The organism is Sorangium sp. So ce693 (assembly GCF_051521375.1).
GTDB classification, from domain to species: domain Bacteria; phylum Myxococcota_A; class Polyangia; order Polyangiales; family Polyangiaceae; genus Sorangium; species Sorangium atrum.
This window is the reverse complement of the sequence record NZ_CP150347.1, coordinates 6,599,388-6,655,806: the sequence shown is the minus strand read 5'-3', so window position 1 is coordinate 6,655,806 and position 56,419 is coordinate 6,599,388. Positions and strand designations below refer to the sequence as shown.

46 protein-coding genes and 2 pseudogenes (2 of these 48 only partly in view) are annotated in these 56,419 nt (G+C 71.6%); 21 read left to right on the top strand and 27 right to left on the bottom strand.

What is annotated here, in order from left to right:
• The 3 genes from WMF14_RS24675 to WMF14_RS24665 form a co-directional block, all read left to right on the top strand.
• Positions 1–755: the final stretch of an RHS repeat-associated core domain-containing protein gene (locus WMF14_RS24675; RefSeq protein ID WP_437789998.1), read on the top strand. It extends 3,715 nt beyond the left edge of the window; the window shows 755 of its 4,470 coding nt (coding positions 3,716–4,470); its start codon lies beyond the left edge, outside the window; it ends in the stop codon at positions 753–755.
• Entirely contained in the window at positions 755–1,201 is a 447-nt protein-coding gene (locus tag WMF14_RS24670; RefSeq protein WP_437789996.1) for a hypothetical protein, read from the top strand. The genes WMF14_RS24675 and WMF14_RS24670 overlap by 1 nt, the downstream gene beginning before the upstream one ends.
• Positions 1,202–1,540: 339 nt before the next feature.
• Entirely contained in the window at positions 1,541–3,190 is a 1,650-nt protein-coding gene (locus WMF14_RS24665; RefSeq protein WP_437789994.1) for a tetratricopeptide repeat protein, read from the top strand.
• A 429-nt stretch (positions 3,191–3,619) separates the two neighbouring features.
• Here the strand turns inward: WMF14_RS24665 and WMF14_RS24660 are convergent, their stop codons facing one another.
• The 3 genes from WMF14_RS24660 to WMF14_RS24650 are packed head-to-tail and all read right to left on the bottom strand — an operon-like array spanning position 3,620 to position 7,571.
• Positions 3,620–4,051: a hypothetical protein gene (locus WMF14_RS24660; RefSeq protein ID WP_437789992.1), complete on the bottom strand. Its 432-nt coding sequence runs from the start codon at positions 4,049–4,051 to the stop codon at positions 3,620–3,622.
• Positions 4,052–4,071: 20 nt separating this feature from the next.
• Complete coding sequence (locus tag WMF14_RS24655) at positions 4,072–5,196, bottom strand: hypothetical protein (protein WP_437789990.1); 1,125 nt, start codon at positions 5,194–5,196, stop codon at positions 4,072–4,074.
• A gap of 50 nt (positions 5,197–5,246) precedes the next feature.
• Positions 5,247–7,571: an FAD-dependent oxidoreductase gene (locus WMF14_RS24650; protein ID WP_437789988.1), complete on the bottom strand. Its 2,325-nt coding sequence runs from the start codon at positions 7,569–7,571 to the stop codon at positions 5,247–5,249.
• A 113-nt stretch (positions 7,572–7,684) separates the two neighbouring features.
• Between WMF14_RS24650 and WMF14_RS24645 the strand changes: the two are divergent.
• A pseudogene (locus tag WMF14_RS24645) lies at positions 7,685–8,182 on the top strand (hypothetical protein); the annotation flags it as partial.
• Positions 8,183–8,305: 123 nt separating this feature from the next.
• On the opposite strand, the gene WMF14_RS24640 reads toward WMF14_RS24645, so the two are convergent.
• Together WMF14_RS24640 and WMF14_RS24635 are read right to left on the bottom strand one after the other, a co-directional pair.
• Positions 8,306–8,605 carry a hypothetical protein gene (locus WMF14_RS24640; protein ID WP_437594662.1) on the bottom strand — a complete coding sequence of 100 codons (300 nt, stop codon included), beginning with the start codon at positions 8,603–8,605 and terminating at the stop codon, positions 8,306–8,308.
• Positions 8,606–8,823: 218 nt separating this feature from the next.
• The gene (locus WMF14_RS24635; protein WP_272093271.1) at positions 8,824–9,531 is read right to left on the bottom strand and encodes a DUF899 domain-containing protein; all 708 of its coding nucleotides are present in this window, start codon (positions 9,529–9,531) and stop codon (positions 8,824–8,826) included.
• Positions 9,532–9,779: 248 nt separating this feature from the next.
• On the opposite strand from WMF14_RS24635, the gene WMF14_RS24630 reads away from it, so the two are divergent.
• The 5 genes from WMF14_RS24630 (at position 9,780) to lspA (ending at position 14,534) form a co-directional block, all read left to right on the top strand.
• Entirely contained in the window at positions 9,780–11,093 is a 1,314-nt protein-coding gene (locus tag WMF14_RS24630) for a helix-turn-helix domain-containing protein (protein ID WP_437789986.1), read from the top strand.
• 38 nt (positions 11,094–11,131) lie between these two features.
• Complete coding sequence (locus WMF14_RS24625) at positions 11,132–11,785, top strand: Vgb family protein (RefSeq protein ID WP_437789984.1); 654 nt, start codon at positions 11,132–11,134, stop codon at positions 11,783–11,785.
• Between the two features lie 236 nt (positions 11,786–12,021).
• Positions 12,022–12,288: a hypothetical protein gene (locus tag WMF14_RS24620; RefSeq protein ID WP_437789982.1), complete on the top strand. Its 267-nt coding sequence runs from the start codon at positions 12,022–12,024 to the stop codon at positions 12,286–12,288.
• A 154-nt stretch (positions 12,289–12,442) separates the two neighbouring features.
• Positions 12,443–13,831 carry an IS1380 family transposase gene (locus WMF14_RS24615; protein ID WP_437789980.1) on the top strand — a complete coding sequence of 463 codons (1,389 nt, stop codon included), beginning with the start codon at positions 12,443–12,445 and terminating at the stop codon, positions 13,829–13,831.
• Positions 13,832–14,042: 211 nt separating this feature from the next.
• Complete coding sequence (gene lspA / locus WMF14_RS24610; protein ID WP_437789979.1) at positions 14,043–14,534, top strand: signal peptidase II; 492 nt, start codon at positions 14,043–14,045, stop codon at positions 14,532–14,534.
• A 150-nt stretch (positions 14,535–14,684) separates the two neighbouring features.
• On the opposite strand, the gene WMF14_RS24605 is transcribed toward lspA, so the two are convergent.
• Genes WMF14_RS24605 through WMF14_RS24595 form a run of 3 tightly spaced genes read right to left on the bottom strand, consistent with a single transcriptional unit; the run spans position 14,685 to position 17,299 of the window.
• Positions 14,685–15,434, bottom strand: coding sequence for a hypothetical protein (locus tag WMF14_RS24605; protein ID WP_437789977.1), 750 nt, complete (start codon positions 15,432–15,434; stop codon positions 14,685–14,687).
• A gap of 46 nt (positions 15,435–15,480) precedes the next feature.
• Positions 15,481–15,945 carry a DUF3565 domain-containing protein gene (locus tag WMF14_RS24600; protein WP_437789975.1) on the bottom strand — a complete coding sequence of 155 codons (465 nt, stop codon included), beginning with the start codon at positions 15,943–15,945 and terminating at the stop codon, positions 15,481–15,483.
• 19 nt (positions 15,946–15,964) lie between these two features.
• Entirely contained in the window at positions 15,965–17,299 is a 1,335-nt protein-coding gene (locus WMF14_RS24595) for a ferritin-like domain-containing protein (RefSeq protein ID WP_437789973.1), read from the bottom strand.
• Between the two features lie 374 nt (positions 17,300–17,673).
• Between WMF14_RS24595 and WMF14_RS24590 the strand changes: the two genes are divergently transcribed.
• The 4 genes from WMF14_RS24590 (at position 17,674) to WMF14_RS24575 (ending at position 21,340) form a co-directional block, all read left to right on the top strand.
• Positions 17,674–18,771 carry a Nif3-like dinuclear metal center hexameric protein gene (locus WMF14_RS24590; RefSeq protein WP_437804129.1) on the top strand — a complete coding sequence of 366 codons (1,098 nt, stop codon included), beginning with the start codon at positions 17,674–17,676 and terminating at the stop codon, positions 18,769–18,771.
• A gap of 144 nt (positions 18,772–18,915) precedes the next feature.
• The gene (locus tag WMF14_RS24585; RefSeq protein WP_437804128.1) at positions 18,916–19,287 is read left to right on the top strand and encodes a hypothetical protein; all 372 of its coding nucleotides are present in this window, start codon (positions 18,916–18,918) and stop codon (positions 19,285–19,287) included.
• A 323-nt stretch (positions 19,288–19,610) separates the two neighbouring features.
• Positions 19,611–21,071: an MATE family efflux transporter gene (locus tag WMF14_RS24580; RefSeq protein ID WP_437804125.1), complete on the top strand. Its 1,461-nt coding sequence runs from the start codon at positions 19,611–19,613 to the stop codon at positions 21,069–21,071.
• A gap of 59 nt (positions 21,072–21,130) precedes the next feature.
• Entirely contained in the window at positions 21,131–21,340 is a 210-nt protein-coding gene (locus WMF14_RS24575; RefSeq protein WP_437804123.1) for a hypothetical protein, read from the top strand.
• Between the two features lie 9 nt (positions 21,341–21,349).
• Here WMF14_RS24575 and nudC read toward each other — a convergent pair whose 3' ends face one another.
• The 4 genes from nudC to WMF14_RS24555 all read right to left on the bottom strand — a co-directional run bounded on the left by nudC (position 21,350) and on the right by WMF14_RS24555 (position 25,867).
• Entirely contained in the window at positions 21,350–22,186 is an 837-nt protein-coding gene (gene nudC / locus WMF14_RS24570; protein ID WP_437804121.1) for an NAD(+) diphosphatase, read from the bottom strand.
• Between the two features lie 174 nt (positions 22,187–22,360).
• Complete coding sequence (locus WMF14_RS24565) at positions 22,361–22,672, bottom strand: type II toxin-antitoxin system RelE/ParE family toxin (protein ID WP_437804119.1); 312 nt, start codon at positions 22,670–22,672, stop codon at positions 22,361–22,363.
• 17 nt (positions 22,673–22,689) lie between these two features.
• On the bottom strand, positions 22,690–22,914 hold the full coding sequence (locus tag WMF14_RS24560) for a hypothetical protein (RefSeq protein WP_437804117.1): 225 nt from the start codon (positions 22,912–22,914) through the stop codon (positions 22,690–22,692).
• A gap of 211 nt (positions 22,915–23,125) precedes the next feature.
• Complete coding sequence (locus WMF14_RS24555; RefSeq protein WP_437804116.1) at positions 23,126–25,867, bottom strand: ATP-binding protein; 2,742 nt, start codon at positions 25,865–25,867, stop codon at positions 23,126–23,128.
• Positions 25,868–26,081: 214 nt separating this feature from the next.
• Between WMF14_RS24555 and WMF14_RS24550 the strand changes: the two genes are divergently transcribed.
• From WMF14_RS24550 to WMF14_RS24540, 3 genes are all read left to right on the top strand, one after another.
• On the top strand, positions 26,082–26,270 hold the full coding sequence (locus WMF14_RS24550) for a hypothetical protein (RefSeq protein WP_437804115.1): 189 nt from the start codon (positions 26,082–26,084) through the stop codon (positions 26,268–26,270).
• A gap of 129 nt (positions 26,271–26,399) precedes the next feature.
• Entirely contained in the window at positions 26,400–28,772 is a 2,373-nt protein-coding gene (locus WMF14_RS24545; RefSeq protein WP_437804113.1) for a protein kinase domain-containing protein, read from the top strand.
• 65 nt (positions 28,773–28,837) lie between these two features.
• Positions 28,838–29,161 carry a hypothetical protein gene (locus WMF14_RS24540; protein ID WP_437804111.1) on the top strand — a complete coding sequence of 108 codons (324 nt, stop codon included), beginning with the start codon at positions 28,838–28,840 and terminating at the stop codon, positions 29,159–29,161.
• Positions 29,162–29,177: 16 nt separating this feature from the next.
• Here WMF14_RS24540 and WMF14_RS24535 read toward each other — a convergent pair whose 3' ends face one another.
• Together WMF14_RS24535 and WMF14_RS24530 are read right to left on the bottom strand one after the other, a co-directional pair.
• Positions 29,178–29,504 (bottom strand): rhodanese-like domain-containing protein, encoded by a 327-nt coding sequence (locus WMF14_RS24535; protein WP_272093246.1) that lies wholly within the window; start codon positions 29,502–29,504, stop codon positions 29,178–29,180.
• Between the two features lie 81 nt (positions 29,505–29,585).
• The gene (locus WMF14_RS24530) at positions 29,586–32,444 is read right to left on the bottom strand and encodes a PAS domain S-box protein (protein ID WP_437804110.1); all 2,859 of its coding nucleotides are present in this window, start codon (positions 32,442–32,444) and stop codon (positions 29,586–29,588) included.
• A 374-nt stretch (positions 32,445–32,818) separates the two neighbouring features.
• On the opposite strand from WMF14_RS24530, the gene WMF14_RS24525 reads away from it, so the two are divergent.
• Entirely contained in the window at positions 32,819–35,398 is a 2,580-nt protein-coding gene (locus WMF14_RS24525) for a DEAD/DEAH box helicase (protein WP_272093243.1), read from the top strand.
• 17 nt (positions 35,399–35,415) lie between these two features.
• Here the strand turns inward: WMF14_RS24525 and WMF14_RS24520 are convergent, their stop codons facing one another.
• From WMF14_RS24520 to kdpF, 6 genes are read right to left on the bottom strand one after another with little or no spacing between them, the layout of a single operon-like run.
• Positions 35,416–36,123: a response regulator gene (locus WMF14_RS24520; protein ID WP_437804108.1), complete on the bottom strand. Its 708-nt coding sequence runs from the start codon at positions 36,121–36,123 to the stop codon at positions 35,416–35,418.
• A 15-nt stretch (positions 36,124–36,138) separates the two neighbouring features.
• Positions 36,139–38,862: a DUF4118 domain-containing protein gene (locus WMF14_RS24515; RefSeq protein WP_437804106.1), complete on the bottom strand. Its 2,724-nt coding sequence runs from the start codon at positions 38,860–38,862 to the stop codon at positions 36,139–36,141.
• Positions 38,863–38,876: 14 nt separating this feature from the next.
• Positions 38,877–39,449, bottom strand: coding sequence for a potassium-transporting ATPase subunit KdpC (kdpC, locus tag WMF14_RS24510; protein ID WP_437804104.1), 573 nt, complete (start codon positions 39,447–39,449; stop codon positions 38,877–38,879).
• Positions 39,450–39,469: 20 nt separating this feature from the next.
• Positions 39,470–41,665, bottom strand: coding sequence for a potassium-transporting ATPase subunit KdpB (kdpB, locus tag WMF14_RS24505; protein WP_437804102.1), 2,196 nt, complete (start codon positions 41,663–41,665; stop codon positions 39,470–39,472).
• Complete coding sequence (kdpA, locus tag WMF14_RS24500; RefSeq protein WP_437804100.1) at positions 41,662–43,404, bottom strand: potassium-transporting ATPase subunit KdpA; 1,743 nt, start codon at positions 43,402–43,404, stop codon at positions 41,662–41,664. Before kdpA ends, kdpB begins: the two co-directional genes overlap by 4 nt.
• Complete coding sequence (gene kdpF / locus WMF14_RS24495) at positions 43,401–43,493, bottom strand: K(+)-transporting ATPase subunit F (protein WP_437804098.1); 93 nt, start codon at positions 43,491–43,493, stop codon at positions 43,401–43,403. Before kdpF ends, kdpA begins: the two co-directional genes overlap by 4 nt.
• A 295-nt stretch (positions 43,494–43,788) precedes the next feature.
• On the opposite strand from kdpF, the gene WMF14_RS24490 reads away from it, so the two are divergent.
• Complete coding sequence (locus WMF14_RS24490; protein ID WP_437804096.1) at positions 43,789–46,116, top strand: alpha/beta fold hydrolase; 2,328 nt, start codon at positions 43,789–43,791, stop codon at positions 46,114–46,116.
• A gap of 94 nt (positions 46,117–46,210) precedes the next feature.
• Positions 46,211–46,759, top strand: coding sequence for a DUF892 family protein (locus WMF14_RS24485; protein WP_272093234.1), 549 nt, complete (start codon positions 46,211–46,213; stop codon positions 46,757–46,759).
• A 178-nt stretch (positions 46,760–46,937) separates the two neighbouring features.
• On the opposite strand, the pseudogene WMF14_RS24480 reads toward WMF14_RS24485, so the two are convergent.
• The 3 genes and pseudogenes from WMF14_RS24480 to WMF14_RS24470 all read right to left on the bottom strand — a co-directional run.
• A pseudogene (locus tag WMF14_RS24480) lies at positions 46,938–47,627 on the bottom strand (DNA alkylation repair protein); the annotation flags it as partial.
• A gap of 313 nt (positions 47,628–47,940) precedes the next feature.
• A complete protein-coding gene (locus tag WMF14_RS24475) occupies positions 47,941–48,309 on the bottom strand; it encodes a response regulator (RefSeq protein ID WP_437804095.1) in 369 nt (122 codons plus the stop codon).
• On the bottom strand, positions 48,306–48,575 hold the full coding sequence (locus tag WMF14_RS24470; protein ID WP_437804093.1) for an ATP-binding protein: 270 nt from the start codon (positions 48,573–48,575) through the stop codon (positions 48,306–48,308). Before WMF14_RS24470 ends, WMF14_RS24475 begins: the two co-directional genes overlap by 4 nt.
• A gap of 138 nt (positions 48,576–48,713) precedes the next feature.
• Here WMF14_RS24470 and WMF14_RS24465 point away from each other — a divergent pair, with 138 nt between their 5' ends.
• Positions 48,714–48,974 carry a hypothetical protein gene (locus WMF14_RS24465; RefSeq protein WP_437804091.1) on the top strand — a complete coding sequence of 87 codons (261 nt, stop codon included), beginning with the start codon at positions 48,714–48,716 and terminating at the stop codon, positions 48,972–48,974.
• A 244-nt stretch (positions 48,975–49,218) separates the two neighbouring features.
• Positions 49,219–49,641 (top strand): Uma2 family endonuclease, encoded by a 423-nt coding sequence (locus WMF14_RS24460; protein WP_437804089.1) that lies wholly within the window; start codon positions 49,219–49,221, stop codon positions 49,639–49,641.
• A 79-nt stretch (positions 49,642–49,720) separates the two neighbouring features.
• Here the strand turns inward: WMF14_RS24460 and WMF14_RS24455 are convergent, their stop codons facing one another.
• The 4 genes from WMF14_RS24455 to WMF14_RS24440 form a co-directional block, all read right to left on the bottom strand.
• A complete protein-coding gene (locus WMF14_RS24455) occupies positions 49,721–50,530 on the bottom strand; it encodes a lysophospholipid acyltransferase family protein (RefSeq protein WP_437804087.1) in 810 nt (269 codons plus the stop codon).
• Complete coding sequence (locus WMF14_RS24450) at positions 50,527–54,336, bottom strand: serine/threonine-protein kinase (protein WP_437804085.1); 3,810 nt, start codon at positions 54,334–54,336, stop codon at positions 50,527–50,529. Before WMF14_RS24450 ends, WMF14_RS24455 begins: the two co-directional genes overlap by 4 nt.
• A gap of 337 nt (positions 54,337–54,673) precedes the next feature.
• Positions 54,674–55,942, bottom strand: coding sequence for a hypothetical protein (locus WMF14_RS24445; protein ID WP_437804083.1), 1,269 nt, complete (start codon positions 55,940–55,942; stop codon positions 54,674–54,676).
• A gap of 448 nt (positions 55,943–56,390) precedes the next feature.
• Positions 56,391–56,419: the end of a DUF433 domain-containing protein gene (locus tag WMF14_RS24440; RefSeq protein ID WP_437804081.1), read on the bottom strand. The gene runs 253 nt beyond the window's last position; the window shows 29 of its 282 coding nt (coding positions 254–282); its start codon lies off the right edge, out of view — the gene reads right to left on this strand; it ends in the stop codon at positions 56,391–56,393.

Below are 56,419 nucleotides of genomic sequence, written 5' to 3'. Positions count from 1 at the left end.
CCGGAAACGAGTACTTCGAGCAGGGCGGCGGCTCTTCGGTCGGCGACGACTATTCGGGTGCCGGGGACACGCTGGCCGCGACGCTGGAGCGCGGGGTCAGGCTGTCGGATCTGACCGGAGAGAAGCCGATGCCGAATCTGGTGAGCGGGTCGGTGATCGGGGATCCGGACATCGTGCCGAGGTTCACCTGGTCGGCGGCCGTGGCGCGGGACTTCCACAACTCCCTCGAGCTCGGGGGGCTGGCATGGCACGCGGGCAATGACGGCGAGGCGTTCATGCTGGACCTCCGGGCGGCGATGGATGTCGTGGCGCTGTGCGCGACGGTTGCCGTCGAGAGCGGCATCGGGGTGGCGATGGTCCTCGGCGCCGTGCTGCCGAAGCTGGGGGGAGGGGCGTCGGGGGCAGATGCCGCAAAGGGTGTGACTCGCGACCTTCACGGAGAAGCGGTTGCTGCGCGGGATGCGCTCGCGGCAGAGCTGGCCCAAACACGGCATCCGCCTGCAACCGTGGTCGGCGCATACTCTCCATCGGCTGGGCGGGCGATAGCGGGAGCGAGTCGGGGTGGCGGACTTGGCTGCGCAGAGGGCGTCTGCTCAGAAGCTCTCGGGCATCCGCCTGACATCCGTTTCACGCCGGCCGTGAGGCCCCGCACGGGGCAACCAATTGATGTATGTTCAAGCTGCGAATCGACGTACGGCCGCGGTGCGTTTCCGGATCCGGCCACGCGTTTTCGAACCGACCGAGGAGGGCAGTGATGTCTATGACAGGAGCAAAATCCGCCGACGAGATTCTCGGACTGGAGTTCGACTGGCTAGCCAGTGACGCTGATGGGTACGTTGCCCTGTTCAGTACCGCGGGCGGTGGCTACGCCCCGGATGAGTTCCTACGAGACACCGATGCACACGATGCGGCGATCGACGCTGTCCTTGCATCACCCGCTTCGACCGTGGCGCGGTTCGCGCCAGAGCTACCCCCGGGATTGAAGAACACGTGGCGGATGGTGGCGGAGCGCGGGCTCTTCGTCTTTGACTCAGACCCCCATGGCGGGCCCTACCGCATGGTCGCAGCGCCAGCCGATCCCATTCGGATTGTCGATCTGCCGAGGGGCGTGATTGATATTGTTGGGCGTCTCAAGCTTCGCCAGGTGCGATTCGTAGGCCAGCCGGTCATCACGATGGAACTCCTTCAGGAGAGGGGGTAGCACAAAAGCTATCGTGTCGATCTCGTTCACTGCGAGCACGCCTGCGTACTCGTTCATTGCGAGCACGCAGGCGTGTCCCCGCCCCACCGCACGTGGAACGCACCGCGCTGCGAATCGGCGCAAAATCTGCGGTCAGTGTCGATGATGCCCCCTGGGGCGCGACGCTCCACGTCGCATTTCGTGAGAATCGGCCGGCGCTCACGGGAATGCGTGCCTACGCTCCGGTGAGCGCCGTCGGCGCTTACTTCACCGGCCCATGACGCCTTTACGCGAGCGGAGCGGCGGTGTATCTCCCACCACCGCTCGCGCACCCATGGCGACGGGCATCGAGGACAGCTCATGTCGACTTCGTTCCTAACGCGCTCCCTCCGCGCCGCCGCGCTCGTGACCTGGGCCGCCAGCGGGCTCGGGTGTGCTCTGCCCAAGCCGCCGCTCACCTGCGCGTCCCAGGGCGGTGCCCCGTGGGTGGAGCTCTCCTCGGAGCACTTCGTGATGTGGACTGATCTCGACCGCTCCGAGGCGCGCGACGCGCTCGCCGAGTTCGAGACCTCGTACAACGCGCTCGAAGACGTTTGCTTCCCGAGCGACACGCCCGACCCGTTTCGGATGCAGATCGTCCTGTTCGCGCGCGAGCGGGATTTCAGCCAGTTCGTTCGGCGGCCCTTCGGCGGCTATTTCATGCACGCGCTGCCGAACGACCTCGAGCCAGCTCCGACCATGGTCATGTACGGTTCGCTCGGGGAACAGACGCGCCTCACGTTCCAGCACGAGCTCGCGCACCACTTCATCGCGCAGAGCATCGGACCCACGCCAGCGTGGCTCAACGAAGGGCTCGCCCAGTTCTACTCGACGCTCCGCTTGCAGGACGGTTATGCGATGATCGGCTCACCGCTGCCCGATCGAAGCTTCCTGAAGGAGGCGTCCTGGCGCGCCGCGAGCAATGGCCCGTTCACGCGCTTGCTGATCCCCGTCAGCCGGGCGCGCTCCGCCACGGAGCTCATCGACCTTGGCCGAGACGATTTCTACGGCCGCTCCGGCGAGCCATCGGAGGCCGAGCGCCGCCAAGTGGCGATCAACTACCTGAGCTCGTGGGCGCTCGTTCACATGCTGAACAACGGTCCCGAGCCCTACGTGCGGCGCTTCGCCGGATTTCTCGAGGCAGCCTCGCGAGCCGTGCCCGTGCGGCAGGCCTTCCAGCAAGCCATCGCCGACATCCCGTCCGAGCAGCTCGATCAGCATTTCCGGAGCTACCTCGTGGGTCCGCGGCTGATCAAGAAGGTGGGCCCCTATGCGCCCCCGCCGCCTCCGCCGCCGCAGACCGAGCGCGCGATGAACGACGCCGAGGTCCACGTGCTCTGGGCGCGTCTCAAGTCGTGGGATGGTGACGAGAGGGCCTGGGCGGCGGCGCACCTCGAGGAGGCGCTCGCTCATGAACCGAACAACGCGGAGGCCCGCCTCTGGCGCGGGCGCCTCTGGATCGCCGAGGGCCGCCTCAGGGAGGCGGAGCAGGAGCTCACGGTGGCGCTCGCGGCGAGGCCGATGGATCCTCGGTATCTCCTGGCGATGGGGAGGTCGCTCTACACGCTGGCGAGCCATCGCGTCATCACGACCCTCGACGCCATGGGACGCGCCGCCCCGCTCGTCGACCGTCTGAGCCGGGCCGCATCCACCGCGACGCAGCTCGATTTCGTGGCCCGATACCGCATCGAGCATCGCGAGCTCGACGAGGCACAGACGTTCATAAGGCGCGCCCTGAAAACCGACCCGGGCTGCGCGTCCTGCTACGACACCTACGGCATGCTGCTCCTCATGCAGGGTCGAGTCACGGAGGCCATCAGCGCGGCGGGGCACGCGCTCGATCTCGTGCCGGAAGGGAGTGAAAGTCCGGTCATCGAGGCGCGTCTCCGCTGCTTCCTCGCGCACGAGCAGGCGGCGCGGGACGGCGCGCCGACGCGCGCGGAGAAGTGCTTCGACCCGCTCCGACGGTGACGCCGGGCGCGCTCGCGTCGCCTCAACGCAGGCAGGCGCCGAGCAGCGGCGCCCCGAGCAGATCGAGCTGCTCGACCGCGCGCTGCCGCCGGCGCGCGCGCCCGCCCGCGCCCACACCCGGGGCGGCGCTCCGGGAGCTCGCCCGCCAACCACGGCTCCGGAGGCAACACGACGTACGCGCCCGGCAAGCGCCCGCTCTCGGCCCACGCGTCATGAAAACGGAAGTCGAACGTGGGAATGTTGAGCTCCAGGTCGACGAGGATCCTCCGCCCGTCCTCCTGGAGGCACACGAACTCCCGCTCCTGGTCGCTCGATGAGCGCTCCGTCGTCCTGCACGAGAACGCAAGGCCCGACAGGCCGACGCGCCGAGGAAAACCGCGGCGCGTCGACTTTGCGTACGTGCCTCGGGGGACCGCCTGCCTTGATCGGTCACCCATAGACCAGCGCGGCCAGGACTCCTGCAGGGAACGTGATGAGCGCGCCCACGGTCATGAAGCCGAGATCGGCCCCCTCGTTGATAGGCCGGACGAGGCGCGTGGCCTCCCCGGTCAGATACCAGACGACGTAGAGGCCGGCGGCGATCGCCAGGTTGAGCGGCCCGCGCCCCGGGTAGGAGCGCGCCGCGTGCACGAGGACGATCGCGAGGACAATCGACTGCGCGGGGAACGTGAGCAGGCAGATCGTGACGTGCGCCAGCACCGATCGCGTGAGCTCCGAGCCGAGGAGGACGCGCACGAGCTCGCACACGATCACGAACGCCGCGAGCAGGCCGGTCGCGGGGAGGAGCTGGTCAGGCGGAAGGCTCAAGAGAGCCCAGAGCACCTCGAACGGCTCCGTCGTCAATCCGGGGATGAGATGCATGGCGTTCGCTCCTCTCTCCGTCAGCCGGAGACTTCTCCTGTCAGGGTGGCCGGCTCACCGGGGCACGGGCGCTCGCCGAGCGCCTCACCGAAGCGCACGAGCCCGGCGAGTTTGTCTTCGGAAAGGCGCTGTCTCTGGAGGAACCAGCCGCAGAGCCACCGCGGGTAACACTCCCTGGCGGTCCCGAGGAAGATGAACAGCGAGAACAAGCGCGCGGGTTCCCAGCCGGGGTTCGAGTAGGCGCGCGCGCCGACGACGTGGGCATCGCACCGGTTGAGCCAGCGGATCGTCATCGCCTGGGTTCGGCGCCACAGACCGCGGCAGACATGGACGGTCGCCACGTCCCTGCCCCGGAAGATCGCGCGGTTCGCCGGCTCTTCGAACACCGCCTCCATCGGCGCCGCCATGCCGATGAACCAGGTCTGGCACTCGACGACGATCAGATCATAGGCGTGGTCGGCGGGGATGCCGAGCGGCTTGATGGCGGCCGGGCGGCGGAAGACGGCGCGGAACGTGATGCGCCAGAACCGCCGCCACGACAGCGGGAATCGGAAGAGCGGCTCCTCGGCCTCGACGACCTTCTCGTCGACGGCGTACCCCTTGCGGAGGAGCCCCTCCTTGACGTGCTGCATCGCGACCTGGCCGTTGCCGGTGAGCGAGTAGTAGAGCAGCAGCGCGCTGCGCCCTCGCGCGCGCTCCGCGCCGGGCAGGATCGCGCCCGCGTTCAGCACGTTCAGATCGGGGGAGACGAGATAGATGAGAAAGAAGAAGAAGATCAACGCGAAGACGCCGTCCCAGATCCCGAAGAACCGATAGAGCCAGTGGAGCTCTCCGATGGTATAGAAGTAGAAGGTGAAGAGAGAATAGATGCTTTTCGCCACGATCCCCGTGACGAGCAGATCGGTGCTCACCTGGGTGGCACGGAAGATGAGGAAGGCCAGCACACCGATGGTGAACGAGAACCCCGAGACGAACGCGAAGCTCGGGACGTCGATCGGCGGCGGGACGCCCAGCAAGGCGAAGATCGGCCGGTGGAACAGCAGGAGGAGCACGTTTCCTCCAGCGTTGGCGATCGCCGTGATCAGGCTGAGCACGCGGAAAACCCGGAGCAGCCCAGGCGGCGCTCCAACCGTATAGCCCTGCATTTCGAGACGCTCCTTCCCCGACGGAAGCGACCGCGGCGATCCCCCCGATTTTACTGCTCGATGGCCCCTGAGGATCGCCCCCGCGCGATCCGGAGGAGAGAGAGGAAGAAAAACGCCACGAAGCCGAAAAGCGCACGCGCCTTGTCGCTCAGGGCCGCGGCCCCCGAGACGCGGAACGACAGAAGGAGAAGCACCACGTCAATCGGCCGGAGCCGCGCCACCCCCTCGCCAACCGCGCTCCCGTGCTCGTCATCCCCCTCCTGGATCCGGAAGGGGAGCACGACGCTCTCCCTCCACAGCCGCCATAAGGCGAAGGCGCTGCGCGGCCGGAACACCCGCGCGCCGCGCAGCGTGAACCGCCGGCCGTCGGCGCCGTCGAAGGGAAGCACGTAGCGTATCTCTCGCTCCGGGCCGGTCCCTGTGGCGACGAAAAGATTCCAGACGCCCTCCCTGATCGGAGTCTCTCCCGCGGTCAGCCCTCCCGCCGACAGCGTCCCCGTCACGAGCCCTGGGTGCGCCGAATCGGAGATGAACCTCGCCAGATAGGAGATCGTGATGCGCAGGTGAAGGCGCACCTGGCGAGGCGCCGCTCGCCGGTCGGCGGCCGCTCCTGGGGTGCTCTCCCAGGAGCCGGAGAGGCTCTCCCGGAACGTCAGACCAAGCCCCGGATGCCGCGGCGGCGCCGTCCCTGCGGCCGGTATCGCGATGGCCGTCAGGGGATCCGCATAGGGCGCGGCGTGCGCCCGCTCCGGCGGTGTCCAGCCCGGCTCGCCCGTGATCCGGCGGATGATCCGCTCGATGTTCCGCTCGGTCACCGCGGCGATGGTGTGCGACGGGTTCACGCCGGTCGCCGCTGGCAGGATCGCGCCGTCGAGGACGAAGAGGTTTGGATAGTTGAACACCTCGCCGAGGCCGCTCGTGACGCCGTGCTCCTCGCTGTCGCTCATCCGGCAGCCGCCGAGGCTGTGGACGGTGATGGGCAGGTGCGCGAACCGCCAGAAAGGCGAGACCGCGTAAGCGCCGCCGAGCTGCGCCACGATGTCCTGGGCGAGCCGCTCTTCCACGCTGTAGAGCAGGAGGTTCGACGGGACGTCCCACCGGACCGACAGCTTTCCGCCCCGCACGAGCTCCAGCCGCCCGTTGGCCAGGTCCCTCCCCATGCCCAGGAACATCGCGGTGTTCCGCATCTCCTCCGGCGTGACCGGGGGCGGCTCCCGCTCCGACGCCGCCCGCATGATCTCGTCGAGCGCGGCGCCGGTCGGCGGCTCTGCCGGGGTCGCCCAGGGCCTGTCCAACGCCGCCGCCGGCCAAGAGCGCCAGTCGATGTGCGGCCTCGAGAGCTTGATGATCGGCCAGAGCTGCCTCGGGAAGCCGCCGTCTTCGATCAAGAACCACGCCTGGTCGCGCCCGGGGCCGCCCGCGTAGACGACGCCGGCGGTGATGGGCGGCCCGCTCGCCGGCTCGAACGGAGCGGCGACATCGAAGCCGAGGGCGACCAGATCCCCGTTGCCCGAGTACCCCGCGCCGAGCTGCGCGCTGAGCCGAGGCAGCGCGCCCGCCTCCTTGCAACGCAGGAGCAGCTCGGTCGAGCCGAGCGAGCCCGCGCAGACGAAGACGTGCTCGGCCTCCTCGAACAGCTCCTGTCCGCCGCGCCCGTGATCGCGGTACGCGACGCGGTACCGTGGTCCCTCCGCGCCGGAGAGCGGCTCTATCAGCGTGACCTCGCACTCCGTGCGCATCGTCGCGCCAGCGCGCTCCGCAAGCGGGAGATAGTTCATGTCCAGGGTGTTCTTCGACCGATGGACGCAGCCGATGGTGCAGTCGCCGCACTCGACGCACCCGCCCTGCAACACCCCGAACTTGTTCGGGTGGAGCCCCGGCTTACTGGAGAAATTGATCGCCAGCGGCGGATAGAAGAGCTGCTCCTTGCGGCGCAGCTTGGTGAGCGCCTCGGACATCTGCCGCGTCTTCGGCGGCAGTCCGCCCGGCGAGCGGGTGATCGGCTGGATGTCCAGCATGTAGGCGACCAGGTCGTAATAAGCATCGAGCGCCGCGCGGCTGTAGCCCTCGGGCCACCCGCGCGCGAAGACCTCCGACGGCGCGCGCAGGTGCACGTTGGCGTAGATCAGGGAGCCGCCGCCGTAGCCCGCCGACTGCACGACGCGCATCTGATCGATAGGCCGGACGTCATACAGCCCTCTCGTCTTTTCCCAGAGCCACTGATCGAGTCGACCTCTCGGAAACTCGGGGACCTTCTGGTCGTACCGGCGGCCGCGCTCGAACACGGTCACCGCAAATCCGGCCTGCGCGAGGCGACAGGCGGAGACCGCTCCACCAAAACCCGTCCCGATCACGATCGCTCGATGCTGTCCCATGGCTCCCCCCCTGCTTCGATGCTGTCCCATGGCGCCCCTTGGCAGAGGCGTCTTCGGCCCGTCATGGATCTTCACGTTCGCCTCCGCTCGCGGCCTGCGCCCGTGAGACGGGGATGCACCTGGCTCACGGAGCGGAGGAACGCGGCGAAAAGCCCGACAGAGACCCGATTCCCGGCGACCGGGATCAGAAACAGCCTCGGCACCTGCCCGGGGGTAGGCCGGGAAATTTCAGAGGAGTATCGCCGCGAAGGGACCTTCGACCCAACACATCGAACTGCGAGCCGGAGAGGTCAAGGGACCCTCCTTGCGATCCCTTCATTGTCATCGATCTCCGCGGTATTTGCACCCTGCGTCATGACGCGGAAACCGAGAGCGGGCGCCTGCCGGGAGCGTATGTCACGTCGCCTCCGGATCCGTGGTTGAAGTGCGCCGTCAGCGCGCATGCGAACGCCTGCATCGTCGCCGCCTTCTATCGAGACGTGCTCAAGCGGAACGGCGTCGACAACCGCGGCCACAGGTTCACCTCGAGCGTCCAGTGCCTGTACGGGCCGGAAGGGATGCAGACTCGGGAATGGCGGAACGCGGTCTGGGACGGCGAGCAGATGATCTACGGCCAGCCCGATCACATGAACGATTACCGGCGCTTCCCGTGTCGCGAGCTGCGCGAGCTGGTAGAGCGCCGGTCGCGAGCTGGTAGAGCGCTCCGACAGGGAGGCGGACGCGCTCGCGTCGCCTCAGCGCGGGCAGCCGCCGAGCAGCGGCGCCCCGAGCAGATCGAGCTGCTCGACCGCGCGCTGCGCCCGGCGCGCGCGCGCGCCCGTGGCGCTCCGGGAGCTCGCCCGCTGCACGAGCTCCTCGCGGAGCGCCACGAGCTCACGCGTCGGCAGCGTGCTCGTGTCCGTCACGAGCCGCGCTCCGTCACGGTAGCCGGTCCACACCGTGTAGCCGTCCCGTGTGACCTCGATCCCGAAGCTGGGGCCATAATCCGTGATCTCGTAGCTGCGCCCCAGGGCCAGGAAGCTCCACTTCTTCATCGCGACCGTCTCGCCAGTGTCCGTCGAGGCGGTCGGATCGGCCAACAAACCGGGGGTCGGGCCCTCCCGGGCCCATGGCCCCGTGCGCGCGCGAGCTGCGCGCGACCTGCGCGGAACCCGTGCGTAACCCGCGTGACCCGCGCGTCACCAGCGCCCGCGCTCCGGAGCGACGCGCCCTCGCAGGGCTCCCTCCGCGCCGCTCCGCACCGCGAGGTGCCTCACGTCGTGGGATACCTATCGTGATGGCGGACCCACGACATCGTGTGAGGCAGCGCGGCCTCGTCGCGGCCCAGGGGCGTGAGATCCAGGTAGTTGTAGGTGCCGATCAGGACATCGAGCCCGCGCGCGTAGGTCGAATAGGTGTGGAAGACCTCGTCGCCTTCGCGGGCGAACACGCTCAGCCCAGGAGCCTCCGGGAAGGGGGAGCTCGCCTTCTTGAAGTTGTACTCCATATCGCCTCGAGCGCGCTCCTCCTCACGGAACGAGACGTGATAGTCATAGTTGAAGTCCGTCTCGCCCGAGGAGACCCACGGGAACGTCCAGCCCATCCGCGCCTTGAACGGCTCGATCTTGGCGAGCGGCGCGCGGGAGACGGCGCAGTACGCCGTGTCGCGGGCGGCGAGGTGGACGTGGCCACCCTGGATGTTGTCGGCCACGTACGAGCAGCTCTTGCAGCCCTCGTCCCAGCTCGGCGCGAACATGAAATGGTAGACGAGGAGCTGCCGGCGCTCGCCGAAGAGCTCGCGCAGCGTCAGCTTGCCTGAAGGCGCGTCGAACACATACGCCTTCTCGACCCTCACCCACGGCAGCTCGCGGCGCGCGGCGCTCAGCGCGTCGCGCCGCCGGTCGTGCTCTTTCTCTCTCTCCAGCAGCGCGAGGCGCGCCGCCAGCCACTCTTCCCTCGAAACGACCTTGGCGCGGCTCATCGGCGCTCTCCCTTCGACGCGGGGGCGCCGGCGGCGCTCCTGCTCTGGTTCCGGTTCCGGAGCCTCTTGACGGCGATCGCGGTCACCGCGCCGGCGGAGGCCGCCTGGGCGAGGACCCATCCGATGGACGCTAGGCACGCAGGGCACATGGGGATCTCCTCCTGTGGGCGGCGCGCGCGGCGTCTCGCCGCGCCAGCCGCTGACCCGTGGAAATGACCACGGCGCCTCTGGCCGCGACAGCAACATCGATGTCGCGATCCGTTGGCGCGCGCCGCCGGGCGTGCGACGCTGCCGCGATGGATGCGACGGCCGAGGTCCCAGCCGAGCTCGGCGAGCTGGCGGCCCGCTCGCTCGCGGCGGGCGACGCGCTCGACGCGCTCAATGTGGTCGGCCCCTTCGGCGGGCCACACGCGCTCGCGCTCCGCGGGATCGCGCTCGCGCAGATGGGTGCCTATCCGGAGGCGAAGGCAGCGCTCGGCCGCGCCGCGCGGGCGTTCGCGGCGGCGGGCGCCGAGCGCGCCCGGGCGCGCGCGAGCGCCGCCCTCGCGGAGATCGCGCTCGCGCAGCGGGAGCTCGGCGAGGCGCGCCAGGGACTCGTCGAGGCGGGTGACGCCCTCGAGCGCGCCGGCGATCTCACGAACGCGGCGTGGGCTCGCCTGGGCGCGGCGCGGGCCGCGCTCCTCGAAGGCCGCGTCGCCGAGGCGGAGCGCGCGCTCGCGGCCGCCGAGGCCACGGTCACGAGCGACGCGCCGGTGTTCACCAGGGCCGCGCTGGCGCTCGTGCGCGCCGAGGCGCACGCGCGGCTCGTGCGCGCGTCCTCGGCGCGGCGCGCCGCCGAGCAGGCCGCGGCGTGGGCGCGGGCGAGCGGACACCCGCTGCTCATCACCGAGGCCGAGCGCTTCCTCCGCGCGCACGACGAGCCCGTGGCGCGCCGCGTCCAGGGTGGCCGCGACGAGCCCGTGCGCCTCGCCGATGTCGAGGCCCTGGTCGCCGCGCCTGCGGGGCGGGTCGTCGTGGACGCGCTCCGCCGCCGCGTCCTCGACGGCGGCGAGGTGCGGGCCGACCTCGCGCGCCGACCGGTCCTGTTCGCCCTGATCGAGGCGCTCGCGCGCGCCCATCCGGCGGCGATCGCGAGCGACGACCTCGCGCGTTCGGCGTTCGGCGTTCGCGCGGTCAACGAGTCCCATCGGCGGCGGCTGCGCGTCGAGGTGGGGCGCCTGCGCGCCGCGATCCACGGCGCCGGGGTCGTGCGGGCGCTCGGGAACGCGTACCGCTGGGAGCTCGGCGCGGGCGTGGAGGTGGTCATCCTCGCGCCGCTCGATCCGGGCGACGCGGCCGCCATCCGCGCGCTCCTCTCGGACGGCGCCGCGTGGAGCGCCGCGGCCATCGGCGCCGCGCTCGGCAAGAGCGCGCGCACGGTGCAGCGCGCGCTGGCGGAGCTCTCGCTCGCGCGCGCGGTCGAGGTCACCGGCAGCGGCCCCTCGCGGCGCTACGCGAGGCCCCGAGCGGCGCTGTCGATCGCGTCACAGATGTTGCTCCTCGGGCTCGCGCTTCCTGGTTGAGTGCGCGTTGGGTGCGCGGGGCGAGGGAGGAGTGGACCATGAAAGCCCGGCAGGCCGAGATCATCGCGGAGCGCACGTTCGAGGGGGTGGAGTCGATTCACGGGGTCGCGTTCGACGGACAGGCGGTGTGGTTCGCGCACGGCGATCGCGGAGACCTCGTGTCCGCCGAGCCCGAGAGCGGCCGCGTGCTGCGTCGCCTGAAGGCGCCCGCGAGCGCCGGGGTGGCGTTCGACGGGCGCCACCTGTGGGTCGTCGGCGGCGGCAGGATCCGGAAGATCGATCCCGCGAGCGGGGCCGCGGTCGGCGAGGTGCCGGGCTTCGACGCGACGCCCGTGAGCGGGCTCGCGTGGGCCGACGGCGCGCTCTATGCGGGCATCTACCGCGAGCGGAAGATCCTCAAGATCGATCCCGAGCGCGGCGCCGTCCTCCGCACGCTCGTCTCCGATCGGCTCGTCACAGGCGTCACGTGGACCGACGGCGATCTCTGGCACGGCGTGATGTGCGAGGAGGAGGGCGCGCCGTCGGAGCTCCGCCGCGTCGATCCCCGGAGCGGCGAGGTCCTGGACCGGCTCGCGCTGCCGGAGAGCGTGCGCCTCTCCGGCGTCGAGGCGGACGCGAGCGGCCGCATGTGGTGCGGCGACCCGGCGACAGGCAAGCTCCGCGCGGTGAAGAGGCCGCGAAAGGCGGGCTGATTCACCCTGGGTTCGACCTGCCGGAGGCAGCGGGCCAGCGTTCAGAGACAAACTTACAGCGTGAGTGACACCGCGCCGGCGGGAAACGTCTGGGTCGCTGCGCGCGGCGATGATCAGAATCGAAACCTTCGGGAATGTGAAGGCGCGAAGGCGTGACTCGCGGACAGCGTTGGACTTCCAGCCTCCTCGACGGGAGCGGTGTCGATCGGCGCCGCGTACCCATGTGGAGATCCGATATGCATCTTCGATCGTCTGGCTGGATCTTCGTTCTGGGTTTCTTGGCGCCCGCCTGCACCGGGCAGCTCGGCGATCCGTCCTCGGGTCCGGCTGGCGGCGAGACCGGCGGGAAGAACCTGGGCGTGAACGTGGGCCAGTACATCAACAACACCACCGCGCAGAGCTCGAACAAGCTGCTCACGTCGGTGATGAACGCGCTCGGCTACGCCGCGACCGGCATCGGCATCGAGCCGAGCTGCGGACCGCTGCCGGGCTTCCTCGCCTGACGCGTGCTCGTGGCAGGGCTGCGCTGGCTCCCAACCGTCCTCTCTTGAGCGTGGATTTCGCGCCCAGAAATCCGATCCGGGGCGTGAGAAATCCGGCGCTGTAAAAGGAACGCCTTGAAAGAAAGGCTCGGCGTGGCGACCCGTCCGGGTTGCTATGACCAAACGAAGGCACACGCCGAGCACCTCCAAGGTGCGCCGGCGCGAACTCGGGTTCAAGAGGAAAGGCGACGGGCGGCACCAGGAGCGAATCCGGCGGCCAAACCCTGCCATGATTCACATCGCGCCCACGGAGAAGAATCTGACGGGCATCGCAGGGCTTGCCCCATTCGGCGCCTTCATCCGGGAGCTTGGCGTCGACGCGGCCTTGAGCCGCAGGTTCTTCCGGCTGAAGTCGGGTCGCTCGGTTATCTACCCGATGGCCGCGCAGATGCGCCTGCTGATGGACGGCGCGCTCGCCGGCGAGGAGCGCGTCTTCGGCATCGAGGCGCTCGCCGTCGATCCGCTCTTCGTACGCCTCGCCGGCGGGGTCGTCCCGAGCATCGACACCGTCTACCGGGACCTGTGCCGCTTCGACGACGATGCGCTCGAGGCGCTGCACAGCATGGTCGTCGATCACGGGCTTGCCCTGGTTGCTCGCCGAAAGCACCGATTCGTGCATATCGACGTCGACACCACCGTGGAGCCGCTCTTCGGAATGCAGGAGGGGGCGCGGCCGGGCCCGAACCCGCGCTACCACGGCCGGCCGAGCTATCATCCGATCCTGGCGCGGATCGCCGAGGTTGACGCCATCGTCGGGGCCAAGCTGCGACCGGGCGACACGAGCTTCGGCGAAGCCGATGTGCCCTTCGTCGAGAAGTGCATTGATCGCGCGCGCGCCGCAGCTCCGAGTGCAGCCATCTACGTACGGATCGATGGCGCTGGGGATTGCAGCGCCTTGATGCACGCCGTTGCTGCGAAGGGATGCTTTTTCCTGACCAAGGCGCGGATGAGCCCCGATCTGGTGGGCAGGATCGCGTACGCCACCGGATGGCGGACCATCGACCGAGATGCCGACGGTCGTCCTCGACGGCAGGTGACCGAGGTGCTCTTCCGGCGCCGCGATTGGCCCGATGGGGTCCGCGTCATCGCCGTACGCACACGCGACCGGGAGAATGGCAAGCAGATCAACCTTTGGGAGGGGCTCGACTACACGGTGCAGGTCTTTTTGACCAACGAGCCGGTCGAAGCGCCGGAAGACGTCGCGGCGCGGTATGACCTGCGCGCGGGCATCGAGCCGCTCATTGGCGAGCTCAAGCACGGGTGGGGATGCGGTCGCGTGCCGAGCCACTGCTTCAACGCCAATCATGCCGCGCTGCTGCTGAAGCTGCTGACGGCCAACCTGATGCGCCGCTATGTGCTGGAGCACGTTCCGCACCTGGCGAGCTGGCGAACGCCGTGGCTGCGCCGCGCGCTGATCCTCGTTCCGGGAAGGTTGGCCCGGTCGGGTCGGGGCACGACCCTGCACGTGCCGACGTGCTCGCAGCTCGCCCGCTGGCTCAATTGAAAATGAAACCAGCCGAAATGATCGTGGGGGGTAAGGGGGGCGTGCGCCTTCGTGACGCTCTGGGCGTCAGCCAATTGTAGTTTAAACCGCACGCGCTTGGCCGAGCGCCGCTCGCACGGCGCCTTCGGCTCGCTCGTGCCCCCCTGGGCGCGAAATCCACGTTGAGTGAGATGCCGGGAACAAACCGCCAGGGCCCCGTGTTCCATCGGCCATGGCGCGACGTGTGATGGGCTGGGTCCTGATTCTGTTCACGCTGGCCCTGGTGGGATGCGATCATGCGACCAAGGCGGCTGCGCAGGCCGCGCTGGAGCGGCGAGGTCCCCTGTCGATCGTGCCGGGCGTGCTCGATCTCCGCTACGCCGAGAACCGCGACATGGCCTTCAGCCTGCTCCGGGGCATCGAGTCGCCGGCGAAGGTGGCGATCCTCTTTGTGTGCTCGATCCTCGTCCTGGGCGTGATCATCGCGGGCTGGTGGAGCAGCCGCCGCGCCTCGGCCACCGAGCAGGCCGGGTACGCGCTCATCGTCGCCGGCGCGATCGGGAACGCGATCGATCGCGCCTTCCGCGGCTATGTCGTCGACTTCATCCACCTTCACAGCTGGCCGGTGTTCAACGTCGCTGACATGGCCATCGTGGCGGGCGGGATCTTGCTCGCGATCGTGATGTTCCGGCGTGCGCGCCAGGAGCCGAGCGAGGCGTCCTGATCATCGCCTCCTGAGATCGTCTCGCCCAAGCACGCCACCGTCGATCAGGGTTTCTCGTACCCGGACGACAGGGCGGTCACGCCGCACCTCTTCCGGTCCGATCTCTGATTCATCCCAAGGAGGACCGGCCGTGCGGTAGTGCCGCTTGGATCAGGTACAGAGCAGCTTCTTCAGCTCATCCTTGGTCTTGGTCTTCGCGCCTGCCAGGGCGGTGATGGCGAGCTCTCGTATCTTCTTGGCCCTGGAGCAATCGTCTGGCCGGTTGGGCGCCTGCTCCAGCAAGGGGCCGAGCTCCTCCGTGGGACCTTTCGCTTGCTTCTTGATGCAGAGCACAGGCTCGCCCTCCTGAAGATAGTACCGGCGCTGCGTGACGCTGCTCGTCGTCGCCGGCTTGTCCGGCGTACCCCTCGTCCCGTCAAAGGCCCAGGATCCATCGTCGTGCAGCGCGAAGACCAGCTGGCCCTGGTCGTAGTAGAACTGGTACGTCGACTCGCCGTGCCCCGCGTCGGCGGCTGCGATCTCCGCTTTCTGGACCGCGCCGTCCGCCTGGTACAACCGGAGCTCGCCGCGCCCCTCGCCGCCGGCGCACTCGAAGCGGAGCTCGCTTCGCTTCAGGTCGTTGCGGGCCTGGATGTCCTGATACAGGGCCCTGATCTTCTGGATCCGCGGATCGTCGAGGCTCACCTCGGGGCCCTCGGCGCTGTCCGCAGCTGCCTGGGGTGCTGCCGCGGTCGTCTGGCTTTCCACCGCGGAGGTGCCGGCCGGGGGCGTGGTCGCGCTTGGCGCCGGAGCTCGGCCCGTACCTGCAGGGGCCGCGGAGACTCTCGCCGGCGAGGTGGAAGACGGCGAGCTACACCCGATGCCGACGGCGACCAGCAGGGCGATGGAGGATCGGTTCATGAGGACCCAGAACGCTTGGTGCAACCGTCACATTCGGCGGGTCGGGTCACCCGTCCTTGCGTCGAAACTCCACGAAGAACCGCACCGGGCCGTCGGGGTCGACGTGGTGCAGCACCTCGGGCGCGACGATGCCCGGGGTCTCTGGATCGAGAGAGAGCTCTCGACCGCCGAGCCCATCGATCCGGTAGCGGAGCCGCCCCGAGATCACGTGGATCACCCCCCATACGCCGGGCTTCGTGGAATGGTTCTTTCGCAGGCCGGCAGGGATCGTGGCCTCGTCGAAATCGGCCGTCCGCTTGTACGCGACCAGCCCGTCGGGCATCTCGATCCGCTCGCAGCGCACGCAGTCGAGCTCGGTGCCGAGCATCGAGGCGCGGCCCTCGGGCGTGACGACCCAGGGGCGCGAGAGGAACGGTGGCTTGTGCCGGACGTGCTGGCCATGTCCACAGCTCAGCTCGGCCACCCAGTCGTTCGCATCGTCCTGATGATAGCCCGTGATCGATCGGCGCATCGTCGTGCCCGATGGCGTACTACGCGCCCAGCAGCGCGGCCATCGCAGGCGCGATGACCTCGGCGACAGCGCGTCGGTGGGAGGCGGCAAGCGCCGCGCCGTCAGGGCGCCCGTGCGCGGCGAGGGCGTCGGCCTCGGCGTCCGGCGCCGTGGCGGCCGGAGGAGTCGAGGCGAGGGCCGCCTCGAAGGCCTCGGAGACCGCCCGGCGCACCGGCTCTCCGCCCGTCTGGAGCGCCCAGGCCACGAAGCGCCATGCGAGCTCGGCGTGCCGCGCCTCGTCCTCGGCGATCGTGGCAAGGGCGCTCCGGACCGCGGCGTCCGTGGCGCGCGAGAGCTGCTCGCTGGCTTGCAGGGCGGCGAGCGTCTCGCCGACGCAGCCCTCGCGGACGGCGCGCGCCGCGAGCTCGGGCAGGTCCGATGCGACCTCGACCCGCCCGCCGAACGCGAACGGCGCCGGCGCGAGCGCCGCGCCGGCGTACGCGCTCGCCAGGCCGAAGCAGAGCGCCGCGTGGCGCACCTCGTCGCCCGCGGCCTCGTGGGCGGCCGCGAGCATGTCCGGGGGGGCCCCGACCGCCATCAGCTCCAGCGAGAACCGCGCGAAGGAGGCGACCGATGCGTGCTCGAGCAAGGCGTCGCGGAGCCATGCCTCGGCCAGCGCGGCGCGGGTCGCCTGCGTCAACGCCGCCACGTCCGGGCGCGTCGCGGCGCCCCACGCGCTCGCCGCGCGCCGCTCTGCCCGCGCCGTGCGCGCGCGCTCGCCCACGAGGAACGGACGGCCTGCGCCGCCGCAGGTCGCGGTGAACTCGTAGCAGCACTCGCCGCCCCGGAGGACGCCTTCACCGAGGGTGGTGTACCAGCACCCCGCGGGCGCGCCGGGCAGCGGTTGCGGGGCGGAGGAGCCGTAGGGGTCCAAGGTCGGGCACGTGCCCGCGGGTGAGCCGCCGATGCCCCCCTCGCCGGCAGTCCCCCCCTCGCCGGCAGTCCCCCCTTCGCCGGCGGCGCCTCCGGCACCGCCCTGTCCTCCCTGTCCCGAGGGCCCCAGGGCGACACAGACCGTCCCTTCCTCGGTCCATTCGACGCCGCCTGCCTGGATTGACGTGGCGGCATCGCTGCTTGGCCCGCCATTCCCGCCCATCCCTCCACGCGTCCCCGAGCTCTCGTCGTCGGACGCGGGGCCACCGCCTCCGCCCGGCGCGCGCTCCAGGGTGACGTCGCCGCCGCAGGCGACGCCTCCAACAGCCACGTTGAGCGTCGCCGTCGCGAGGATCGCGCGTGTCAGCTGGTGAGCGAGCGCGATCCGAAATTGAACCGGAGAAGAGGGGATACTGACCATGGTGCCAGAGAACAGCAGCATCCATACCAGCGCAGCATCCGCGGGCGTAGCCTTTCAGCGCGGGAATGGCCGGCACAGCATGGCACAGGCCTGGTCTGCATCGATTGCGCTGCTGCCGCGGCGAGCCCTCGCGGGCGGCGTTGCCGGGCGCGCGTCGACGTCGCACTGCGCTGCGCCGCGCCCGCTTGGCATCGAGCCGGCCGTCCAGATCGCGACGCGATGCAGCGCCTCCGGCTGCGCTCGGCTCAGCGGTCGCCGCTGCGCTCGGCTCAGCGGTCGCCGCTGCGCTCGGCTCAGCGGACGCCGCTGCGCTCGGCTCAGCGGTCGCCGCTGCGCTCCGCTCCGTGGACGCCGCTGCGCACCGCACCGCGGTCGCCGCTGGTATAGAGGCGCTCATGACCCTCCTCCGAGACGTCCTTTCAGCGCTCGAGTCGATCGCGCCGCTCCGGTTCGCGGAGTCCTGGGACAACGTCGGCCTGCTCGCGGGCGACCCGGCGCGGCCCTCGTCGGCGGCGCTCCTCGCCATCGATTACACGCCCGAGGTCGCCCTGGAGGCGCGCCATCTCGGCTGCGATCTCGTCGTCGCCTACCATCCGCCCCTCTTCGAGGCCGTGAAGCGCGTGGTCGCGCCGAGCCCCCTCTTCGCGGCCATCCGCGACGGCATCGCGCTGTACTCGCCCCACACGGCGCTCGACGTCGCCGAGGGGGGCACCAACGACGTCCTCGCCGACGCGCTCGGGATCTCGGCGGACCGCGCGCCTCTCAGGAGGGCGCCCTCCAAGGCGTGGCAGCACAAGCTGGTCGTCTTCGTCCCGGAGGATCGCGCCGACGCGGTGGCCGACGCCCTCGCCGAGGCGGGCGCGGGCCGGATCGGCCGGTATTCGCGATGCAGCTTCCGCACGCTGGGGACCGGCACGTTCTTCGGGGAGGAGGGCGCGAGCCCCACGGTCGGCGAGAAGGGCCGGCTCGAGCGCGTCGCCGAGGTGCGGCTGGAGATGGTCTTCCCCCGCGACCGGACCGCCGCGGTCGTGCAGGCGATGCGCGCCGCGCACCCGTACGAGGAGGTGGCGTTCGACCTCGTCGAGCTCGCCGCGGAGCCGCTCCGGGCCGGCATCGGCCGGATCGGGCCGCTCACCGGCGCAGCGCCGGTCTCCGAGCTGCTCGGCCGCATCAAGGAGGGCCTGGGGGTCGACGCCTTGCTCGTGGCCGGCCCCGAGGATCGCGCCGTCTCCCGCGCGGCCACGTGCGCCGGCGCGGGCGGCGCGCTCCTCGACGACGCCATCGCGCAGGGCGCGGAGCTCTACCTGACCGGTGAGCTGCGCCACCACGACGCCCTCCGCGCGGCGAGCGCGGGCGTCACCGTCGTGTGCGCGCTGCACTCGAACAGCGAGCGCGCCGCGCTGACGCGCCTCGCCGAGCGCCTGCGCGCCGCGGCGCCGTCGCTGCGCGTCGAGCTCAGCGCGCGCGACCGGGATCCGTTCTCGATCCGCTGACGGCTCGCGCGATGGCGCGGCGCTGCGCCGGGAGGGGGACGGGGCGCGGCGCGCGTCAGGGGTCGGCGGCGCGCCCGGCGCACCGAGGTCCCTGGCACGGTCAGGACCCGCCGAGGACCGCAGCGAAGTGCTACGATGCCTTACATGCGGACCGCGAACGATGCACTCCCTCCGCCAATCCCCCCTGCAGAGCACGTTCGCAAGCTGGTGGAGGCCAACCGCGTCGAGGAAGCGCGCCGTGATGTCCAGGAGTTGCTCGCCCAGGGGGACACGAGCGTGGAAGGCTGGGCGAAGGCCCTCCGTCAGCCCCGGATCGTTGCCTCACCCGACCACGCCCGCAGTGACTTTGCGGCAGACTACGCCTGGCTGCGAGAAAACCGGCAGGCCTACCTCGATCGCTGGGTGGCGCTCCAGGATGGCAAGCTGCTCGACACCGACGTCTCGCTGCGCGCGCTGGTAGAGCGGCTGACGAAGCGCGGGCAGATCGAAGGTGCGTTCGTGGTGCAGGTCGACTGATGGCCAAAGGCACGATGCGCCTTGAAGGCGTCGCGCAGCCGTGGGCCGCTTCGTCGGCACGGTATCTCTTCTCGAGCGCAGGTTGAGCGGTCGCGGAGGGAGAGGAGAGCCTCCCGCCTCGAGGTGGGATATGGTCGCGAAGGAAGCGTGGAGGCGCGCCGGGCGACTCGGCCCGGTGGTCGACAGCCGATCCGCGTCGTCGACAGCCGATCCGCGTCGATAGCGTCGCCGCCGCGCGCGCCAGGAGAGTAGCCCCTCCCATCTGCAAAGGTGTGCAAAGCCGCTGGACGAAACGGCCCGCCGCGATCAGCTTGCCGGCCCTCATGCGCGACCACGGCACGCCACCCGCCCCCGATCTGCGCGCGGACGCTGTTGCACCCTCGTCCCCCTCGCCCCGCGGCGCGGGCGTCTGGTCCACGCTCCGCGACGCGGTCCGCGGCGGCGAGCACGACTTCACCACCGGCTCCATCGACCGGGCGATCGCCCTGCTCGCGATCCCCATGGTCATGGAGATGCTCATGGAGTCGCTCTTCGTCGTGGTCGACGTCTTCTGGGTCTCGCGGCTCGGGGCCGATGCCGTCGCCGCCGTCGGGCTCACGGAGTCGCTCCTCGCGATCGTCTACGCCATGGCGATGGGCCTCGCGGTCGCCGCGTCCGCCACGGTCGCGCGGCGGGTCGGCGAGGGTCGCCCCGAGGAGGCCGCCGCGATGGCGGGGCAGGCGATCGCGCTCGGCCTGCTCATCTCGCTGCCGATCTCGGCGGTCGGCGCGCTGCTCGCGTCGCGGCTGCTCGCGGTGATGGGGGCGACGCCCGGGGTGATCGCGACCGGCGCGCCGTTCGCCTCGATCATGCTGCTCGGCAACGCGTCGATCCTGATGCTGTTCGTCATCAACGCGATCTTCCGCGGGGCGGGCGACGCGGCGCTCTCGATGCGGGTGCTCTGGTTCTCGAACGCGCTGAACATGGCGCTCGGCCCGTGCTTCATCTTCGGCCTCGGCCCGTTCCCGGAGCTCGGCGTGGCCGGCGCGGCGGTCGGGACGACCCTTGGCCGCGGGGCCGGCGTCGCGCTGCAGGTCTTCTTCCTCACGCGCGGCAGCGGCCGGGTGAGGGTGCGAGCGCGGCACCTCGTCCCCGACCCGGGGGCGCTCGCGGCGCTGCTCCGGCTCTTCGCGAACGGCGCGTTGCAGAACGTCATCGGCACGGCGAGCTGGATCGGCATGGCGCGCATCCTCGCGCCCTTCGGGAGCGCGGCGCTCGCCGGCTACACGATCGGGATGCGCGTCATCGTGTTCGCGATCCTGCCGGCGTTCGGGCTCTCGAACGCCGCCGCGACCATGGTCGGGCAGAACCTTGGCGCGGGGCGCCCCGACCGGGCCGAGGCCGCCGTGTACCGCGCGGGCATCTGGACCACCATCATGCTCGGCGCGGTGGGCGTCGTCTTCGCGGTGGGCGCGCGCGCCATCGTCGGCGCGTTCACGGACGAGGCCGAGGTGCTCCGGTTCGGCGCGCAGGCGCTGCAGATCGTCTCGTGCGGGTTCCTGTTCTACGGCTTCGGCATGGTGTTCACGCAGGCGTTCAACGGCGCCGGCGACACCTGGACGCCCACGCTGCTGAACTTCGCCTGCTTCTGGCTCTGGGAGATCCCGCTCGCCTGGGGGCTGGCTCGCGCCGCGGGGCTCGGCCCGGCGGGCGTGTTCGTCGCGATCGCGGTGGCGTTCTCGACGTTTGCCGTCGCGGGCGGGCTCGTGTTCCGCCGCGGCGCGTGGAAGCTTCGCCGCGTCTGAGGCGCGCCGTGGCGGGCGGCCGCCGGGCCGAGCGGGGCGGCGCCAGGCTATACTGAGCCATGGAAGCGCACCGCCTTGAGGCGACGGTTCGGCCGGATGGAACGCTGACGATCGAGGGGCTGCCGCTCGGCCCCGGGACGAGCGTGGAGGTGATCGTGCTCGTCAAGGAGCGGCCGCAGTCTTCGGCATACCCGCTGCAGGGAACGCCATACCGCTTTGACGATCCGTTCTCTCCGGCAGAGCCCGGAGGGTGGGAGGCGGGACGATGATCGGCGCCGCTATCGCGCCGGCCGCGCGAGCCAGGCCTCGATGAGCTTCCGGGCGATGCTGAGCGGCGGCGGCAGGAGCGGCAGCGCGTCGCGGTGGAACCAGCGCGCGTCCTCCAGCTCGCGCGTGTCGACGCGGAGGTCGCCGCCGGCGTAACGCGCGGTGAAGCCGACCATGATCTGGTGGGGGAAGGGCCACGGCTGGCTGCCGAAATAGACGATATCGGCGGCGTCGACGCCCGTCTCCTCGTGGACCTCGCGCGCGACGCACGCCTCCAGCGTCTCGCCCGGCTCGACGAACCCGGCGACGAGGCCATACATGCCCGCAGGGAACCGCGCCTGGCGCGTCATCAGGACGCGCGGGCCGTCCTCGACGAGCACGATCGTCGCCGGCGTGATCCGGGGGAAGTAGTTGCTCGCGCAGCGGACGCAGCGCTTCACGCGCTCGTCTTGCCCGCTCTCGAGCGCGGCGCCGCACGCCGCGCAGTACTGGTGCGCCTTGTCCCAATGCTGCACCTGGTACGCCGTGCCCGCGATCTCGAACAGCTCCGGATCGATGCGCCCGTGGAGGCGCCGCAGCGAGACGTAGGCGTATCCCGCCGGCGCCGGCGCGCCCTGCGCGAGCTCCGCGGACCGGCAGGCGCGCCCGTCGAGCTCGCCGAGCGTCTGCGCGCGCGTGACGACGACGCCGAGGTCGGCGAGATCGGCCGCGATCGGGATGTCGAAGCGATCGCCGCCCTCGCCCGGCCCGCGGACGAGGAGGTCGTCGCCGTGGAACGCGAACCACGCGATCTCGGCGGGCGCCGAGCTCGGACGGCCGAGCCCGGCGCGGAAGCGGGAGGACGGCATGGCGTTACCTGGGGCAGAGCCGCGCGGGCTCCCCGTCGAAACGTCGCTCGGGTGAGCCCGTCGGCTGCATGCGGGGGAGCCTAGCGCCTCGATGGAGGGAGCGATACCGCGACGTCGCGCGCGCGTGGCGACTCGCTCCCAACGTGAGCGCGGGGCGCCCTCGCGGCGAGAGATTCAGCGAAGCGGAGGCCCGTGGCCGCGGGCCGAATGCCACACCGCCATGATCGTCACGGTCCGGGTCGCGTCGTTGACGACGTAATATACGTGGTAGCTCGTTCGTGGCAGAAGGACGCGGCGCACGCCGTCGATGTCGCTCTCCTCGTACGATGTGCCTGTGTCAGGGAACGCGCCGAGACGAGCTGTGGCGGCGGTGAGCTCGTCTCGGAACAGCGCCGGATTGCTGGGCCGGTTCTCACGCCACCAGCGTGAGACGGTCTGCATCTGGGCACGGGCGTGCGCCGTGCTCTGCACGCGATAGCGCTTCACTCGGGAGGACCTGCTCTCTAGAGCCCCGCCAGCACGTCCTCGACCGGTACGACATCGCCTCGCTCCAGCTCGGCCCGAGAGGCCCGCAGCGCTTCGTGCAGCTGGGCACGGTCGGCAGCGTCCAGGCTGTCCTGCTCTTCCACGAGCACCATGAGCTCGACCTCGGTGTCATCGGGCAGATCGAGCGGGGCGTCGACGAGAAGCCGCCCGCGCGAAACACGACCACGCACCAGGACGCTCACCCTGTCGAGCCTACGCTGTCCGCGCGCGTTCGCCAAGCGTGGGCGCACGCCCGCAGAGACGCTCCGTCGCCGTTCCGTGGAACGCGAACTCGGGACGGAGGTGCGCTGTACCGCATGGAATCCCTGCAGCGAGCTGGGCTGTGCGCGGGATCGCCTCGAGCGTGCGCACCGGACGGGCTTCAGGCGAGGTCGCGGGCGTCGCGCCGCGGGCTCACGCGGGGCCGGCGAGCGTCGCGGCCCAGGCGAGCGCGACGAACGCGACCTCGACGTCGTTCTTCTTGGGGACGAGGCGCTTCGTCTCGATGCCCTCGCTCGCGCGGAGGGGGAGCTGCTCCAGCGCCGCGAGCTCGGCGGCCTGCGCGGCGTGGAGATCCCGGAGCGCGGCGTCCGCCTCGGTCCATTCCTGCCGCGCGCGCTCGAGCTTCGCGGCGGCCTTGTCGCGCTGGGTCCCGGCGCGCCGGGCGGTGTCCCGGCCGGCGACGAGCCCGAGGAGCGCGGCGCCGACCGCGCCGGGGAGCGCGGCCACCTCGGCCTCGGCCTGGTCGTACCGGGCCTTCGCGGCGGCGATGCGCTCGCCGAGGCGCGCGATCCTGGGCGCGAACCGGCCGACGACCTGCTGCTGCTCGGCGGCGGCGAGCCGGGCCGCGGCGGCGCGGCAGCGGGCGGCGAACGCCTCGAGGGGCTCGCCGTCGTCCTGCGCGAGCCCGAGCTCCTTGTGGACGGCCACGGCGGCCTCGGTCGTGCGGTAGGCGTGCTCGCGGAGCGCGCGCGCCGCGGCCTGCGCGGCGGCGCGCTTCGCGAGCGGGGCGGGCAGCTCGGCGAAGCGGGCGCCCGCGGCGGGCGCCGTGGCGAGCCGCGACGCGTCGAGCCGGGTGACGCGCGAGAGATCCGGCTTGCCGTCGGGCAGGAGCGGGGCGGCGAGGAGCTGGCTCCGGTTGAGGGCGACGCCGAGCTTCGTGTCGCGCAGGTGGGCGATCACCGAGGCAGCCACCCAGGGGATGTAACGGAAGCCCTCCGGCGCGGCGGCAGGGGCGTGCGCGTAGAGGCTCCGCCATCCATCGGGCGGCGGCGGGGGTGCCGTCACTGCCTGGGGCGGCGGTGCCGGCGCGGGCGGAGCGGCGTCCGCACGAGCGGCTCCTCTGCGCAGCGCGGGCTGCGGTGCGGAGGGCGTGTGGCGCGGGTCGAGGAGGACCGTGCCGCCCGGGCCCACCGGCGCGCGATGGGCTGGGCTCGACGGGCCGGGCGACGCGCGTCTTGGATCTGGATGTGCGAGCCTTGGATCGAGAGAATCGACTCTGGAATCTGGATGTATGGACCTCGAATCCAGAGAATCGACTCTGGAATCTGGATGTGCGGACCTCGGATCGAGAGAATCAACTCTGGAACCTGGATGTATGGACCTCGAATCCAGAGAATCGACTCTGGAATCTGGATGTGCGGACCTCGGATCGAGAGAATCGCGTGTGGGCTTGGGCGCGGCGGGCGCCGGCTTGGGCGCTGCGGGTACAGGAGCAGGCGGGGGAGGGGAGATGCTCCGGACGAGGCGGCCCACCTCGCGCCGGGTGACCGGGCCCCGCAGCCACGACAGGCTGAAGCGCGTCTCGGCGAGGAACGACGGCGGCTGCATGTGGACGTCGCGCACGAAGAACGTGCGCGGGGGGAGCGCCTTCAGCGTGGCCGAGAGGGCCGCGGCCCCGACGCCGCCGGCGCCGCCGTCGGCCCCCGAGAGCCCCTCGACCACGCGCTCGCGGTCGGCGTCCGTCTGGAGCCGGCCGACGAACCACGCGCCGGCGTTCGAGAGCGCCTTGTAGTCGAGGTCCATCGGGTTCTGCGTGGCGAGGACGACGCCGACCCCGAAGGCGCGCGCCTGCTTCAGGAGCGCGAGAAGCGGCCGCTTCGTTGGCGGGTTCGCCGGGTGCGGGGGCAGAAAGCCGAAGACCTCGTCGAAGACGACGAGGGCGCGCAGGTCGCTCGTGCCGGAGAGGCCGCGCACCCACGAGAGCAGCTGATCGAACAGCAGCCCGAGGACGAGGAGCCGCTCGTCGTCGTCGAGGTGCGCGACGCTGACGATCACCGCCGGGGTCTTGCCGCCGTCGCCGCCGCTGCCAGCCTGCGGCGCGAGCCACCCCGCGACGTCGAGCGGCGCGCCCTTGCGCCACGTGGCGAACGTGGGCGAGGCGAGCAGGGTGTTGAGCTCGCGGGCGAGCGCCTGGCGCTCCTTGGGGGCGAAGAACTCGTCGACGCCGAGGGCGCCCACGGCGGCGATCGGCGGAGCGGCCAGGTCCGCGAGCAGCTCCTCGAGCCCCGCGGCCCGCCGCGCGCGCAGCCGCCGCTCGGCGAGGTGCGCGAGCAGCACGTGCTCGCGGCTCCGCGCCGGATCCGGGTCGCGACCGACGAGCCGGAGCAGGAGCGACAGCGAGGCCGAGAGCGCCTCGCGGGCGGCCTCCTCGTCCTCGTCCCAGAGCGGCGAGGGGGTCTCGAGCGCCGACAGCACGTGGACCGGCTCGCCGGCCGTGGTGCCCGGCGTCAGCAGGCGCGGGGCCATGCGGGCGCGGAGCGCGGCGACGTCGGCCGCCCCGAGCCCCGAGGAGGCGAGCCCGTCGCGCCACCGCGCCGCGAGCCCCTCGGCGACGTCGGCCGTCGAGCGGCCGTCGCGCGCGGCGGCCGAGGGGTCGATCCACGGCTCGAACTCGGCCGCGGAGAGCTCCGGGAACGTGAAGAGCAGGTTGGGCAGGTCGCCCTTCACGTCGACCATGAGCACCGGGACGCCCGAGCGCAGCGCCTCCTCGACGAGGACCATGACGAGCCCCGTCTTGCCGCTGCCGGTCATGCCGACGACCACGCCGTGGGTCACGAGGTGGTGCGCCGGGAGCTCGAACGGGCGCGCGCCGGCGGCGCCGGGATCGCCCGAGAGCGGGCGGGAGCGGCCCAGGGTGAAGGGGCGGGTCGGCATGAGGGCGGGCTCGTGCCATGGCGAGCGGGCTGTCGCAATGCTGGAGGGGCGGGGAGGGCGTCCGCCTTGCGAGCGAGTCACCATGAAGCTCGCGCGACGGCGATGGCTCCGGACGCGCGAGGCTCACCCGCGCCAACGCTGCGCGATGTGCCATATCGTCGATCACCCTGGACGTCCCTGACGAGGTTGCGAGTACTGCCTCGTCCCGGAGCAGATGACGCTGGCGGCGCACGAGGTCGATCACATCGTTGCGCTGAAGCACGGTGGCGCGACCCACCGGAGAATCTCGCCCTCTCTTGCGTCCTGTGCAACAAGCACAGAGGGACTGATCTCGCATCCATCGATGTGGAGACCGGGGAGCTCGCGAGCCGCGCGCGCCCGACGGCGCCCACCATGGGAGTGATGGAAGGTGCGCGGCCCGCCCACGCGGCCGCGGCGACCGTGTTCCGCTGCCCCCGCATTCTGTCGCCCCCACCCCCGACGCCCCGCATCTTCGCGTCAAAAAAGGTGGGAGCGCGGCTATAGTGTGCCCATGGAGGTCGGGCCATCGGAACCGGATGCCCCCGCGTCGACGGCGGGCATCCCAGCGATAGGCGAGGTCTTCGCGCAGAAATACCGCCTGGAGCGCAGCCTCGGCCGGGGCGCCATGGGCGTCATCTTCGCCGCCGAGCACGTCTCGCTGCGCCAGCGCGTGGCCGTCAAATTCCTGCTCCCCCGCGCGATGACGCTGCCCGGCGCGGGCGCCCGCTTCCTGCGCGAGGCGCGCGCCGCGGCGGCGATCCGCAGCGAGCACGTCGCCCGCGTCATCGACGTCGGCACGGCCGACCGCGGCGTCCCCTACCTCGTCATGGAGTACCTGCGCGGCCGCGATCTCCAGCGAGAGATCGAGGCGCGCGGCCCATTGCCCGTGTCCGAGGCGGTCGATTACGTGATCCAGGGCTGCGAGGCCATCGCGGAGGCGCACGCGCGCGGCATCGTCCACAGGGACCTCAAGCCGGGGAACCTCTTCCTCACGACCGGCGCGACCGGCGCGCCCATCGTCAAGGTGCTCGATTTCGGCCTCTCCAAGTCGGCCGGCGCCGAGGACGACGGCAAGCTCACGGCGTCGGAGATGATGCTCGGCTCCCCCTGCTACATGTCGCCCGAGCAGGTGCGGTGCTCGAAGGACGTCGACGAGCGCACCGACATCTGGTCGCTCGGCGTCATCCTTTACCAGCTCCTGACGGCGCGGTTTCCCTTCGAGGTGTCCAGGATCTCGGCGCTCTTCGTCGCCATCGCGATGCAGGCGCCCACGCCGCCGCGGGTGCACCGGATGGAGCTGCCGGCCCGGCTCGAGGACCTCATCCTGCGCTGCCTCGAGAAAGAGCCGGAGGTGCGCGTCCAGACCGTGGCGGATCTGGCGCGAGAGCTCGCGCCGTTCGGCACGGAGCACTCCGCCCGCGCCCTGGCGCAGATCGAGGCGATCGCCCGGGGTAAGGCCTTTCCGTCGTCCCGTCCCCTCGGGCCCTCGGGCGACGGCGTCGCGAGCACGCTCCCCGCCGCGGCCAACGACGGCCCGGGCGCGTCGTCGACCCTGCCGGACGCCGACAAGGGGGCGGGAGCCGGGGCAGGTCCCTGCTCGACGGCGCTCGCGCCCGGCGGCGACCACGTGACCACCCTGCCCAGCCACGGCGCCGCGGCGGCGACCTCGTCCAGCGCCGACGCCTCGTCCAGCGGCGAGCGTCGCACGCTCCCCCTCGTGGCCGCCGGCGAGCGACCCACGCTCGCGCTGGCGCGGAGCACCGGCCCCACGACCCCGGCGCAGGACAGCAGGCCCACGCTGAAGATGGCGCGGAACGACCGGTCCTCTCCCGGGGGGAGCTCCGAGGACGGCCCCACGCTGACGATGCCCCGAAGCGACATCCTCGCGCTGACGATGGCGCAAGGCAGCGGTTCCGTGCTGGCGACGCCGCAGGGCAGCGGTGCCGCGCTGAAGATGGCGCAGGACATCGGCCCCGCGCCGGCGACAGCGCAGGACAGCGGTGCCACGCTGAAGACGGCGCAGGACAGCGGCATCGCGCTGAAGTCGGCTCCCGAAGACGGTCCCACGCTGACGATGGCGCGCGAGGACGGTCCGACGCCGACGCCGACGAGGGCGCGCGAAGACGGTCCCACGCTGACGATGGCGCGCGAGGACGGCCCCACGCTGACGATGGCGCGCGAGGAAGGTCCCACGCTGAAGTTGGCGCGTGAGGAAGGCCCCACGCTGACCATGGCGCGCGACGACTCCCCCACGCTGACGATGGCGCGCAAGCCCGGGGCGACGCCGCGGCAGCTCGGTGCGGGCAAGCGGGCGGTGCCGCTGACCCAGCCGGACGGGAAGGAGATCGCCGGGAGCCCGCGCGAAGGGACCGAACGCCGCCGCGATAGGTGGCGCTCCCGCGCGTTCCGCTGGCGCCGCAACGCGGGCGCGTGGATCGCGGCCGCCGCAGCTGTCCTCGCCGCGGTGGCGCTCGGCGCGGCGCGGTGGACAGCGAGCTCGAACGCGCCGGTGGCCGCCAGCTCGCCGGCGGGCCAGGACGCGCCGATGGCCCTCGCGAGCACGGCCGGCCCCGCTCCGTTCACAACGCCCCTGCCAGCGCCCTCCGGCGTCGCGCGCGCGCCGGCCCCGGAAGCGCCCTCGCAACCCGCGGATCCGGCCGGGGCCGACGCGCCCTCCACGTGGGCCGGCGACACCGCCGCCACGACGCACGATCCCGCAGCGGTCCCCGAGCACCGCCCGCAGGGGGTCCGGCCTCCCAAGGTGCGGCGGCCCGGCACCCTCGCGCCCCCGCGCCCGGGGCCCGTCTCGCCAGAGCGCGGCGCGTACGGTGGCGGGGCCGAGGACGGGTACGAGGGCCTGGAGCCGATCCGCGACAAGCGGTAGACCGGCCCCGCGCTCCCCGCGCGGGTCGGCCTCGCCGGACCGGGCGGACCGCAGGGACAGGCATCATGGCGAAGAAGAAGCTCTCGGCCCGCGCCGCCCGGCGCGAAAGCGATCGCACGTCGGCGAAGCTCACCCGCGATATCGAGCGGCTCGCGCTGCTCGAGCCAGGCCACACCCCCGGCCGCGCCATCGCGCTCGACGCGGCCTCGCAGGTCGAGGTGGCCGCCCGGTCGATCCCGTGCCCGCGCTGCCGCGGCGCCTTCCGCGTGGAAGACCACACGGCCGAGACGCTCGACGGCGTCCGCCTCCGCGTCGCGAAGGTCGCCTGCAGCGCGTGCGGCGCAGGCCGATCGCTCTACTTCCGGCTCGGCGCCGCCTCGCTCAACTGAGCTCGTCGATGGGGGATCAGTACCGCGGGACGCTCTCGTCGATGTGGATCGACCACGCATCGATGCCGCCCTGGAGCGAGGCGACGCGCTCGTGTCCGAGCTTCTCGAGGAGGGCGGCGGCCGAGAGGCTCCGGACGCCATGGTGGCAGTAGGCGACGACGAGCGCGCCCTCGCCGGGCGCCACCTCGTCGGCCCGCTCGACGAGCTCGTTCAGCGGGATCAGCGTGCTGCCCGGCAGCGCGGCGATGTCGTGCTCGCCGGGCGTGCGCACGTCGAGGAGGTACACGGGCTCGCCCGCCTTCAGCTTCAGAAAGAGCTCTTTCACGGAAATCTGTTGGACCATGGCCCTGCTCGCCATCCCGCCAGGGGCGGCGCCGTAAAGGCTTCTACCTAATCGAAGGAGCTCCCCCGGAGCAACCGCCGCTCATCGGCTCGTCCGATCCGTCGGATTCGTCGGCTCCGTCCGATTCGTTCGATCCTTGGTGAGCGCCGCGATCACCCCGACGAGCTCCGCCGGATCGAGGGGCTTGGCGACGTGCGCCTGGTACCCGGCGCCGAGCGCCCGCGCCTTGTCCTCGGCCCGCGCCAGCGCGCTGAGCGCGACGGCCGGCGTCGCCCCGCCGCGCGCCTCGCCGAGGCCCCGCACCCTGCGGATGAGCTGGAAGCCGTCCTCGCCCGGCATCCCGAGGTCGCTGACGAGGACGTCGGGCCGCTCCTGCGAGACGATGGCCAGCGCCTCGGCGGCCGATCCCGCGGTCGTGACCGTCGCCTCGCACTCCTCCAGCACGCGCTGGGCGACCTCGCGCGCGTCGGGCTGGTCGTCGACCACCAGCACCCGCAGGCCGGCGAGCGACGCGCCCGGGTAGTCGGCCAGCGCCTCGACGCACGCCTCGCTGGGGCGCGCCGCCGCGTCCGGCGCCTCCTGCGAGACGCCGGCGAGCGGCAGCCTCACGGTGAAGGTCGCGCCCAGATGCTCGCCGCGGCTCGCGACCTCCACGGTGCCGCCGTGCAGCTCGACCAGGTGCTTGACGATCGAGAGCCCGATGCCGAGCCCGCCGTGCTTCCTCGTCGAGGACGCGTCGGCCTGCCGGAAGCGCTCGAACAGGTGGGGGAGGAACTGCGGGGCGATGCCCATCCCGGTGTCGGTCACCGACAGAACGGCGTGCGCGCCCGCGCGCCGCAGCGCGACGTCGATCCGCCCGCCGGGGGGCGTGAACTTCACGGCGTTCGACAGGAGGTTCCAGACGACCTGGTGGATCCGCGCGGGGTCCCCCCTCAGCGAGCTCGCCTCGGGGTCGATGCTCGAGGCGACAGCGATCTCCTTCGTCTCGGCCGCGAGCTGGATCGCCTCGAGCGCGCTCCGGATGACCGACGGCAGGTCGACCGGCTGCACGTCGAGCCGCAGCTTCCCCGAGACGATCCGGCTCATGTCGAGCAGCTCGGACACCATGTCGGCCTGGAGCCGCGCGTTGCGCTCGATGACCTCGAGCCCCCGCGCGAGCGTCGGCGGCTCGGGCACCCGGCCCCGCAGGATGCGCGCCCAGCCCAGGATGGCGTTGATGGGCGAGCGCAGCTCGTGCGAGAGCGTCGCGACGAAGTCGTCCTTGACCCGGCTGACGCGCTCCGCCTCGTCGCGCGCGGCGCGCTCGCTGTCGAGGAGCTTCTGGCGCTCTTCCTCGGCCAGCCACTCCGCAGTGACGTCCTCGGTGATCCCCATGAACGAGTCCACGGCGCCGCTCGGCCCGAGCTCGGGGATGACCCGGGCGCGGAATCTCCGGTCGCCGATGCTGAACTCCATCCTCTGCGGTCTGACCGTCGCGAGCACCTCGCGGCACGCGGCCTCGCTCATCTCGACAACGTCGGGCGGGAGCCCGTTCTCGCGGGGCGTCTTGCCGAGGTAGTGCTCCGGCGGGAACCCCATCACCGTCGCCGAGGTGGGCGACATGAAGGTGCAGCGCAGGCCGCGATCCAGGCGGTAGATCACGTCGGGCGAGTTCGCCATCAGCGACGCGAGCTCCCGCTCGCGAGCGCGGAGCTCGTCCTCCAGGCGCTCGCGCTCGGCGAGGACCCGCTGCGCCTCGTCGAGCGCCGCGAGGAGCCGGCCCTCGCTCTCGCGCAGCGCCTCCTCCGTGCGCTTGAGCCGGCTGACGTCCAGGCAGATGCCGATCCAGGCGGTGATCTTGCCTTGCTCGTCGCGGACCGGGACGCCTCGATTGAGGACGGGGTGGACGGCGCCGCCAGGGCCGAGGTACCGGAGCTCCTCCTCGAACGGCTCACCCGTCTGCACGCACCGCTCGAAGATCGCCACCTTGTGCCGATCCTCGGGGTGGAGCGTCTCGATCCATCCGTGCTCCGAGCACTGCTCTTGCATTATCCCGGCCATCCTGAGGAATGCGTTGCTGGCGTAGACGTTTCGCCCCTCGGCGTCGCTGACCCAGACGCCATAATCGATGGATTCCCCGATGGCGCGGAAGATCTGTTCACACCTCCGGACCGCCGCCTCCGATTGCCGGAGCTCCGTGATGTCGAGCACGATCGCGAAGCCGGCCTCCTCGTACCGCTCCCCGGGCAGCAGACAGCCGCTCACCAGCATCTTGAGGCGCGTGCCGTCGCGCAGCACATAGGTCCTCTCGAAGGGCGTGAACGCCCACCTGCTCGACCGCAGCTCCGCCAGGGCGCGGTCGCCGGCGGCGCGATCCTCCGGCAACATGTCGGCATCCCAGCGGACCAGGCCGGCCGTGACCTCTTCCCGCGTGTGGCCCACGAGATTCAGATAGGCGTCGTTCGCCTCGACGATGCGTCCGTCATGCGTCCAGAAGGCCATCGGGGCCATGTCGCTGTAGAAGATGTTCCGCAGCCTGGCCTCGCTCTCCGCCAGCGCCTGCTCCGCGGCGAGCGCCCGCTCCTCCGCGTTCCTTGGCTCGGTGATGTCCTCGACGAGCACCACCGCGCGATACGGCCTCTGCCGGACGTCACGGACGAAGACGCCTGTCACGTGGAGCCAGCGGACGTCGCCGTCCTTGCAGCGGCAGCGCATCTCGAACGTGAGGTCCTCCTCGTCCGCTTCGAGGAGCGAGCGCCACGCCGCGAGCGAGCCCGTGCGGTCTTCCGGCAGGGCGAGATCCGACAGCTTCTTCTGGCGAAGCTCGTCCTCCGAGTACCCCAGCAGCAGGCAAAGCGAGCTGCTGACGCGCAGGATCCGCCCGCTCGACGCGTCGATCTGCGCGGTCCCCCTGCTGGACGATCGCGTCGCCCAGACTGGCTGTCCGGCCCTCTCCCCCATCCCCGCCCGTCCCGATCCTCCATGCACCGGCCCGATCGGCCGTGTGTGCATGGTGTTCCCTCCCGCTGTTTCGTCCGGCCACGCTATCACGATCGCGTGACGCTGCGGGCGGCATGGCGATCCGATCGCCTCCGTCCTCTGCTCGTCCGGATCGCCTGGACGGAGCCTGCTGCGCCTGCTCCGCCTCTTCCGTCTGCTGTGTCTGTCGCGCCGGCGCGTCAGCGGTGTCGGTTCCGCCCGCTGCGTCGCTCCCGTTCCGACGGCGCGTCGTCGGCGATCCGACCTGGACATGGAGGAGTTTGCTTGCATTCGCGCTGAAACCAGGCTTCTGCATGGGGGCGCCCGCGCCCGCGGGCGCGCGCTCGACAGCCGCCATGGATCAAGCCACCGCTCCGCTCCTCGCTCGCCTCCCGCCGTCATCTCACGACTTCACGGCCGACGACCTGCTGAACGGCTTCCTCGACTACGTCGCCGAGCGGGGGCTCGAGCTCTACCCGGCGCAGGAGGAGGCCATCCTCGAGATCTTCGGCGGCAAGAACGTGATCCTCAACACGCCGACCGGCTCGGGCAAGTCGCTCGTCGCGGCCGCCATGCACTTCAAGGCGATCGCGGAGGGGATGAAGTCGTACTACACGTGCCCGATCAAGGCGCTCGTCAGCGAGAAGTTCTTCTCGCTCTGCAACGACTTCGGCCCCGAGAACGTGGGCATGTTGACGGGCGACGCGGCCGTGAACCGCGACGCGCCCATCATCTGCTGCACGGCGGAGATCCTCGCGAACATCGCGCTCCGCGAGGGCGAGAAGGCGCTCTGCGACTACGTGATCATGGACGAGTTCCACTACTACTCGGATCGCGATCGCGGCGCGGCCTGGCAGATCCCGCTGCTCACGCTGCCGCAGGCGAGGTTCCTGCTCATGAGCGCCACGCTCGGAGGGACCGAGTTCTTCCAGGAGGAGATCACGCGCCTGACGGGCGAGCAGACGGCCGTGGTCAAGTCGACCGTGCGCCCGGTGCCGCTCGACTTCGAGTACCGCGAGACGCCGCTCCACGAGACCGTCGCGACCCTCGTGAAGAGCGGCAAGGCGCCGATCTACATCGTGAGCTTCACGCAGCGGGGCTGCGCCGAGGAGGCGCAGAACCTGATGAGCCAGGACTACTGCACCAAGGAGGAGAAGCGGGCGATCACCGCCGCCCTCGCGGGCGCAGGGCCGGGGTCCGCGTTCGGGGGCCCCTTCAAGTTCTCGAGCCCCTACGGCCGCGAGGTGCAGCGCTTCGTCAGGCACGGGATCGGGCTCCACCACGCGGGGCTCTTGCCGAAATACAGGCTGCTCGTCGAGAAGCTGGCCCAGCAGGGGCACCTCAAGATCATCTGCGGCACGGACACGCTCGGCGTCGGGGTCAACATCCCCATCCGCACGGTGCTGTTCACGAAGCTCTGCAAGTTCGACGGCGAGAAGACGGCCATCCTGAGCGTGCGTGACTTCCAGCAGATCAGCGGCCGGGCCGGCCGGAAAGGGTTCGACACGCAGGGGAGCGTCGTCGCCCAGGCGCCGGAGCACGTCATCGAAAACATGAGGCTCGAGGCGAAGGCGGGGAACGACCCGGCCAAGCGGCGGAAGATCGTCAGGAAGAAGCCGCCGGAGAAGGGCTATGTGCACTGGGACCGGCAGACGTTCGAGAAGCTGATCCAGTCGCCGCCCGAGCCGCTCGTGTCCCGGTTCCAGGTCACGCACGGCATGCTCGTCAACGTGCTCGGGCGCGAGGAGGGCGGCTGTCAGGCGCTGAAGCGGCTCATCCGCAGCACCCACGATCGGCCGGCGGTCCGGCGCCAGCACGGGAGGACGGCGATGCTCCTCTTCCGCTCGCTCGTGGAGGCGCGCATCATCGAGTTCGTCCCCAGGGAAGACGGGCCGGGCAAGCGCATCCGCATCAACGCGGATCTCCAGGAGGACTTCTCCCTGAACCACGCGCTCTCGCTCTACGTGCTCGAGACGGTGGGCAAGCTGGATCCCGACAGCGGCACGTATCCGCTCGATCTCTTGACGCTCGTCGAGTCGATCCTCGAGAACCCCGATCTCATCCTGCAAAAGCAGCTCGATCGGCTGAAGACAGAGAAGCTCGCGGAGCTGAAGGCGGCGGGCGTGGAGTACGAGCAGCGGATGGAGGAGCTCGAGAAGCTCGATTATCCGAGGCCGAACCGCGAGTTCATCTACGGGACCTTCAACGACTTCGCGCGGCGGCACCCCTGGGTAGGGCAGGAGAACATCCGTCCGAAGGGCGTGGCGCGCGAGATGTACGAGCAATACCTGTCGTTCAGCGAGTACATCCGGGAGTACAACCTGGAGCGGGCGGAGGGGCTGCTCCTCAGGTACGTCTCCGAGGTGTACAAGGCGCTCGTCCAGACGGTGCCCGAGTACGCGAAGGACAGCGACACCATCGACATGATCGCCTATTTCCGGGCGCTCATCCGGGGCGTGGACTCGAGCCTGCTCGACGAGTGGGAGCGGCTGCGCGACCCGTCGTTCCAGCCGCGCTCGGCGGCCCCGGGCGGCGCCGGAGAGCCGGCCGCGTTCGACGTCACGCGGAACGTCAAGGACTTCACGGTGCTCGTGAGGAACGAGCTCTTCTTCTTCCTGCGCGCGCTGGCCCGCCGCGACTACGAGGTCGCCTCCGAGATGGTGGAGGGGGAGGAGGCGCCCTGGACGGCGGAGCGGCTGGACGAGGCGCTCCGCGGCTATTACGCGGAGCACGCCGCGATCCGCACCGATCCGGCGGCCCGGAGCCCGAGCAACACGATCATCCACCCCGCCGAGGACGGCGGCTCCTGGGTGGTCCAGCAGATCATCGCCGATCCCGAGGACCACAACGACTGGATGCTCGACTGCAAGGTGGATATCGATCGCTCGCGCGACGCGGGGCGGCCGGTCATCGTGCTCCGGCGCATCGCCAGCTGAGAGCGCGCTCGCGCTGGCTACGGCTCGATCCGAGTCCCCTTGAGCCGGTAGCCCACGCCGGGCTCGGTGATCAGGATCTGCGGTCGCGCCGGGTCGCGCTCCAGCTTGTGCCGCAGCTGCGCCATGTAGACGCGCAGATAGTGTGTCTGCCCCGCGTAGGCAGGGCCCCACACCTCGCCGAGGAGCTGGCGGTGCGTCAGCACCTTCCCGGCGTGTCGGATCAGCGTCGTGAGCAGCTTGTACTCGATCGGTGTCAGGTGGATCTCCTCGCCACCCCGCAGCACGACCCGGCGCGCGAGATCGACATCGACATCCTGCACCTTGAAGGTCGAGCTCTCCGCCTTCGCCGCGTGGGCGGCGTGGCGCAGGGCCACGCGCAGCCGCGCCAGGAGCTCGCCCGCGCTGAACGGCTTGGTCAGGTAATCGTCGGCGCCGCCGTCCAGCGCGTCGATCTTGTCCTGCTCCTGGCCGCGGGCCGACAGCACGATGATCGGGACAGCGGTCCACTCCCGGAGCCGCCGGGTCACCTCCAGGCCATCCATGTCAGGGAGCCCGAGATCGAGGAGCACGAGATCCGGATTGCGCGTCGTCGCCTGGGCGATGCCCTCGGCGCCCGTCTCCGTCTCCACGAGCCGGTAGCCGCGGGCCGCCAGCATCGCGCGCAAGAAGCGGCGCATCTGCGGCTCGTCCTCGATCAGCAGCACGAGAGGAGACGCTTCCGCCATCGCCCACCCACGATATCAAGCGCCCGCGGCCGCCGGCAGCTCCGGGGCGGCGAGGTGCGGCGGGCGGCCCTCGATGGGCAACGTCACGCGGAAGACCGCGCCCCCATGAGGCCGATCCTCGGCCGTGATCTGTCCGCCGTGCGCGGCCACGATGCCGCGGCAGATGGTGAGGCCGAGGCCGAGGCCGCGCTGCGTCTGGCCGCGGCCCCGGTGGAATTTCTCGAAGATGGCCTCCTCCTCGCCGGGCGGTAGGCCCGGACCGCGATCCGCGATCTCGAGCATCGCCGTGCTCCGCTCGGTGAACCCCCGGATCCCGATCGGGCTGCCGGCCGGCGAGTACTTGAGCGCGTTCTCGAGCAGGTTGATGAGCACCTGCTCCATCAGCACGCCATCCATCGGGACGAGCTCCGTCGCCCGGTCGAGATCGATCGAGACCTCCCGGCCTTCGAGGTGCTCCTCGACCCGGTTCAGCGCTGCCCCCACGATCTCCTCGAGCGGCAGCCACTCCTTCTTCACCGCGAGCGCGCCGGACTCCAGGCGCGTCATGTCGAGCAGGTTGCGCACGAGGCGCTCGAGCCGCTGCGCCTCCTCCAGCACGGTCTGCGTCAGGTCGCGCCGGGCCGCCGGGTCGAGCGCGGCCCCCTCGTCGAGCAGCGCGCCCGCGACGCCGGTGATCGTGGCGAGCGGCGTGCGCAGATCGTGCGAGACCGAGCTCAGGAGGGCGTTGCGGAGCTCCTCCGCCTGGGCGTGGAGCTGCGCGCGCTGGGCCTGCCGCGCGAGCAGGGCGCGCTCCAGCGCGAGCGACGTCTGCGTGGCGAAGGCGCCGAGCAGCTCGCGCCGGCCCAGGTCGAGCGACTGCCACGACCCGCGCGGCCGGACGCTGAGGACGCCGATCGGCCCGGAGGACCCGTGGAGCGGCAGGTGCATCGCGCCCGCGCTCGGGAGCGTGTCGGTGCCGGCCCCCGCGACCTTGCCGCGCGCATACGCCCACTCCGCGACAGCCCGCTCCTGCTCGCCGGCGACAACGCCCTCCGCCGTCCCCGCGCAGACGGCGAGGCGGCCGTCGGGGCCGGGCAGGAGGACCACCGCATCGGCCTCGAAGACGTCGCGCACGTGGCGCGCCGCCGCGAGGCTGAGCTTGTCGGTCTCGCGCAGGGCGGTCAGCTCCCTGCTCATCGCGTAGAGCGCCGCGGTGCGCTGCTCGCGCTGGCCGGCGCTCTCGGCGTCGCGGCGGATGCGCACGGTGAGGCCGGCGATGATCAGCGCCACGAGCAGCATGATCGCGAACGTGACGAGGTACCGGAGATCGCTGACGACGAAGGTCAGGTACGGCTTGACGAAGAAGAAATCGAAGGCCGCGACGCCGAGCACCGAGGCGAGCACCGAGGGGCCTCGCCCGAAGCGGCTCGCGACGAAGACGACCCCGAGCAGGTACACCATGATGAGGTTCGCCAGGTCGGAGGACGGGTGCATGACCCACGAGACCAGCGTGCAGAGCGCCACCACGCACGCGCTGAGGGCGTAGGCCAGCGGCGCGACGCGGCGCCGCTCCGGCGAACCGACCTCGGACCGCTGCGCCTCCGCCGTCCCCTGGATGACGTAGACGTCGATGTCGCCGCTCTGGCGCACGAGATCGTCGAGCAGCGAGCCGTAGACGAAGTCCTTCCAGCGAGGGTGGGTCGGCTTGCCGACGACGATCTTGCTGACGTTGTGCTGCCTGGCGTACCGCAGGACCTCCCCGGCGACCTGAGCGCCGTGGAGCTGGACCGTGGTGGCGCCGAGGCGCTCGGCGAGCGCGAGGTTCCGGTCGACCCGCCCGCGGTCGGCCTGGGAGAGCCGCGCCTGCGCCGGCGTCTGCACGGTGACCGCGTGCCACTCCGCCTTCAGGCTGCCGGCCATCCGCCGCGTCGCCCGGATGAGCCGCGCCGACATGGGGCTCGGCCCCACGCAGACGACGATCCGCTCGGCGACGGCCCACGTCTTCTGGATGCCGTGGGCGCGCATGTAGCCGCGCATCTGATCGTCGACGCGCTCGGCGGTGCGCCGCAGGGCGAGCTCGCGCAGGGCGATCAGGTTGCCCTTGCGGAAGAAGTTGCTCGCCGCGCGCTCGATCTGCTCCGAGAGGTAGACCTTGCCCTCCCGCAGCCGCTCGAGGAGGTCGTCCGGCGGGAGGTCGATGAGCTCGATCTCGTCGGCGCGCTCGATCATCGAGTCGGGCACCGTCTCCCGGACCACGACGCCGGTCACCTGGGCCACCACGTCGTTCAGGCTCTCGATGTGCTGGACGTTGACGGTCGTGTAGACGTCGATCCCCGCGTCGAGGAGGTCGATGACGTCCTGCCAGCGCTTCGGGTGCCTGAGCCCCGGCGCGTTCGTGTGCGCGAGCTCGTCGACGAGGAGGAGCTTCGGGCGGCGCTCCAGCGCCGCCTCGAGGTCGAAGTCGCGCAGCGTCCTGCCGCGGTGCTCGACCTCGATCGCCGGCAGGCGCGGCAGCGGCGGAGGCCCGCCGAGGAGCGCCTCCGTCTCGGCGCGCCCGTGCGTCTCGACCCACCCGACGACGACGTCGACGTCTTCGGCGTGGAGCGACCGCGCCGCCGCCAGCATCGCGTACGTCTTGCCGACGCCGGGCGCGGCGCCGAAGAAGATCTTGAGCTTGCCCTTCCCCTCGCGCTCCTCCTCCTCGCGGGCCGCGGCGAGCAGCGCCTCGGGATCCGGTCGGTCTTCGCGTGCGTCCGCCACCGCTCGCGCGCTCCTCAGCGGGCGCCGTCGAGGGCGAGGTTCAGGAGCAGCACGTTCACGTGGGGCTCGCCGAGGAGCCCGAGCCAGCGCCCCTCCGTGTGCCGCGCGACGAGCCGGCGAACCTCCGCCTCTCGCAGGTTCCGCGCGCGCGCCACGCGCCGCACCTGGTACTCCGCCGCCGCGGGGCTGATGTGCGGATCGAGGCCGCTGCCGGAGGCGGTCACCAGGTCGACGGGCACCGGCGCGGCGGCCTCCGGATCCGCGGCGCGGAGCGCCTCGATCCTGGCTTTGACCGCCTCGGCCAGGGCAGGGTTCGTGGGCCCGAGGTTGCTCCCGGCAGAGGCCTGCCCGGCGTAGGGGACAGGGCTCGTCGCCGAGGGGCGGCCCCAGAAGTAGCGCGGGTCGTGGAATGCCTGGCCGAGCAGGCTCGATCCGACAACGCGGTCGCCCTGGAGCACGAGGCTGCCGTTCGCCTGGTGCGGGAACGCTGCCTGCGCGACGGCGGTCGAGAGCAGCGGGTAGGCGAACCCCGTGAGGCCGGTGAGGGCGAGGAGGAGGACGAGGGCGGGTCGCAGGTGCGCGAGCATGGCGTTCTTTCCTTGAGACCTCAGGCGAGGCCGAGGGCGGAGAGGAGGAGATCGATCCCTTTGATGCCCACGAACGGCGCGATGAGCCCGCCGAGGCCGTAGACGAGCAGGTTCCTGCGGAGCATCCGCTCCGCGCCGACGGACCGGTAGCGGATGCCCCGGAGCGCGAGCGGTATGAGCGCGACGATGACGAGCGCGTTGAAGATCACCGCGGAGAGCACGGCGCTCCGCGGCGTGGCGAGCCCCATCACGTCGAGCCGCCCGAGCGCAGGATACGTCGAGACGAAGGCCGCCGGGATGATGGCGAAGTACTTCGCGACGTCGTTCGCCAGGCTGAAGGTCGTGAGGGCGCCCCGCGTCATCAGGAGCTGCTTGCCGATCTCGACGATCTCGATGAGCTTGGTCGGGTTCGAGTCGAGATCGACCATGTTCCCGGCCTCCTTCGCGGCCTGGGTGCCCGTGTTCATGGCGACCGCGACGTCCGCCTGCGCCAGCGCGGGGGCGTCGTTCGTCCCGTCGCCGGTCATGGCGACGAGCCGTCCGCCCGTCTGGTAATCGCGGATGAGCGAGAGCTTGGCCTCGGGCGTGGCGTGCGCCAGGAAGTCGTCGACGCCGGCCTCGGCGGCGATGGCGGCGGCGGTGAGCGGGTTGTCGCCCGTGATCATCACCGTCTTGATGCCCATGCGCCGGAGGTCGCCGAAGCGCTCCTTGATGCCGCCCTTCACGATGTCCTTGAGGTGGATGACGCCGAGCACGGCGCTGCCCTCGGCGACGACGAGCGGCGTGCCGCCCTTCCGGGCGATGGCCTCCGTCGCAGCCTGCACCGCGGGCGGGACCGCGCCGCCCTTCTCCTTGACGTAGGCCTCGATCGCGTCGACGGCGCCCTTCCGGATCTCGCGCGCGCCGCTGTCGACGCCGCTCATCCGGGTCTGCGCGGTGAAGGGGACGAAGCGGGCGCCGAGGGTCGAGAGATCGCGCTCGCGCAGGCCGTACCTCTCCTTGGCGAGCACGACGACGCTGCGCCCCTCGGGGGTCTCGTCGGCGAGCGACGCGAGCTGCGCGGCGTCGGCGAGCGCCTGCGCCCCGATCCCGTCCGCCGGGATGAGCTCCGTGGCCTGCCGGTTGCCGAGCGTGATCGTGCCGGTCTTGTCGAGCAGCAGCACGTCCACGTCCCCCGCGGCCTCGACGGCGCGGCCCGACATGGCGATGACGTTCGCCTGGATCATGCGGTCCATCCCGGCGATGCCGATGGCCGAGAGCAGACCGCCGATGGTGGTGGGGATCAGGCAGACGAGCAGCGCCACGAGCACGGCGATGCTGATCGGCGCTCCCTGTCCTGCCGCCCGGACGCCGTAGATCGAGAACGGCAGCAGCGTCACGGTCGCGAGGAGGAAGACGATGGTGAGCGCGGCGAGCAGGATGTCGAGCGCGATCTCGTTCGGTGTCTTCTTCCGCTTCGCCCCTTCGACCATCGAGATCATGCGGTCGAGGAACGCCTCGCCGGGGTTTCTGGAGATGCGGAGGATGAGCCAGTCGGACAGGACGCGCGTCCCGCCGGTGACAGCGCTCCTGTCGCCGCCGCTCTCCCGCACCACGGGGGCGCTCTCGCCCGTGACGGCGCTCTCGTCGACGGACGCGACGCCGACGACGATGTCGCCGTCGCCGGGGATGATCGCGCCTGCCTCCACGAGCACGAGGTCTCCTCGCCGGAGGCTCGACGCCCGCACGGTGGTCTGCGCCGCGTCGCGCTCCGGGGCGGAGAGCTTCACGGCCTCGACGTCGCGCCGCGCCTTGCGGAGCGTGTCCGCCTGGGCCTTTCCGCGCCCCTCGGCCATGGCCTCCGCGAAGTTCGCGAAGAGCACGGTGAACCAGAGCCACAGGGAGATGGCGAGGACGAACCCGGCCGGCGCATCGCCCTCGCGCTCGTGCTGAAAGAGCGCGTGCACGAACAGGGCCGTGGTGAGCGCGCTCCCGGCCAGGACCACGAACATCACCGGGTTGCGGACCTGGTGGCGTGGGTCGAGCTTGCGGAACGCGGCGACGATCGCCGGCCTCAGGATCGCGGGGTCGAGGAGCGGCCTCGCCGCGGTCTTCTTCCCCTCCACGTCGCGGGACGGGTGGCGTGACCTCGGCGGCGGCGACAGCTCGGGGAGCACGGGAGCAGGCGCGCCGCGCCTGGGGCTCGACTCGCCGATGGGATGAAGCTGCATGGTCATCGGGTCATCTCCAGGTGCTCGACGATCGGCCCGAGCGCGAGCGCCGGGACGTACGTGAGCGCCCCGACGAGCACGACGGTGCCTGTCAGGAGCGCGACGAACAGCGGTGTGTGCGTGGGCAGCGTGCCCGGGCCGGCCGGGACGAGCTTCTTCCGCGCGAGCGAGCCCGCGAGCGCGAGCACGGGGACGATCAGCGCATAGCGGCCGACGAGCATCGCGACGCCGAGGGCGGTGTTGTAGAACGGGCTGTTCGCGCCGAGGCCGCCGAAGGCGCTGCCGTTGTTGTTTGCGCCGGACGAGAACGCATAGAGCACCTCGCTGAAGCCGTGCGGCCCGGGGTTGAAGACGCCCTTCCGCCCCTCCTCGGTCATCACCGCGATGGCGGTGCCGAGGAGGACGGTGATCGCGGGGAAGAGCACGACGAGGGACGCCATCTTCATCTCGAACGCCTCGATCTTCTTGCCGAGGTATTCCGGCGTGCGGCCGACCATCAGGCCGGCCACGAAGACGGCGATGACGACGAACATGAGCATGCCGTAGAGGCCGGAGCCGACCCCGCCGAAGACCACCTCGCCGAGCTGCATGAGCCAGAGGGGCACGAGCCCGCCGAGGGGCGTGAAGGAGTCGTGCATCGCGTTGACCGAGCCGTTCGAGGCCGCCGTTGTGGCGGTCGCCCAGATGGCGGAGCTCGCGATGCCGAAGCGCGCCTCCTTCCCCTCCATGTTGCCGCCGGCCTGGAGCGCGCTCGCCGCCTGATCGACGCCCAGGCCGGAGAGGGCAGGGTTGCCCGCCTGCTCCGAGGCGATGCAGGAGACGAGGAGGACCGTGAAGATGGCCGTCATCGCGGCGAGCACCATCCAGCCCTGGCGCCTGTCGCCCACCATCCTGCCGAACGTGTGGCAGAGCGCGGCGGGGATGAGGAGCAGCGCGAGCATCTCGAGGAAGTTCGAGAGGGCCGTGGGGTTCTCGAGCGGATGGGCCGAGTTCACGTTGAAGAAGCCGCCGCCGTTCGTCCCGAGCTGCTTGATCGCGATCTGCGACGCCGCGGGCCCCATCGGGATCACCTGATGAACGACCGCGCTGCCGCCCTGGTCCTTGACGGCCTGGAGCAGCGACGCGCTCTGGTAGCCCCCGAAGCCCTGCACGACCCCCTCGGACACGAGGAGGACGGTGAGCAGGAGCGAGAGCGGCAGGAGGATGTAAAGGGTGCTCCGGACGAGATCGACCCAGAAGCTCCCGACGGTATCCGCCGTCTTCCGCGTGATCCCGCGGATCAGCGCGACGAGCACGGCCATCCCGGTCGCGGCCGAGACGAAGTTCTGCACGCCGAGCCCGGCCATCTGCGTCAGGTAGCTGAGCGTCGACTCGCCGCCGTACGCCTGCCAGTTCGTGTTGGAGGCGAAGCTCGATGCGGTGTTGAACGCGAGATCGGGCGGGACGGCGGCCATCCCCTCCGGGTTCAGGGGCAGGGCGCCCTGGAGCCGCTGGAGGGCATAGACGGCGACGAGACCGGCCAGGTTGAACGCGAGCACCGCGAAGGCGTAGTCCTGCCAGCGCATCTCCTGATCCGCGCGCACGCCCGCCGCGCGGTAGATGAGCCGCTCGACCGGCCCGAGCACGCGGACCATGAGGCCCCGACCGCCCTGGTAGACCCGCGCCATGTAGAGGCCGAGCGGGACGGAGAGGCCGATGAGGACGGCCAGGTAGATCGCGGCTTGCAGCGCCGCGCTGGCGGTCATGACAGGCTCTCCGGCTCGAGGAGGGCGAAGAGCAGATAGAACAGCAGGCCCAGGGCGAGGAGGCCCGAGATACAGATGAACGCGATCATGGCGCTCAAACCCTCTCACAGAGCTTGATGAGCCCTGCGAACAGCGAGAACAGGAGGAGCGTCAGCCCCATGTAAACCATATCCATGGCGACCTCATCGGCCGCACCGGGCGTGCCTTCGTCCGTGCCGGCCGAGCGGGACTGAACGTAGTGCTCCGCGGGTCAAAGGGCCGTCAAGATGGGGGAGGGGCGCCGTCAAGAAAGTATCAAGACGAAGGTGAGCTCGCGCGCCCCGGCCTCGCCCGCGGCGCGCAGCGCTGTTTGACATCTCCATGGCGACGGGAGAGATAGCGGCCATGCGACGTCCGCTGCTCCCCGCGCGCTTTGGGTTGCTCTCCGTCCTCTCGGTCGCCGCGTGCGCCCCGCCCACCGGCTCGTCCCCGCCGAGGGCCGCCCCGCCCGCCAAGGCCGCCCCGGCCGGGGCCGCCGCGGCGGTGAAGCAGGCCGCCCTGCCGGAGAAGGCGCGCATCGCCGGGCCGGAGGCGAGCCGGATCACGTATGCCCACCTCGGCCGGCAACCGCCGCTCGGAGCGCGGCTGCCCAGGGCGATCCAGTACGCGCCCGGCGGCAAGCTGATCACCTACCTCCAGCGGCAGGCGGACGGGCCGGAGCAGGCGCTCTTCGCCTTCGACACAACGTCGCGCGAGATTCGGCAGCTCGTCGGCTCGGGCGATCTGCTGAAGGACGCGAAGCCGCTGTCGCGCGAGGAGGAGCTCCGCCGCGAGCGACAGCGCATGTTCTCCAAGGGGATCACGGCCTATTCGTGGGCGAAGCGGGCGGAGGTCGCCCTCATCCCCTTCGGCGGCGACGTCTTCTTGCGCGACTCGCGCGACCCGAAAGGGGCGATCGCGCGGCTCACCGACACGCCCGAGCCGGAGATCGATCCGAAGGTGTGCGACGGCGGCGAGCGCGTCGTGTTCGTCCGCGGGCGCGAGCTCTTCATGATCGACGTCGCCTCGCGCCGCGAGACGGCGCTGACCCGGGGGGCGCCCGAGGGGGTCTCGCGCGGCCTGAGCGACTTCAACGGTCAGGAGGAGTTCGACGAGCCGAGCGGCTTCTGGATCTCCCCCGGCTGCGACCGGGTGGCGTATCTGGAGGTCGACGAGCGACAGGTCGAGAAGGTGCCAGTCCTCGGCTTCCGCGGCGGCAAGGAAGATCTCATGATGGCGCGTTACCCGCGCGTCGGCGGCAAGAACCCCCGCGTCAGGGCGGGCATCCTCGATCTCGCCACCAAAAAGACGACATGGCTCACGTGGAAGGGGGGCGACGGCGAAGACGAGCGCTACCTCGGCCGGTTCGCCTGGGCGGAAGACGGCAAGGCGCTCTGGTTCCAGACCCTCTCGCGGGACCAGAAGCGCCTCTCGCTCCTCCGCGCGAGGCCGCGCTCGGGCGAGGCCGCCGAGGTCGTCGTCGAGACCTCGCCGACCTGGGTGGACTTCGCCGACATGCGGCTCCTCGAGCGCTCGCCGAGGTTCGTCTGGTCGACCGCCGAGAGCGGCCATCGCCACCTCGCGCTGCGGGACGCCGACTCGGGCGCCGAGATCGCCAGGCTCACCCAGGGCGACTGGGACGTCACCTCGCTCCTTCCGCCGGACGAGGAGCGCGGCCTCGCGCGCTTCGTGGCGACCAAGGAGCGCCCGACCGAGCGCCATCTCTACACCGTGCCGCTCGCGGGCGGCGAGGTGAAGCGGCTCACGTCCGACCCGGGGATGCACCAGATCACCGTGGATCCGAGGGGGCCGGGGTACGTCGAGCTCCACGCGGCCCTGGATCGCCCGTGGAAGGGGGCGGTGAGGGGCGCGGACAACGCCGAGGTGGGCGCGCTGCCGGCGCCCGTGGACCGGGAGCTCGCGGAGCTCGAGCTGCGCGCCCCCGAGATCGTCGAGGTGCGCGCTGCGAGCGGCGACACGCTCTACGGCGCGCTGCTCGCGCCGCGGAGGATCGAGCCCGGCCGCCGCTATCCGGTGGTTGTGAGCGTGTACGGGGGGCCCGGCGTCCAGACGGTCTTCAACTCGTGGTCTCCGTGGCTCCTGTGGAATCACCTCGCGGATCGCGGGGTGGTGGTCTTTCAGCTCGACAACCGCGGCTCGGCGAACCGCGGGCGCGCGTTCGAGTCGGCCATCTACGGGCGGCTCGGCGAGGTCGAGCTCGCCGATCAGATCGCGGGCCTCGATTTCCTGAAGACGCTGCCTTACGTCGACGCGGGCCGCGTCGGGATCTACGGCCACAGCTACGGCGGCAGGATGGCGCTGGACGCGCTCCTCACGGCGCCGGACCGGTTCCACGTGGGCGTCGCGGGATCACCGGTGACCGACGATCGGCTGTACGACACGGGTTACACGGAGCGGTACATGGGCCTCCTCGACAAGGACGCCGCGCGGTACGAGGCGACCGATCTCACGAAGCGCGCGGGCAACCTGCGCGGCAAGCTGCTCCTCATGCACGGGCTCATGGATGAGAACGTGCACTTTGCGCACACGGCGAAGATGATCGAGGCGCTGATGGCCGCGGACAAGCGGTTCGACACCCTGGTGTTCCCGGGCGAGCGGCACGGTTACCGGTCGCCGGCCGCGAGCCATTACGCGAACCGCGCCATCGTCGAGTACCTGACAGAGCACCTCTGATCGCCGCGCGCCGCGCCCGGCCGGCGCGCTGCCCGCCTCGTCGGCGTGGCGCGCGGCGGCCTGCGAATCGCATGCGCCCCGGTCGGAGGGATGCATGAAGAAGCTTGCACAGACGAACAGAGACAAGGCCATCGACCTGCTCAGCGAGCGGCTGACCTTCGAGCGCGCAGGCGTCAAACTGTACGATTCCATCGTGGAGAAGATCGGCCGCGCGGCCGATCCCTTCCTGATGGCCCGGCTCGGCGAGCTCAAGGAGCACCGGGACCAGGAGAAGGAGCACGAGGAGTGGCTCGAGGCGCAGATCCGCGCGCTGGGCGGGGACGCGCACGCCGAGACGGACATGTCGCGGCTCATCACGGTCGAGTCGCGGGGCATCGAGCAGATCGTGCTCGACGGGGACATGAACCCGACCCACCTCTTCCACGCGCTGCTCACCGCGGAGCTCGTCGACAACTCCGGCTGGCAGCTGCTGCTCGAGCTCGCCGACGAGGCGGACGACAGCGAGGCGAGGCAGGCGTTCCGGCGCCGCCTGCACGAGGAAGAAGATCACCTGATCTTCACGCGCAAGGTCGTCGAGCGGCTCACCCGCAAGGAGCTGCTCGGGCCGCCAGGCGAGCTGTTCACGACGGCGCACCCGGCGTGATCCGGCGCCGGGCGGCGCGTATGGCGGAACCAGCGGGCTAGGCTCGCTTCGCGGCGGCGGCCTTGGTGGGCCTCGCGGCGGCCTTGGCGGGCTTCGCAGCGGCCTTGGCGGGCTTCGCAGCGGCCTTGGCGGGCTTCGCAGCGGCCTTGGCGGGCTTCGCAGCGGCGCCCCTGGCCGGCTTCGCGGCAGGCGCGGCGGCCGGCTTCCTGGCCCAGATCTTCTCGATGTAGGCGGTCGCGTCGGGCGTCTTGCAGTTCGTCTCGCCGTGGTCGATCTCGACCTTGCCGATGCGCCGCGCGGCCGTGAGCGCCTTGCCGCGCAGCGGCTCGTTCCGCGCGCCGATGCTGATGAGCGCGCTGTTCATCCCCTCGCGGACGCGGTTCCTGGCCCGGTGGATCGACGCCTCGATCACCGAGAGCCGCTCCTCGAACAGGCTGTCGGGCAGCGAAGGGTCCTCGGTCGCGAGCAGGCCGAGGAGCGTCCAGCCCGCGCGGCCGATCCACTCGTCGTTCGACGCGGTCCAGCGCGCCATCGCGTCCCGGGCGAACGGCGTCTTCAGCGCGACCCGCTTCATGAGCAGGTCGATGAGCACCGGAGAGCGCAGGCCGTCGAGCCACGCCTCGAGCTTGTCCCAGGTGAAGCGCTCCGGATCGGCGATCGTCACCGCCAGCGTCCTCGCGTCGGCGTTACGCGTCGCCCAGAGCGCCTCGGCGAGCTCGTGGTCGCGCTTGATCCGCTTCTCCAGCGCGTTCATGTGGGCGAAGCTCACGCCGAAGAGCGGATCGGTCATCCCGTGGCGCCGGTACACCTTGCGGTTCTGCTCGGTGCCGAGCCGCTCCAGCTCGCCCATCACCTCGGTGACATCCATGGGCCACACCTAGCCCTTCTGTCCATCGTGCGCCATTGCGCGCTCGCCCGGCCGCGCCCTCCATGGCGCCGCGGTCTCGGTCCGCTCCGCGAGCGGCCGCTCACCCCGTCGGCGGCAGCCGCCCCCCGGGGCGCGGCGGGCGGGCGCTCCCCGTCGATCCGTTGCCCTCACCAGTAGCCGTCCTCGAGCAGGAGGTGGTTGTCTACCGGCGCGACGTAGACCCGCGATGATGTCGTGTTCCGGCACAAGTGCGCCTCGCCGCGGAGGAGGAGAAGAGGAGGGAGAAGCGACGCGGCCCGCGCGCAGGCGCCGCCTACGAAGGCGGGCGGATCACCCGCGCCACGGTGGAGAGGAGCACGCCCATGCTCGCCGGCTTCTGGATCACGGCCGCCGCCGAGAGCTGCTCGGCCGCTGCCCGGAGATCATCGGGCGTCCGCGCCGAGAAGAGCACGATGGGCGGTCGAACCGACACGCCCTGCAGCCGCTGGATCAGCTCCTCTGTGGTCGCGCCGGCGACGGTCAGATCGACCAACGCGGCGTCGTAGCGCCGCTCCGTCATCGCGGCGATCGCCTCGTCGGCGGTCTCGGCCGACTCGACGGCATAGTCGGCCATCGCCAGCAGCTCCCGGAGCATGTTGCTCGAGTCCAGGTCGTCTTCGACCACCAAGATAGTCCCCTTCATGGGCCTGCTCCCTCCCCGCAGCCCCGCTCGACCGGCCGCGCGTGAGCGCAGGAGAGCGGGGTCGATTCAGCGCATCCGTCGTGTGCTTGTCCGTCCTCGATCAGAGGCAACCTGACCGTGAAGGTCGCCTCCTTGCCTTCCGTGCTGCGCACGAGGATCTGGCCGCCGTGCGCCCTGACGATCTCCCTGCAAATGAAGAGCCCGAGGCCCATGCCTCCGCCGGCGGATTGGCCAGCTCTCTCCACCTGGTAAAAGCTCGAGAACAAACAGATGAGGCAGGTCGGCCGCGGGAATCCCCGGGCCGCAGTCCTCCACGTCGAGCTCGGCGCCCCCGCCGGCGCGCCGCAATCGCACCTCGATCTGGGGGGCCGCTCGCGTGCTTGAAGGCGTTGACGATCAGGTTCATGAGGACCTGCTCCATGCGCGCGGCGTCGCCCTTCACCACGAGCGGCTCCGCCGTGCCAGGGGGCAGCACGACGTGGATCTTCGGCGTCGCCGCAAGCGACTGGGCGCCCTCGGCGGCGCTCGCGATCAGCGGGACGAGGTCCACGTCCTCGAGCTGGAGCTCGAACTTCCCGGTCTGGATGCGGCTCGCGCTCACGAGATCGTCGACCAGCCGCGCGAGGCGGTCGCTCTGGGGGCGGGCGAGCGAGGCGAAGCGGTGAAGGCGTGGGTCGCCGTCCCTGGGGAGCAGGCCGAGCAGCATGTCGAGGTAGCCGTGGAGGGCGCTCCGCGATGCGTTCGACCGCGAGGGCGACGAGCGGTGCTCTCTCCAAGAGGAGCGACGCATGGCCTTTCAGAGCGACACCTCGTTCGTCCCGACCCCGCCGCCCGGCGAGGACGAGCTGCCGTACGACGACGGGGAGCCGATCCTGGGTCGTCTGGCAGGAGGAAGGAAGGACGCCGGACGTGGTGATCGAGCTGCTCTCCGAGAGCACCGAGGAGGTCGATCGCACCGACAAGATGCGCATCTACGCGAAGCTCCTGCGCGTGCCCGAGTACTACCTGTTCGATCCGTTCACGGGCGTCCTCGAGGCCTATGCGCTCGATCTCGCCACGATGGCGTACGCGCCCGTCGCGCCCGGCGCGGGCGGCGACGTGGCGAGCCCGCGGCTGCACCTCGGGCTCGGCGTCCGCCGCGGCACGTACCACGGCCTCGAGGCCGAGTGGCTGCGCTGGCTCGACCCAGAAGGGCGTGTGGTGCCCACGGGCGAGGAGCAGGGGCGGGCCGCCGAGGAGCAGGCACGCGCGGCGCAGCACGAGGCGACGCTCCTCGCAGCGCGGCTGGCCGGGTACGAGCAGCGGTTCGGCAAGCTGCCCGACGGCGGCTAGCTCTGGTCGGAGGCTGCCGGGAGCCTCCCGGGAGCGCTGAAGCTCGACCCGGAGGCCCTGGACTGCCGTGATGCCCGCCTCAGCGACGCTGCTCGGAGTGTTCCGGGAGAGCGGCCGCCTCGGCCCCCTCCCGGAGCGCCTCCGGCAACGCCGACGCCACGGTGGACCTGCACGCCTCCATCGAGGCGTGCAGCGCCTCGGCCGACGCCCCCGGCGGATCGAGCGGCGGGTGCACCACGACCCGCACGACGCCGGGCGCGGCGGCATAACGTCCCTTCGGCTGCAGCGCACCCGCGCCGTCGATGGTCACCGGCAGGACGCGCGCGCCCGCGGCCGAGGCGGTCCGGAACGCGCCCAGCCGGAAGGGCAGGAGCCGGCCCGTCGCGCTCCGCGTGCCCTCGGGGAAGAACACCGTCGACCACCGCTGCATCACGTTGCGCCGCGCCTCGCCGAGATCGGCGAGCGCGCCGCGGGCGCGCCGCCGGTCGACGGGGGTGTGGCCGTACAGGCGCATGCCCCAGCCCAGCACCGGCACACGGAACAGCGCGCGCTTCGCCAGGAACCGGAGCGGCGTGCGCCCCTGGAGCACCACCAGCAACGCGAGGATGTCGAGCGTGCTCTGGTGGTTCGCCGCGATCACGTACCGCTCGCCCGGCCGGGCGTGCTCGACGCCCTCGGCCTCGACGCGCACGCCGACCAGCCAGAGCGCCCCGCGCGCCCACACGACGGAGAGCCGATCGTGCATTTGCTGCCGGGGATCGAAGGGGAAGCAGAGCAGCCCGACGGGGAGCAGCACGACAAGGAACAGCATCGCCCAGGCGTGGGCGAGCGCCGTGCGGACGACCTCGACAGGGCCGGCCGGCGCCGGCCGCGCAGCCTCCGCCGTCACTTGGCGACCGGCGGGGCCTCCGGCCCGTCGAAGCGCGGGACGAAGCCCTCCACCGAGGCCAGCGTCTCCAGCAGCGTGACGTGGCGGAGGCGCGGGATCGCCACGATCGTCGGCCCGCCGAGGTCCTCCTCCGGGACCGCGATCGTCGCCGCCGCCGCGAGCTCCGCCACCGTCGCGCCCACGACCTGCGTCGTGCCGACGCTGCTCGGGTTCGTGCTCCGGACCTCGCGCGGCAGATCGGCCCAGTACGCCCGCGGGGGGCCCTGGAACGCCGCCTCGGCCGGGACGCGCGGCCAGAACGTCGGATCCGTCACGCCGAGCTCCTCGACGAGCGCCGCGCGCTCGGCGCGGACGCCGCGCGCAGCCCCCCCGTCACCCAGCGCGTCGAGCGCCTCGGCGTGACGCTCGAGCGCCGTCACAAGCAGCGTCCGGTTGCCCGACGCGCGGATGAGATCGAGCGTCTCCCGGCCGTACGCGGCGAGCTCGCCGGCCTGGCCGGCGTCGCTGGCATCGCCGGCGAGCAGCGCCCGCGCGTGCATCCGGCCGACCCGGCCGAGGCTCACGGCGTACGCGTCGCCCGTCCCCGCCGAGCCGATCTCGATCGCCCGGTCGTAGGCGGCGAGCGCCTCCCGCAGCAGGCCCTGCACGAAGTACACGTCGCCCAGGTACCCCTCCGCCCAGCCGCGCCCCATGCCGATGCCCAGCACGCCGCTCAGGTTGACCGCGTTCGCGATCAGCACGCGGGCCCGCGTGAGCTGGCCCATGTGGAACTGGTGCCGGCCCGCGTACATCGTCCCCATGTACAGGTAGAGCCCGCTCAGGCCGTGCTCCTCGGCGTACGAGAGCAGCTGCGCGGTCGACCGGACCCCGAGATCCCAGTCGAACCGGCCCTCCGCGAGCACCGCGTGGTAGAACCACGTGCCGAGCAGCCGCACCGGGTCGCGCAGGCGCTCGGCGAGGCGCGCGGCGTCCGCGGCGCTCTGCTCGGCCTCGGCGTAGAGGCCGGACTGGCTCAGCGCGACGCAGAGGATGCCGCGCGAGTGGCAGAGCTCGACGTACTCGCCCGCCGCCTCCGCGAGCTCACAGCCGCGGCGGAGCGGCTCGGTCGCCGGGCCCACCTTGCCGGCCGCGCACAGAGCGCGCCCGAGGATGTTCGCGGGCAGGCACTGGTACGGGCGCAGCTCCGGGCTCGCGCCGATCGCCTCGAGCGCCTTGCGGCTGTGCGCCACCGCGTCGGCGAACTCGCCCCGCACGTAGTGGACGCGCGACAGCGCGCTGGAGAGGGCCGCCGTGACGAGCGGCGTCCCCGGCAGCGCCCCCTGCGTGCGGCGCAGCAGATCGAGGGGCTCCGCCGTGCTGCCGAGCAGGCACGCCACGCGCGCGAGCTCGTGCGCGCAGCGGGCCCTGAGCTCGATCCGCGCCGGGTCGAGCGGCAGCCGCTCGAGCAGCGCGAGCGCCTGCTTCAGCCGCCGGCTGGCGCCGTGCGGATCCTGGAGCCGATCGGCCTCGCTCGCCGCGAGCAGGTACGTCGAGGCGGCGCGGTCGAGCTCGCCGGCGCGCTCGACGTGGTGCGCGAGCGTCCCCGGATCGCCGCCGCGCAGCTCGATGCGCCGCGCGATGCGCCCGTGGTAGTCGGGGCGCTCCTCGGCGGGCACGCGGGCGGCGAGCTGCTCGCGCGCCGCGTCGTGCGAGAACGACGTGAGGCCCCCGTCCTCGCTGAGGCAGACGTAGTGCGCCGCGGCGTCGCGCAGGGCGCTGTCGACCTCCGCCGGGTCGAAGAGCCCGAGCTCGACCAGATCGTCGCGCAGGAACTGGCGGCCGATGAGCGCGGCGACGCCGAGGACCTGGACCGCCGTGGGATCGAGCGCGTCGATGCTGCGCGAGAGGACGTCCGAGACCGACGCGGGCGCGAGGTAGCTCGCGTCGGCGCGGGAGATCTCGAGCGCGCCGCTCCGGCTGCGCTGCAGGAAGCCCTCGGTCTCCATGTTGCGGACGACCTGGATGTTGAAGAGCGGGTTGCCCGCGGCGAGCAGCGGGACGCGGCGCACGAGCTCCTGCACGAGGTCGTCCCCCGCGCCGCGGCCGAGCGCGGAGAGGAGCGCCCGGTTCGCGTCGGGCCGGAGCGGGCCGAGGTCGAGGCGCTCGACGTCCTTCCACGCGAGCCACCCCGCCGAGCGCGGCGTCATCGGCGACGAGCCCGGCGGGCCGCGCAGCGCGGACGAGCCCGGCGGGGGCAGCGACGAGCCGGGCGGAGGCATCGATGAGCCGCGAGCGAAGGGCGGCCGCGCCGTGCCGAGCAGCAGCACCGGCATCTCGCCGAGCTGATCCGAGAGGCGCAGCAGCACCTCCTGCGTCGCCTCGTCGGCCCAGTGCACGTCCTCGATCGCGAGGACGACCGGGATCTCCTCGGAGATCGCGCCGAGCAGCCGCAGGATCAGATCGGCGATCCAGCGCGTGCCGCCCGGGCCGATGGCGCCGCCCTCCTCCGCGAGCCCGACCGCGCGCGTCAGCTCCGGCACGAGCCCCTGGAGGAGGGCGGCGTCGTCGGCGATCACGAGGCTCACCAGCCGGCGGATGCGCGCCGCCCGGCTGTCGCCGTGCCGCTCGAGCCAGAGCGCGATCTGCGTCAGCGCCTCGCGGATCGCGGAGTAGGGCACGAGCCCGGAGAGCTCCCTGCACCGGCCGTACGCGACGATCGCCGTGCCCGCCTGCTCGGCGCTCCGGAGCAGCTCGGCGACGAGGCGGCTCTTGCCGACGCCGGTGTCGCCGACCACCACGGCCGGCCGCGGCTCGCCGCGCACCGCGCCCTGGAGGAGCTCGATGAGCCGCCCGAGCTCCTGCTCGCGGCCGACGAACGGCGCGTCGTGTGCGTCGTCGAAGGTCTCCGGCGCGGCGGCGTCGCGCTCGGGCGCTCCCGCATCCGCCCCGGCCGGCGGCGGCGAGGTGCCGTGGAGCGTGACGTAATAGAGCTCCTTGAGCCGCGCGCAGAGCCGGGCCGCGCTGGAGAAGCGCCGCGCCGGGTCGCGCTCCAGGAGCTCCTCGACCAGCGCGACGACGGGCGCCGGCGTCTCGGGCGCCGCGTGGGCGAGCGGCACGAGCGTGCCGTAGACCTTCTGGTTGATGACGCTGTTGACGGTGCCGTCCGAGAACGGGAGCCGGCCGGCGAGCAGCTCGTAGAGCATGACGCCGACCGCGTAGAGGTCCATCCGCGGGCTCGGGCGCCCGAGCGCGCCGCGCTTCAGGCACTCGGGCGCCAGGTACGCGATGGTGCCCGCGTTGACGCGGGCGTGCTCGGGCTGGAAGCTCACGGTGAGCGTCGCCAGGCCGAAATCGAGGATCTTGAGCCGGGGCTCGTAGGGATCGGTGAGGACGATGTTGCTCGGCTTGAGGTCGAGGTGGAGCACGTTGAGCGCGTGGCAGTGCGCGAGCGCCTCGGCCACGCGGCGCGCGATGCGCAGGGCCTCGATCGTGTCGAGCGAGCCCATCCGTGCGAGGTACCGGTCGAGCGTCTCGCCCTGCACGAGCTCCATCGCGAGGTAGAGGCCCACGCCGTCCAGGACACCGTACGAGGAGAGCTTGACGAGCGAGGGGTGGCGCAGGCGGAGCAGCGCCTCGATCTCGTTCTGCTGGGCGAAGAGCTGCCCGGCGTTCTGGGCGCTCACATCCTTGAAGATCTTGATGGCGGCGTCGTTGCCGGCCCCGTCACGGCCGCGGAACACGGCGCCGAAGCCGCCCTCGCCGAGGCGCTCGGCGATCGTGTACTCGCCGATCCTGGCGCCGCGCTCGATCAAGGGATCGCCGACCATCGCTCCTGCCCTTCCGAGTACCCCGTCATCGTTCGCCGACGCACCATGATACTCCGGACGAGCGCCGCGACAGCGCGCAATGGCCCGGCCGCCTGCCGGAGGCACGCCGCCCCGACGGCTTGCCGCATCGCGGCTGTCTGGCCAAGAAACCTGCCTGCAACGTCGGGCGGCGAACCGGGCGCTGAGCTCGACCATCGCGCGCCGCGCTGCGCCCGAAAAGGTGAGCCCGCACCCAGAACTGCGCGGCGGCGGGCCCGGATTCGGCGCCTGAAATGACGACGGCGGCGACCCCCAGGAGGGGACCGCCGCCGCGTCCGCGCTCAGGCCGCGTCGGGGATCAGGTCCCGCCGCTGGCCGAACCGCTCGCCGAGCCGCTGACGCTCGCGCTCGCCTTGATGTTGATGTCGATCGAGGCCGACGCGCTGGCCGACGCGTCGACCGCGGCCGCGACGCAGGCGACCGCCTTGCCGCCGGCCTTGAGCGCCACGTCCTTCACCTCGACGCCGGCCTTGCCGACGCCGGACACGGCCGCCGCCAGCTTCTTGCCGGAGCCGAGCTGCACCTTGGCGATCGCCGGGAGCGACGTCCGGAGCGCGGCGACGAGCTTCTGCGCGTCGGCGTTCACCTTGCCGTTCGCCACGATGCGGACGTTCGGCGCATCGCACTTCGCCTCGCCGGCGGTCTTCGCCGTGCACTGCACCTGGCAGCTCGGGTCGACGCTCGGGGGCTTGAACTCGCCCGAGCACTTCGGCTCCTTGATCTCGGCGCTGCAGCCGCCGGAGCACGAGCCGGAGCACTTCGCCGCGGCCTTGACCTCGCAGGAGCCGGAGCAGGTGCCCTCGCAGGTGCCCGAGCAAGACCCCTCGGCCTTGGCGTCGCACTTGCCCTCGCAGGTGCCGGCGCACGCCGCGCCCTTCGAGTCCTTGCCGTCGCACTTGCCGTCGCACTTGCCGCCGCAGGTGCCCTTGAAGCCCACCTCGCACTTGCCCGAGCAGCTCGCGCTGCACGTGCCGGTGCACGCCGCGCCGGCCTCGACGCTGCACTTGCCCTTGCACTCGGCGTCGCACTTGCCGCTGATCTCGCCGCCCTCACAGCTCGCCTCGAGCTTGCCGGGCTGCACCGGCGAGCCGCACTCGCCGAGGCACTTCTGCATGGCGGTGATGTCGGCGTAGCACTTCGGGGGGTCGATCTGGACGGTGATCTTCGCGTCGGCGTTCGCCTTCACGGCGGCGCTGACCTTCGCGGAGACCGCGCCGCAGACCTTCTCGGCGCCCTTGCCGCCGCTCGGGTCGGCCTTGAGCTCCGCCTCGCTCATGCCGAGGTCCTTGCCGAGCTTGCCGCAGGAGGCGATGAGGTCCGCCTCCATGCTGGCGGTGAGCTTGTCGAGCGACGCAGCCGCGTCGAGGAAGCCCTTGATCTTGCCCTCGACCTCGGCGCCGCCGTCGAACTTGAGGTTCGCGATGCCGCCGTTCTTCAGCTCGTCGCAGCCGCTCGCGGCCGACGCCAGGTCACCGGCGGGGCCGGGCAGGCTGTCCGCACCGGGGAGCCCCTTGCCGCCGCAGTTCACGAGGAGAGGCGAGGCCAGGCCGAGAAGGGCCACGGGCATCGCAAACAACTTCCATCGATTGACGCTCATCTCAGAAACCCTCCGGCACCTCGATGGGTACCCCATGGAGCGCGGACCCTACACCAGCAGCCGCGACCTTGAAAGCTGGGACAGTCGCGATCCTGCGCGACAGTCGCTCACGATGCCGAGCAGCCCCGCACCGCGGGCTCCAGCGACGGACGGCCCTCATTGCCCCAAGTCAGGATGGCTGTAAAGAATCAAGCTGAGCTCATCGCGCGGGGATGGCGGTCTGCATCGCAGGTGGCGCGCGGGGTTCCACATATATAATCGCGCGAGGCGTTTTACTTGGCGCGCACGGCATTTCGCCCGCGGCGCTCCACGCGCGGCGCGCGCACGGCATTTCGCCCGCGGCGCTCCACGCGCGGCGCGCGCGCCGTCCCTCGCCCGCCGCGCCGTCCCTCGCCCGCAGCGCCCTCTCGGGCGTCGCTTACTCCTCGTCCTCGTCGAAGGGGAGGT

What these genes read in the sequence shown, in the direction of transcription:
- WMF14_RS24445 (WP_437804083.1), bottom strand. Translation starts at nt 55,942, where the DNA reads ATGCCCGTGGCCCTTCTCGGCCTGGCCTCGCCTCTCCTCGTGAACTGC.
- WMF14_RS24605 (WP_437789977.1), bottom strand. Translation starts at nt 15,434, where the DNA reads ATGAACCGATCCTCCATCGCCCTGCTGGTCGCCGTCGGCATCGGGTGT.
- nudC (WP_437804121.1), bottom strand. Translation starts at nt 22,186, where the DNA reads ATGCCGTCCTCCCGCTTCCGCGCCGGGCTCGGCCGTCCGAGCTCGGCG.
- WMF14_RS24660 (WP_437789992.1), bottom strand. Translation starts at nt 4,051, where the DNA reads ATGCATCTCATCCCCGGATTGACGACGGAGCCGTTCGAGGTGCTCTGG.
- WMF14_RS24590 (WP_437804129.1), top strand. Translation starts at nt 17,674, where the DNA reads ATGACCCTCCTCCGAGACGTCCTTTCAGCGCTCGAGTCGATCGCGCCG.
- WMF14_RS24465 (WP_437804091.1), top strand. Translation starts at nt 48,714, where the DNA reads ATGAGGACCTGCTCCATGCGCGCGGCGTCGCCCTTCACCACGAGCGGC.
- WMF14_RS24540 (WP_437804111.1), top strand. Translation starts at nt 28,838, where the DNA reads ATGGCGAAGAAGAAGCTCTCGGCCCGCGCCGCCCGGCGCGAAAGCGAT.
- WMF14_RS24620 (WP_437789982.1), top strand. Translation starts at nt 12,022, where the DNA reads ATGCATCTTCGATCGTCTGGCTGGATCTTCGTTCTGGGTTTCTTGGCG.
- WMF14_RS24625 (WP_437789984.1), top strand. Translation starts at nt 11,132, where the DNA reads ATGAAAGCCCGGCAGGCCGAGATCATCGCGGAGCGCACGTTCGAGGGG.
- WMF14_RS24595 (WP_437789973.1), bottom strand. Translation starts at nt 17,299, where the DNA reads ATGCTGCTGTTCTCTGGCACCATGGTCAGTATCCCCTCTTCTCCGGTT.
- WMF14_RS24450 (WP_437804085.1), bottom strand. Translation starts at nt 54,336, where the DNA reads ATGGTCGGCGATCCCTTGATCGAGCGCGGCGCCAGGATCGGCGAGTAC.
- WMF14_RS24640 (WP_437594662.1), bottom strand. Translation starts at nt 8,605, where the DNA reads ATGAAGAAGTGGAGCTTCCTGGCCCTGGGGCGCAGCTACGAGATCACG.
- WMF14_RS24530 (WP_437804110.1), bottom strand. Translation starts at nt 32,444, where the DNA reads ATGGGGGAGAGGGCCGGACAGCCAGTCTGGGCGACGCGATCGTCCAGC.
- WMF14_RS24555 (WP_437804116.1), bottom strand. Translation starts at nt 25,867, where the DNA reads ATGCCGACCCGCCCCTTCACCCTGGGCCGCTCCCGCCCGCTCTCGGGC.
- WMF14_RS24490 (WP_437804096.1), top strand. Translation starts at nt 43,789, where the DNA reads ATGCGACGTCCGCTGCTCCCCGCGCGCTTTGGGTTGCTCTCCGTCCTC.
- WMF14_RS24575 (WP_437804123.1), top strand. Translation starts at nt 21,131, where the DNA reads ATGGAAGCGCACCGCCTTGAGGCGACGGTTCGGCCGGATGGAACGCTG.
- WMF14_RS24615 (WP_437789980.1), top strand. Translation starts at nt 12,443, where the DNA reads ATGACCAAACGAAGGCACACGCCGAGCACCTCCAAGGTGCGCCGGCGC.
- WMF14_RS24475 (WP_437804095.1), bottom strand. Translation starts at nt 48,309, where the DNA reads ATGAAGGGGACTATCTTGGTGGTCGAAGACGACCTGGACTCGAGCAAC.
- WMF14_RS24670 (WP_437789996.1), top strand. Translation starts at nt 755, where the DNA reads ATGTCTATGACAGGAGCAAAATCCGCCGACGAGATTCTCGGACTGGAG.
- WMF14_RS24545 (WP_437804113.1), top strand. Translation starts at nt 26,400, where the DNA reads ATGGAGGTCGGGCCATCGGAACCGGATGCCCCCGCGTCGACGGCGGGC.
- WMF14_RS24665 (WP_437789994.1), top strand. Translation starts at nt 1,541, where the DNA reads ATGTCGACTTCGTTCCTAACGCGCTCCCTCCGCGCCGCCGCGCTCGTG.
- WMF14_RS24630 (WP_437789986.1), top strand. Translation starts at nt 9,780, where the DNA reads ATGTCGCGATCCGTTGGCGCGCGCCGCCGGGCGTGCGACGCTGCCGCG.
- WMF14_RS24600 (WP_437789975.1), bottom strand. Translation starts at nt 15,945, where the DNA reads ATGCGCCGATCGATCACGGGCTATCATCAGGACGATGCGAACGACTGG.
- kdpF (WP_437804098.1), bottom strand. Translation starts at nt 43,493, where the DNA reads ATGATCGCGTTCATCTGTATCTCGGGCCTCCTCGCCCTGGGCCTGCTG.
- kdpB (WP_437804102.1), bottom strand. Translation starts at nt 41,665, where the DNA reads ATGACCATGCAGCTTCATCCCATCGGCGAGTCGAGCCCCAGGCGCGGC.
- WMF14_RS24580 (WP_437804125.1), top strand. Translation starts at nt 19,611, where the DNA reads ATGCGCGACCACGGCACGCCACCCGCCCCCGATCTGCGCGCGGACGCT.
- WMF14_RS24650 (WP_437789988.1), bottom strand. Translation starts at nt 7,571, where the DNA reads ATGGGACAGCATCGAGCGATCGTGATCGGGACGGGTTTTGGTGGAGCG.
- WMF14_RS24525 (WP_272093243.1), top strand. Translation starts at nt 32,819, where the DNA reads ATGGATCAAGCCACCGCTCCGCTCCTCGCTCGCCTCCCGCCGTCATCT.
- WMF14_RS24535 (WP_272093246.1), bottom strand. Translation starts at nt 29,504, where the DNA reads ATGGTCCAACAGATTTCCGTGAAAGAGCTCTTTCTGAAGCTGAAGGCG.
- WMF14_RS24635 (WP_272093271.1), bottom strand. Translation starts at nt 9,531, where the DNA reads ATGAGCCGCGCCAAGGTCGTTTCGAGGGAAGAGTGGCTGGCGGCGCGC.
- WMF14_RS24485 (WP_272093234.1), top strand. Translation starts at nt 46,211, where the DNA reads ATGAAGAAGCTTGCACAGACGAACAGAGACAAGGCCATCGACCTGCTC.
- WMF14_RS24585 (WP_437804128.1), top strand. Translation starts at nt 18,916, where the DNA reads ATGCGGACCGCGAACGATGCACTCCCTCCGCCAATCCCCCCTGCAGAG.
- WMF14_RS24655 (WP_437789990.1), bottom strand. Translation starts at nt 5,196, where the DNA reads ATGCAGGGCTATACGGTTGGAGCGCCGCCTGGGCTGCTCCGGGTTTTC.
- WMF14_RS24550 (WP_437804115.1), top strand. Translation starts at nt 26,082, where the DNA reads ATGACGCTGGCGGCGCACGAGGTCGATCACATCGTTGCGCTGAAGCAC.
- kdpC (WP_437804104.1), bottom strand. Translation starts at nt 39,449, where the DNA reads ATGCTCGCGCACCTGCGACCCGCCCTCGTCCTCCTCCTCGCCCTCACC.
- lspA (WP_437789979.1), top strand. Translation starts at nt 14,043, where the DNA reads ATGGCGCGACGTGTGATGGGCTGGGTCCTGATTCTGTTCACGCTGGCC.
- kdpA (WP_437804100.1), bottom strand. Translation starts at nt 43,404, where the DNA reads ATGACCGCCAGCGCGGCGCTGCAAGCCGCGATCTACCTGGCCGTCCTC.
- WMF14_RS24520 (WP_437804108.1), bottom strand. Translation starts at nt 36,123, where the DNA reads ATGGCGGAAGCGTCTCCTCTCGTGCTGCTGATCGAGGACGAGCCGCAG.